A 57,671-nucleotide genomic window follows, 5' to 3' on the forward strand; every position below is an offset into this window, starting at 1 on the left:
AGAAGATCCGGAGTTTGAAACGTTCTACACTAAGAACATCCTGCTCAACGAGGGCATCCGCGCTTGGATGGCTCCCGCTGACCAGCCGCACGAGAGCTTCATCTTCCCTGAAGAAGTCCTGCCTCGCGGTAACGCTCTGTAATATTTAATCCGCTTCCCAGGGTGCCCACAAGGGGCACCCTCACACCCTCACCCCGCGTGGGGGTTATTTTTTGGAATAGTGATTATATCACAAGTGCGCCGGAATGGCAAGGGGTGATTGATAAGAATAGCTTATATAAGGTTTTAGATTTTAAATCTAAAATCGGTTGCATAGCGGTTGCATTTTTGTTAGAGTGTGTTCTGTGAACGCAAGCCATTCAAAAAACCGCTTAGGGAGTAAGGAGGTGATGCTTATGCAAGATAGCAGTAAACGCATGGGTCATCAGATTGAAGTCAACCGGCTGTGCGCCGGGGCTGTTCTCTAACAGCCAGCTTGATTCCCTTCGGGGAAGTCGAAAGGCTTCAAAAGTCGGGCTGGCAGGGAGTTCCTCCCGGCAGTCTGGTTTCAATTCTGAAGACCCGCTAGACCGCTCTCACCTATAGTGTGAAGGTGTATACTTTCTCACTACCCGTGAGAGCGGATAGTTTTTTTCGGGGGTGGCAAAGGCGTCGCTCGCCAGAAAACAGGGTAGAATGGGAAGAGTTTGCCCCAGGCGAGGGCAGCTTTCCTGGGCAAATGCGCCGGTGGTGCTGCCCGGAGGGGTATGCTAGTCCCAGCAGTGGGGGCGGCGCTGTGGGGGATCGGGCTTGAGCGCCTGAGTTCTGGCGCAGCCATCGGAAAAAAATTTATAGGGTATTGTTAGAACAGCAGGGGTGGCGGTCGTGGTAGAGTTACTCAGTGAGAGCGCGATTCGAGAGCGTGCCGGTACGCTGTCAGAGTGGACAGTTGAGGGAAAGGAACTGCAGCGCACTTGGAAATTTAAGGATTTTGTCGAAGCTATCGCCTTTGTGAACAAACTGGTTGAGCCGGCAGAAGCCGCTGGACACCATCCAGATATCGCGATTTCCTACAATAAGGTCAGCGTAAGCTTGACCACCCACGACGCCGGCGGTTTAACTGAGAAAGACTTTGAGCTAGCCAAGGTGATTTCACAGTTGAGATAAAATTGCCGCTGGAGAGAGAAAATTTAATCACGGATTTTCTAGGCAAAGCCGGATAGCGTGATAGAATACACACAGAGATTTGAGGACAGCCCTATTGACCAGATAGTGGCTCTTTGAATTTTCAACTGTTCCAATTGCGGGTTTATGCTATCGCGGGACTGGAACGGCGCTTTTGGGATTTTCCTGAAAGCTTTGCGGGATACCGCCTCTATCGCCTTTGCCGGGGATAGTGCTATCGTTGCATTGTCCGGGAATGCCCGAACAAATGTCGCGTAAATGTGTCAGCATGGTCTTAGACAACCAAGCACTCCAGCAGGAGGCTGCCGGTAGAACTGAATTAATTGAGCAGCTGCTGGACATCGGTGCGGCGCTCTCCAGCAGTTCCGATCTGGGTGAATTGCTGAACCTGATTTTATCCAAGAGCCGGGAGATCACCTGCAGCGATGCCGGCAGCGTTTACTTGGTGGACTCCAGCGACGGCTATCCCAAGTTGCTGTTTAAGGTGGCGCAGAACGCTTCTCGCCCCAATGTTTCCTTCCGGGAGTTTGCCATTCCCCTGACGCGCCAGAGCTTGGCGGGGTATGTGGCGCTCACAGGGGAAAGCTTAAACCTTTCAGACGCCTACGCTTTGCCCTCTGGAGTGCCTTACCAGCTGGACCGGAGTTTTGACCGAGACATAGATTACCACACCCGCTCGGTTCTGGTTTTGCCCATGCAAAACCGGCAGGGGGAAATCGTGGGCGTGGTGCAGCTGATCAACCGCAAGGTGGCGGCGGACGCCATTGTGACAGCTGAGAGCGTGCGGGATCTGACCCAGCCTTACTCGGAGTGGGAGGAGCGGATCGTGCGCTCCCTCGCTTCGCAGGCGGCGATCTCCATAGAGCGCAACCAGCTGCAGGAGAATATCAAGCAGCTGTTCGAGGGCTTTGTGAAAGCTTCCGTGCAGGTGATTGAAGCGCGAGACCCCTGCACGTCTGGCCATTCCGAACGGGTGGCGGCGCTGACGGTGCGCCTGTGCGAAGAAATTAACGCGGCAACCGCTGGGCCACTTGCCCAGGTACACTTCAGCGAGCGCCAAATTCAAGAAATTCGCTACGCGGCTATGCTGCACGATTTTGGCAAAGTTGGGGTGCCGGAAGCGATTTTGGTGAAAGAGAAAAAACTTTACCCCTCACAGCTGGAAGTTATCCGTCACCGCTTTGCTCTGGTGCGCCGGACTGTGGAACTGGAGTGCGCCCAAACGAAGTTGAGATATTGGTTGGAGCATCCGGCCCACCGGCTAGATTCCTCGGACTCGGGCTGTCCCTGTCAAGCGCAGATGGAACAGCTCGATGCCGGCCTGCAAAAAACAGTTGAGGAACTTGACCGCTACTGGAATCTGCTGGTAGAGGCGAACGAGCCGAGGATTTTGGCTGAGGAGCCCTTGGCCAAGATAAAAGAGCTGTGCCGCTACACCTATCGAGATGTGGATGGGCAAATCAAGCCACTGATTTCTCCAAGCGAGATGGCGCAGCTGATGGTGCTCAAGGGAAACCTGACGGATGAAGAGCGCTCTGAAATTGAGTCTCACGTCACCCACACCTACGAATTTCTCAAGCGCATTCCCTGGACGAAGGACTTGCAAGACATCCCTGAGATTGCTTACGGCCATCATGAAAAGCTCGATGGCACCGGCTACCCCCGCCAGTTGCACCAGTCCGAAATTCCCCTGCAAACTCAGGTGATTACCATTGCCGACATTTATGACGCCCTGACGGCGGGCGACCGGCCCTACAAGCGCGGCCTGCCGGTGAGCGCCGCTCTCAATATTTTGCGACAGGAAGCGACCAGCCACAAAATTAACGCTGACTTTCTCGATCTGTTTGAGCGCCGCCAAGTCTTTTCTGTGCTGGGACACACTTTGGAAGTTGAGCTGTCCGGTGGGGTGGGCTGACCGAAAGCCCACAGGAGGCGCAAGCGCTGCCAGAACTGACTCCGCGCCGCCGGTGGACGCCCTGGGCGATAGCGACCCAGCGGTTTCTGGCATTGGAGGGGCCAAAACGCCAGGGCAGAGCAAGAGCGAGTCGGTTGAGTGGGGGCCGGCTCGCCCACAAGACAGGCCACACCTCCAAAAAGTTTACCCCCATATTTTGCATTTAATATTCAGTGCTTCTGAAGATTTCCGCTAACAGAAGCTTCGTTTGGAATGCTTTTGGAGACTGCACACCTTCTGTTAGTAAGCAAATTAAAAGCTTAAATGCTCCCGCTAGCAGGGAATTGCAACATAGCAAAGTCTGTGCTAAAATAGGGAATTTAGCAGGGGAGGTGCCGGCAAAAAGGCAGGCCAGACAGCAAAAAAGGCCAAGAAACCCGCAACCAGCTTAATTAATGGTCAGGGCAAAGGCAAATGGGACCCTCCGCTTTTGGGAAACCCTCCGGGAGGAGGATTGAAGAAAAGCAGAGGATAGGGTAAGATTAACGGGATAAAGCCATTCGATATCAAGAGAAAAGGGGAAATTTCGCACAATCGAGCGATGCTCCCCTTGTGCCAAGTGTGGGGCTAAAACCTGGCAGTCCAGCAATTTGCAGCGGTGCGTGGGGGAACAAGACTGGTGCGAGCATGCCGGGACAATAGAGACTAACATCTGCTTTTCGCAGGCTAGAAATGGCTTGCTTTTGCAAGGCGCAAAGATTTCTAGAGAGCGTAGCTTGGAAAAATCGCAGGCTATGTGTTAAACATAGAGAGATGGCCCGTTAGTCTCTCAAAAATAGGTGTGAGGACAAGAGGGAAAATGTCTAAGATACTTTGGAATTCATTACTGGTGAGCCCAGCAGTGCTGGGGGCAGCCTTAGTGGTTTCAGCATCGGCAATGGCTGCCGAATCAGGAGCGACGCCGGACGTGGCCAAACCGGAAACGGCAGCGGAAACCAAGCTTTCAGCACCGGCTGCAAGCGCTGTGGGAGATGTGGCAGTCGCGCCGGTGGCTGTGGCTGAAATCGCTGGAACAGGCAGTCAGGAACAGTCAGCGCTCTCGACAGAAGGGCTTGGCGCAGCGGCAGAAGTGCCGGTGCTGACGGCATCCGGGGCTCTGGAAAAGCCAGAAGCGGCCTCGGGAACGCCGGCAGCGGCAGAAGTGCCAGTGCTGGCGGCGGCAAGGGCTCTGGAAAACCCCCAAGCGGCGGCGGCTGAAACCCCCGCAGTGGCAGCAGAAATGCCGGCGGCGGTGACGGAAGTGCCGGTGCTGGCGGCGGCTAAGGCTCTGGAAAACTCGCAAGTCGCTCCAGTAAAGGCTGAGGAGCAAATCAATTTAACGCCGGGCGACGCGCCGGTGGCAGAAAAGGCGCAAGTGCCGCAGCAGGTAGCGCAAATGCAGCCGGCGCAAGCGAATCCGTCAGCGGCTGAGGTTTTGCAGCAACTGAACCGGTACACGAACGAAGGCGTAGCCAGCCGCAACCGAGCAGGTCAGGGGATGTCGGTGGCTCAGACTCCGGTGACCTCGGTGTCTCAGCTGTCAGACGTGCAGCCCACGGACTGGGCGTTCCAAGCGCTGCAGAACCTGGTGGAGCGCTACGGCTGTATTGCGGGCTATCCGGATGGCACGTACCGGGGCAACCGGGCGCTGACCCGATATGAGTTTGCTGCCGGTTTGAACGCCTGTTTGGAAAGAATCGTTCAGCTGATCCAGCAACCCATTGACACGTCGAACTTTGTCACCAAAGCGGATTTAGCCACTCTCAACCGGCTGCTGGAAGAGTTCCAGGCGGAACTGGCCACCCTGCGCGGTCGTGTGGACGCCCTGGAAGCCCGCACCGCCGAACTGGAAGCCAATCAGTTCTCCACTACAACCAAACTGGTGGGTGAGGCGATTTTTGCCGGCACCGACTCGATTGGGGAGACAGCTGACGTACCGGCGTTCCAACAGCGGGTGCGTCTCAACCTGAACACCAGCTTCACCGGTCGGGACTTGCTGATCACCCGCCTGCAAGTGGGCAACGCCATCCCTCTGAGCGTGATCAGCGAATCTCGCGAGGGCACACAGACGTTTAACGTCAATGGGGACACAAGCAATCAATTTAAGCTAGATACGCTGGAGTATTTCTTCCCGTTTGGCGACCGGCTGGATTTGGTTGTGGCAGCCAATGCGGGGGTTTGGGAGGACTTCACCCCCACCCTGAACCCTTACATGGAAGACTTTGATGGCGGTAATGGGTCAATCTCCGCCTTCGGTCAGCGCAACCCGATTTATCGCCTCGGCGGCGGACAGGGTGTGGGGGCGAACATCCGCTTCGGTGGGACTAACCTGTTCAATGTCCTCAAACCGAGTTCGCTCACCCTGGGCTACCTGGCGTCTCACGGCAACAACCCCAGCGGGGGGAGTGCCTATAACGATGGTGGCTTTTTCCGTGGCGACTATTCCGCCTTGGCGCAGCTGAACTTCACGCTTGGCGGCATATCGATGGCGGCTACCTATGTCCACTCCTATTTCAAAACCGGCAACTTTGGCTTTGATAATGGGCTGGCCAATGGTATTGGTAGCACCAGCGGTTTTGTGGGCACCAATGTGGCCAATTCTCTGGGGGGTGTGGCTGACACCAATCCGATCGTCGCCAACTCCTATGGCTTGCAGGGATCGCTGCAACTGAGCCCGCGATTCGGCATTAGCGGTTGGGCCGGCTTAACGGATTTCCGGCTGATGAGTAATGGCACTGGCCGGCGCGGGGAGGGTGAAATCTGGAACTACGCACTCACCCTCGCCTTCCCAGATCTGCTCAAAGAGGGGAACTTGGGGGGTATCGTTGTGGGTGCCCAACCTTACCTGGGATATCTGGAAACAACTGGCCCTGCCCCCATCAGCTACAACAATGGTCGCGGTAACGGTGCTATTCCCTGGCACATTGAAGGGTTCTACAAGTGGCAGGTGACGGATAATATTTCGCTGACGCCGGGTGTGATCTGGCTTTTGAATCCGAACCAGCAGAACGGGGATGGCGGCGGCACCGATGACACCGTTATCGGTACGCTCCGGGGGACCTTCACCTTCTAGGTGCCCGGAGATACAGGATTGCTTGAGGGGGGCGGGTCTGTCAAACCCCCCCCTGCAAAAAGCTCCGCACTGAGCGGAGCTTTTTTATTTTGGTTTTGATTCAGGAAAAACCCCGGTGGAAAACCGGGGTATAATACCCTTAATGCAGGATTTTTGGCGCTGGGCGCTGTGCGCTGTGCGCTGTGCACTGGGCACTGTGCACTGGGCACTGGGCACTGGGCACTGGGCACTGGGCGCTGGGCGCTGGGCGCTGGGGGGCGGGTCGATCAGTATTGTGGGCTGTGCGGCTTTTCTTTCTGGCCACCTTCCCCTAGAGAGTCCGCCGGCCTTGTCCTGCAACTCGACTCGCAAACGAGTCAAATAAAATTAGCATATAAATGCTATTCTGTCAACCCCTTCTAGAATAAATTTCCTGGCAGCAGGAGCGCGGTGACTGCGCCCTTGGTAAATTTCCAGATGGCGGGGAAAAATCGAGAACCTCTTGAGGTTGAATGTAGGCTGTGCAACTCAGACCCAAAAGCGAATACGCCCTCTTGGCCATGTTAGAGCTCGCCACTCGCTATAAAGATGGCGAGCCGATGCAAATTCGGCAAATTGCGGGGCTGCAAAATATCCCTGACCGCTATCTGGAACAGCTGCTGGCCAGCTTGAGACGCTGCGGGCTGGTTCGCAGCCTGCGGGGGGCCAAGGGCGGTTACGTCCTGGGTCGGGAGCCCTGGAAAATCACACTCCTGGAAGTTGTGGGCTGTTTGGAGGGACTGGACTCGCAGCCGTCTGAGAGCGACTCGGGAGCAAAAACTGTCGAGATTGCCGCAGTTTGGGATATCTGGCAAGAAGCGCACCGGGCGGCTAACGGTGTGTTGCAAAAATATACTTTGCAGGATCTGTGCGACCGGCGAGATGCCAAGCGCCAGCTCGATATTATGTATTACATATAAAGGCGCTATGAGTCACGAGTCACCGGTCATGGGTGACAGCTTACAGCTGACAGGTAATTCCCGATTGCTTGCTGCCTGCGCTCGCCGACCCTAAAGCCCTCACCCATCACCTATGACCAATCACCCATTATCGGTAAATTATGCGAATTGCCCGTGACATCACCGAATTAGTCGGTCGCACCCCCCTGGTGCAGCTGAATCGCATCCCTCAAGCTGAGGGCTGTGTGGCGCGAATTGTGGTGAAATTGGAAGCAATGAACCCAGCCGCTTCCGTCAAAGACCGCATTGGCGTCAGTATGATTGAAGCCGCTGAGAGGGAAGGGCTGATTGCCCCCGGCAAAACTATCCTGGTGGAGCCCACTTCTGGAAACACCGGCATCGCCCTGGCAATGGTGGCGGCGGCCAAAGGCTACAAGTTAATCCTGACGATGCCAGAAACCATGAGCTCAGAGCGGCGGGCCATGCTGCGGGCTTACGGCGCTCTGCTGGAACTGACGCCAGGAATTGAAGGCATGACCGGCGCGATTCAGCGAGCCGGCGAAATTGTCGATAAGACGCCCAACGCCTACATGCTGCAGCAGTTCCGCAACCCCGCCAACCCCGCGATTCACAGGCAAACCACCGCAGAAGAAATCTGGGAGGATACGGAAGGACAGGTGGATGTGCTGGTGGCCGGTGTGGGCACCGGCGGCACTCTCACCGGTGTGGCGGAAGTCCTCAAACAGCGCAAGCCCGAGTTTAAAGCCATCGCAGTCGAACCGGCCAGCAGTCAGGTGCTGGCCGCCGGCCAACCTGGCCCGCACAAAATTCAGGGCATCGGTGCCGGCTTCATTCCCCAAGTTCTTAGGGTTGAGCTCATTGATGAAGTGATTGCCGTCACCGATGAGGAGGCAATCCTTTACGGACGCCGGCTGGCCAGAGAAGAGGGGCTGCTGTCCGGCATTTCCAGCGGTGCCGCCCTGTGCGCCGCCATTCGCGCCGGCCAGCGGCCAGAGAATCAGGGCAAATTGATCGTGATGATTCAGCCCAGCTTCGGCGAGCGCTATTTGAGCACTCCCCTGTTCCAAGATCCGGAACTGGACTTGCCAACTTCCCTGAATTAGGGCCGGTCCGCAGCGGGAGAGCGGGGCGGGGGGAGAGGCGGCAAATCTTGCGATTTTACAGTAGGGTGCGTTAATAGCGCACCCTATTCATTTATAGTTTCAGCGAATTGGTGTTATGGCCAATCCAAATCACTACGAGACGCTGCAAATCAGCCAAACAGCTACACAAGCCGAGATAAAACAAGCCTACCGCCGCTTGGTAAAGCTATTTCATCCGGACAGCAATTCGGATAAAGCCGGTCACGAGCAGATTGTCCGCCTCAATGCCGCCTACGAAATCCTCTCCGATCCCCACCGCCGCCAATCTTACGACAGAGAGCTGCACAAGCGCCTGCAGGTGGCTCCTGCGCACCGGGGGCACGAGCGCACCGCCGCCGCCGCCCAACAGCAGCACCGCGCTGCTTGGCAAGCTGGACACGACGCCGACGAGCACCTGGAGCAGTGGATGCAGCAGGTTTACAGGCCGGTCAATCAAATCCTCTGCCAGATTCTCTCTTCCCTGGAGGAACAGCTCGAAGAACTCTCCGCCGATCCCTTTGATGACGATCTGATCGCCACCTTTCAGGTGTATTTAAAAGAGTGCCGCAACTCCCTGCGGCTGGCTCAAATGCGCTTTCGCTCCATGCCCAATCCCCGCAATGTCGCGGGGTGTGCGGTTCACCTCTACCACTGCATCAATCAAGTGGGGGATGGCCTCGATGAGTTAGAGTTTTTCCCTCTCAACTACGACGATCGCTACCTGCACACCGGCCAAGAACTGTTTAGAATTGCTACAGGATTGCGCTGTGAGGCCCAAGCCGCTATTAAAGATATCAAGGGCAAGCGCTAGGAAAAGGGAAAAGAGCCGGCAGCGGATGGCAGAACAGAAAGGTATATCATTATATCATACAACCTCTATTCTGTCAAGAGTTTGCCGGTTAAAATATTTTTATGGCTGGGGCATAGGGCATGGGGCATGGGGCATGGGGCATGGGGTGGAGTCAGATTTTAGGCTTTTAATCTGCTTGTTATCCCAAGGGGAAGAGCCTCAATAAGTCCTTTTACAGGAAGATACTGGGAACGATAGATAGAGATAAAGAGCGGAAATTAAATGCGCTAAATGTCTTTGGGACAGGCGAGACGCCTGTCCTACGTCCTAACCTAAGCGCGGTACTGAACCGATCTGACGCCAGACACGTCATAAAACAGGAAGTCACCAGCCAGCTAAACTTTTCCTCTTTCAATGATGTGTGGCCCAAATTTCAACCGGCACCGCCCACCATAAAACACCTGGCGCGTGGGATTTAGCACCGGCAGGCCAATCGCCACCCCCTTGTCCGCATTCAGCTGTTTGGGCACCCTAAACTCTGCGCTGGCTATTTAAGAAATCTCTGTTATTGAAGTGCGGCGTTCCGCCGGCCAGACGGCGCTGTGCCGTCAGCCAGACGCAGCCCGAAATGGCGTTGCAGCTATTGGCACTTCATTCAATTCAAAACCGCTGTATTTCCTGCAGGGCACAGGGGGTTCCAAAGCTAGAACTATTGCCGCTCACATCGCCAACCCACTGAAACTGCCAGTCGGCGAGCCGGTGCCCAACCGAACCCAATCAAACTGATTGAAAGTCCGAAAAATTCCTGTGAGAGCTTCGCTGCTGACTCAGAGCATAGGGCTGCTGAATTTCAAGCGATCTGGGAGAGCCGGTGGGGAGAAATTGAAGGTGCGGGTGCGTTCTGTCATTGGGAAACGCACCCCGCTGCCTAAATTTTTGTTTCCCTGCGCGGAACAGATGCCGAGATTTTTCAATCCTGTAAAATAAGCTGTTTAAGCTGCTATAGCAGTATGCACTTAGGTTAAAACATTAAACCTTCAGGGCAGCCAGACGCTGGCCTACGTCTATATCCCAGTAGTAATATGGGTTAGGACAATAGGAGCCGGAGTGCGAGGGTGCAAAAGAGGCCGAAATGTACGAACCTAAGTGGCTACTGCTATATTTTGCGCAGCTTATCGGCTATAATTCCTCTTGGGATTTGTTTAGCGCGATCGCGAGTAAAAGGCCCCAGGGGCATTTACCTCCGCACTAATTTAGCTTGTGGATAAATATAGTTGGTGGGCGAATAACATGTCAGTACCTGACCAGAAAATTTATAGAGGAAGAGGAGCCCCTAAAGGCCATGTGGGGAACCCCACTGGGGCGAATCAGTGGGTGTCTCGCAAGGGGGAGGGAGCTTTTCCCAGGATGTTTGCTGTTCGGATTTCTGAAGAAACTTGGGAGCAATTGCAGCGCCTGCCCGCTCATGTGCGGGCGAGAGCAGTGCGGGAATGGATAGACAGGGGTTTGGCGGAGTTTGATGGTGACTCTGGCTGCACGTGCGAGGTTTCCGCCAGCGAGTGAAAAGCTTCCTGGCTGCCGCAGCCGGTGAGAAGGGCTGCCCAGATGATAGACTCTCGTTGGAGAGGAATCTGTTTTGCAATATTCTGTGCCTCTGGGAAAACTGAGCGGTTGAACCAGAGGCATTCCCATCTCAAGGAATTTCGAGTCAGGACTTAGGCAGCGACACTCAATGTGGTGTGTGGTGCCGTACTCTCGGCTAACGCTACAGATACAGGCTTTATAAACCCGAGATCGTGGCACGGATCTGTATAGCAGTATGCACTTAGGTTAGAACATTAGACCTTCTGGGGGGGCGGGACGCCTGCCCTACGTCTATATAGCAGTAAGCATTTAGGAAACCTACATTCCGGCCTCCCTTGCTTCCCCACTCCCGAAGCGGGAGCATCCCGTTTTTGCAAAGACTGTTACCCTCACCCTCCTAACCCCCCTCTCCCAGGGCGGGAGAGGGGCGAAAGAATCAAAAATTCTCCCCTCTCCCCTTGTGGGAGAGGGGTTGGGGGTGAGGGGGATTACAAAAATGGGATGTTCCCTTCCGAAGCTTCTATTGTTCTAACTAATATGACTGCTGCTATAACAGCCAGCTGGCACTACCAGCTGTTGACCGGCACAGCCGGCATATTGCCACCCCACTCCTTGAAAGCCGGCGTTTTGAGAAAGAGGGCTTGCGGCAAAACCCGCTGTTTGCAGGCGAGGAATTTAAATGCTATAGCAGTAGCCACTTAGATTAGAACATTAGACCTTCAGGGGGGGCGGGACGCCTGCCCTACGTCTATATAGCAGTAAGCATTTAGGAAACCTACATTCCGGCCTCCCTTGCTCCAGAGCTCCCGAAGTTTCTATTGTTCTAACTAATATGACTGCTGCTATAGCCGCCGGTTAGTTACCTCACGGCGTGTGGAGACTGCCCTCGTAGCGTCACAGACGCTGGCACCGCAGATTGTGCCGGTTGCCGGTTTTCCCGACTGGTTCCGCCGGCACTATTTTTGACCCGGATGCCACGTTACCGCCAGCGGTTGCAGTCACCGCCACAATAGCCACCGCGCCTGCGAATAGCTGACAATCTGACTTTAGTGAAAACTTAGTGAAAACTCAGCCACACGCCACCGGCAATTTGAATTTACAAGCAGGAGATCCCGTGCGGGTGCGCGACGGTCCCGCCGCTGCTGGGGCGATTTCGGGTGGCAATCTCACCATTCAAGGAGATCGCAGTACCGGCACTTTAGCCCTCAACCACCCATTCCCCGATCTCACATCAGCCGGCCACATTATTTTGGCGAGTGATGGCAATATTTCTGGCGGCGCTCACCCTCGCGTGCCGGTGGCAAGTTCTCGGCGATCAATTTTGCCGGTTGTGCGGGGAAGTTTGCCAGTTCGCACGCTCCGATTTTACCGCAAATCAGGATAGAATTGATTTCACCGGCGCTCTCCTTTTTAGCAGGATCTCTATCTCTCAAGGCGCGGGCGCTCGCGCCACCGGCACCATCATTCAGGATGCCCTAACAGGCGAGTATCGAGCTGTGTTGCTGGGGGCGCTCGCCGGCAGTTTAAACCAGAGTTCTTTTGTCTAAAGGTTACAAACATTAGCCCGCGCCGGCGGGCTCTGTCTGGATAGCGGCAGAATAAATTTTGCCGCTATACAAACACCAGATATAGCACTATGCACTTAGGTTAGAACATTAGACCTTCAGGGCAGCCAGACGCTGGCCTACGTCTATATCCCAGGAGTAATATGAGTTAGGACAATAGGAGCAGGAGTGGGGGGGTGCAAAAGAAGCCGAAATGTACGAACCTAAGTGCCTACTGCTATATAATAAGCTGTTAGGCTTTTAACCTACTTTTCTGTTGAAAGGAGGCAGAGCCTCCAGATTGCGTTCCCAGCCTGAGGCTGGGAACGAGAGAGCGAGAAGAATTTACTGGAGATGATATGATACAATTAGACCTTACAGATATTGCCTTGGCATTAGGGATGATGGCGCTCGCCACCGGCTTGTCCGCATGGCAGCGGCTGGGATTGGAAGGGCAGCTGATTCTGGCTGCCGGTCGAACTGTGGTGCAGTTGGTTGTGGTGGGGTACTTCTTGGATGCCGTATTCGCTTTGAGGAATCCCTGGGTTGTGCTGGCTGTTTTTGCAGTAATGCTGACGGTTGCTGCTATTGTCGCCCGCAACCGGATTAGCAAGAAGATTCCCCGGGTGCTGCCGGTGGTGTGGGGGTCAATTTTTGCCGGTGCGGCGCTGACTCTACTCTACACCAATCTCCTGATTGTTCAGCCGGCACCTTGGTACGACCCGCAATATCTTATCCCGCTAGCCGGCATTGTCACAGGAAATGCAATGAACGGTGCGGCAATTGCCGGCGAACGTCTCGCCAGCACAATTAATGCTAGCCAGCAGGAAATTGAAACCCACTTGTGTCTGGGTGCCACCCCCGAACAAGCCGTGGCGCAGTACCGAAAAGATGCTATTAAAGCCGGAATGATTCCCACCCTCAACCAAATGATGGTGGTGGGTGTGGTAACGCTTCCCGGGACAATAACGGGTCAGATGTTGAGTGGTGTGAGCCCTATTGACGCTGCCGCCTACCAGATGTTAATTATGTTTATGCTCGCCTTTACCTGCTTGATTGCTACTGCGCTCCTCACTGGCGGACTGTGCCGGCAGTTTTTCAATCAAGCCGCTCAGCTGCAAAGGTTTTGATGTGAGAGGTGAGCCGGTGCATGGATTTTGGATTTTGGATTTTGGATTTTGGATTTAAAAAATGGCAGGAAAGTCTTTTAAGCTAGAAAAAAATCCTATCTATAGCGCCCCTCACATGAGGGATTTGGCGGCATTAGCTCCTTCAAATGATAAGCGCGATGTCTCATTTTTATGTGATCCGTAAAATCAGCTGAAAAAAGAGCCGAAAACTGAGCCGTTAAGTGAGCCAAAAAGCAAGAATAGCTGCCCTATGATAGAGGCACAGCACGAGCCGGCATTGCGGAGGAGCGCTTCACCCCAACTACGCCAGCCGGCAGTGCCGGATGAGGGGAGACTGGCAGGTGCCGGTGAGGGATGCGGCGGTGCCGGCACTGTCGTGAATGAATCAACCGCAATCAAAGCTCAGTTTTGCAAAGTTTACGACCTATTTAGGGCTGCCAGAGAACTGGCAGCTTTTTTCTCAGGGGTGGGGTGGGGAGAGGGGGAGAGAGAGAACATTTGTTCTGCCAAGCTTCTCCCTTCACTCTTCTCGCCTCACACGCGCGGGTTGTAGGACCCAATCAGGGAGCCGGAGGGATCGTAAACTGAGATGGGAATGCCGGTTTTCTTGCTAATCAATTCCAGAGCGGTTTGCAACCGCTGGACGTGATCGTCCACCTTGAGCCGGCTCTTGTAGTCGCGCTGTTTGTCTGCAGTCAGGGCAGTGTCTCGCACAGCTTGCCGGTATTCTGGAGTAATGTAAACGGTAAGCATGTCGCTGCTGACGGTGTAGTCGCAAATTTTCAGCGCATTGCTACAGGTCTTTTTCAGATCGGTGCGGGCTTTTTGCAAAGCGAGAGCCACTTGCAGTTTGCTTTGGGCTCGCTGCAGGGAGTTGCTGTAAGACTCCCGCAACGGCAGGGACTGCGCGTAGAAATCCGTTTCGCTTGGCACCTGTTCGGCGTAGTTGAGCGCCTTGCGCCAGAGAATCACCGCTTGGAACCACTGGTTGAGTCGCTCGGCTCGCTGTGCGTCTTCCGCCAGACGCAAGGACTGATTGTAAGCATTCGCCCCCATCTGTTCAGTCGTCCTGCGCTCGCGGGAAGCCGCGAGTTTGAGCCGGTAGTCCTGCAAAAGCCGCTGAGCTTCCTCAGACGCTACGGTTCGCGGGGGAATCTGCGCCAGCGCCTGAACCGCCGTCTGCCAAGTGGCGTAGACCACCTGCCAGCTTTCCAGAGACTGGGCCACACTTTGACGGGCTTCGGCCATTTTGGCCGCGTCTTTCGCTGTTTTCAGTTTCTTTTCACCGAGTTGCTCGGCATTGACTCGCCCGTTAATCTCCTTTAAATTCGCGCGATACTCTTTCAATTTTCGCTCTCGCCACGGAGCCACCTCACTGTCCGCAGGCAGTTGTTCTAGCTGAGCGATCGCCTCTCGCCATTCCGATTGAATTTCTAGCCAAGTCGGCACCGAATAGGGAGGATTTTGGCTTCTCCCGGCAGCTGCAGTGGCTTTCTTTTGGATCTCTAAAATCGCACTGACGCGCTTTTCCCGCACTTCATAACTCCGCAGTAAACTCTGAGCTTGCGGGTAATAAAAAGACCAGAAAGGAATGGGTTTTAAAATTTCGGCTGCCCGAGCGAGTTGCTCCTGGGCCCGCACCGGCCCAAAAGCAGTTTTTTCCTGCTGGAGGGTTTTTTCGGAGTCTTGGCCCAGCTGCTGGGCGGTTGCAATCTCCCCGCACTTGCCCAGCACGCAGGGACGGCTCAGGGGGTAAACACCGGCCACCAGCACCAAAAGGGTGAAGCCGGCGCTAGTGAGCAGCGCCGGCAGCAGGGAGTGAGGCCCTCTCAGCGCTAGTGAGGTTTCCGACGCCACCGTCAAAGTCGGCAGCGGATCGAACTCCTCAGCGGGTGCCGGTGGCTCGCTCACCTCAGGGTGGGGCGCATCCTCACCGCTGGCAGCATCCCGGACGAGATCTGCTCGATCCAAGCTCTCTAAGTCCGCTGAATTGCCCACACTTGCTCCCACCGGCTCTGCGCTCTCGGGCGCAACGGGTGCGGGAGGGGGGGGCGGCGGCTGTTTCGCCACTGGTGCCAGGGTGAAGGCGTGGGAGGCATAGGGCTGATTTTTGCTGGCAACTCGCAGGTACAGCTGCACCTTTTGGCTGTTCTGAGGGCGCAACAGGCTTTTGATGGCTTGCTCCAAAACGCTGAAAACTTGTTGCGGGTCGGGCACCACCACCTCTGGGTGCTGGCCCAAAACCATTAAAGTGTCTTGCCGGCGGACACATTTCACGTGAAGCGGGCCATTTAGAAAAAATTTCAACTGCAAGCGCTCTTCTAGCAGCTGCCCTAGAATTTGCATATCACCTTGGCGCACTGCTGTTGTCATAGGGCCATCCTACCGATTTAGTAATTTACTCTCAAGCAGGTTTTCACATTGCTTGGCGGTTTCCGGGACTGGATACCAAATACATTATGTGATAGCACAAAACCCGCCCTAAAGGTGCGGCTGCCCCTGCCGCAGCGCCCCCATCCCAGCCGTCGCGGGCTGCGGCTTGCCAACGGTGCGGGTGCCCGCACCCTCGCGGTGCCCGACCCCTCAGGGAAGTCAGCCGGCCTGTTGTAGCCGGAAAACCTGTATGGTAATATAAATTCCCCTAATTTAGGTGCTATCGCCCTCACAATGTCTGACAGCGTTCCACTGGAACAACAAGTGGTCCTGATTACCGGTGCCTCCTCTGGAATTGGTGCCGCGCTCGCTAGAGCGCTCGCCGAGAAATTCCCGGGCATCCGCTTAGTGCTCGCCGCTCGCAGTATCGAACAGCTAGAACAGGTGGCCACGGACTGCCGCAAAGCCGGTGCTGAGGTGTTCGCCGCCCCCACCGATATGTCCAGCACTGAACAGGTAGAATCTCTCGCCAGCAGCGCCCTGGAGCGTTTTGGCAGGGTTGACACCCTGATCAATAATGCCGGGTATGGCCAGATGGGGCCGGTGGAGTTCATCTCCCCCGGCGATGTCCGCCGGCAGTTCGAGGTCAATGTCGTCGGTCCGGTGACGCTGATCCGGGCTCTGGTGCCGGTGATGCGCGACTGTGGCGGCGGGCGCATTGTCAATATCAGCTCGATCGCCGGTCGTATCGCCTTTCCCTTTGGCGGAGTGTACAGCGCCTCCAAATTTGCAATAGAAGCCCTCAGCGACTCGCTGCGCATGGAGCTCGCGCCGTTTAACATTCATGTGATCTTGATTGAGCCCGGACCGGTGAGCACTAACTTTTTTACCGTGGCGACTCAAACCTCGGAGCGGGCTGTGCCGGCACCCCAAACGACCCCCTACAGCGCGGCCTTCAAAAAGCTCCTGGAAACGGACAGACCCACTGACCTACAGGCGTGGAGCCCCGAAAGAGTCGCCAAAGTGATTTTGCAGGCTTTAACAGACCGGCACCCCCGCCCCCGCTATATGGCAGCGACGGGCGGCAATTTCCTGCTGTTTTTGATGACCAAATTGCTGCCGGTGCGCACTGCAGACGCCTACTGGCAGCGCTTCTACGGCATCGACCGGATTGTCTTTAACTGGCGGAAGCGCAAAAAATCGCTGGATTAAAGCATCTAATTTTCTAGCCGGCAGGGAGGTTTAGTAAGGCCAAGATTTAATATTAGCGGTTTCAGGAAATAGCCAAAGATTACAGATGCAAATTTAATGAAGGATAGCGGGAGGGCGGCGGGGGGGAAATATCTTGCGGGGGCGTGCTTGCCTGCGCCCAACTCCGCCCTGCCTCCCAGATCCGTTACATTCGTTCTAGAATGCGCTGCCAGGAGCTGCCTGGAAGAGCGCCACAGGCCGGCGGGGAGGATTTTCCACTCGGCTGTCGAATCTGAACTCTAAACTCTAAACTCTAAAAATGGAATTATTAGAGTACCAAGCAAAAGAATTATTCCGCGAGATGGGGATTCCCGTTTTGCCCTCTCAACGCATCGACCATCCCAGCGATCTCAAGAGACTGCAGATTCCCTATCCGATTGTCCTCAAATCTCAGGTGAAGGCGGGTGGGCGAGGCAAAGCCGGCGGGGTGAGGTTTGTGGAAAACACCATAGATGCCGTCGCCGCCGCCCACACGATCTTTCACCTGCCGATCTTGGGCGAATATCCGCAAGTGCTGCTGGCAGAGTCCAAGTACGACTCCGACCAAGAATTCTATCTGGCGGTGGTGCTCGACCGCCACGCTCGCCGGCCTGTGCTTTTGGGCTCGCAGTGCGGCGGCATCAATGCGGAAGCCGCCCTGGACAAAATTCAAAAAGTTGTGCTGGATGGGGAATTCTCTCCGTTCTGCGCTCGCCAGCTGGCCCTGAAAATGGGATTGCGCGGAGATCTGATCCTCAGCGTCAGCGCCATTGTCCAGTCCATGTTCCAGCTGTTTGTCCAGAAGGATTTGGACATGGTGGTGATTAATCCCCTCGGCATTAGCGCCAGCGGTGAGGTGATGGCACTCGACGGGAAAGTCACCGTCAATGATGAAGCCCTCGCACGCCATCCGGAGCTGGCAACCCTGACCTCGAAAATGGCCAAACCCCATAAGGAAAAACAAGCACCGGCACTGCCGGCGAACCTGAATTTTGTCGATTTGCAAGGCAATATCTCCATTGTCTGCAATGGGGCCGGCCTGACAATGGCCACCCTCGATTTGGTCTGCGCTGCCGGCGGGCAGCCCGCCAATTTCGTTAATTTGGGCGGAGAGAGCAGCAGCGCCGCACCCCCAGCTGACTTGTGCGAGCGCTTGGAAAAAGCCCTCGAAGCGATCGCAGAAGATAAAAGGGTTAAAGTGGTTTTGGTGAATATTCTCGGCAGCGCTACCGCCTGCGAGGCCACCGCTGCTGTCATTGAAACCCATCTCAAACGGCGAGAGGGCGCAGCGCGACCTCTTCGCCCCCGTCACTTTGTCGTCCGCCTCGCCGGCAGCGATCTGGCTAAGGCAAAAGAATGTTTAGCCGCTCTGAAAGTGCCTTTCTTCGAGGCTCTCGACGCGGCTGCCGAGCGAGCGATAGAGCTCGCAGAAGAATTAAATGTTAAGGCAGACAAATGAAACATTATAGCGCCTAAAATATTACTGGCAGGACTTACGCCGGTAAGTCCTGAGTGAGTTTCTGAGAAACCTGGTGAGCGTAGGGGCGGGTCCTTCCGCCCCCTTCCGGGTTTCAAAGGGCGCAATCTAATGGAAATCGGTAGAATTTATCATTTTAAAGTTTTAATGTTAAGACTCACACCGCAGTTTGAGGCAAACGGCCTGGCGCTACGGGCTCTGATTCACCCCCTCACCCCCTCAACCCGCCTTTAAAATGCGTAAGTCTGGAAGTGTTAATTTTTGCGAGGTGCGAGATGAACTTGAGGGCAGACAGCAAGGTTTTGATACAGGGCATCACGCAGCCGGCGGGAGCAACCGGCGCAGTTTTGATGAAGACTTACGGAACCCATGTGGTGGCCGGTGTCAGTCCGGGGTTCGGCGGGGAAACCCCAGGCGAGATTCCCGTTTTCGACATGGTGGAGCAGGCGCTGGAGGCGGTTGGCAAGGTGGACGCCAGTGCCATCTTCGTGCCGCCTTACTCGGTGCTGGATGCGGCGCTGGAAGCGATCTCCTCGGGCATCCGCCTGCTTGCCATCGTCACCGAAGGAGTGCCGCCTCTGGATATGGTTTCTCTGGTCAAAAAAGCCGGGGAAACCGGCACCTCAGTGATTGGCCCTAGCTCAACCGGCATCATTGTGCCGGGAAAAATTTTGCTGGGAATCCATCCCCCTGAGTTCTACACCCCCGGAAAAGTGGGGCTGATCGGTCGCAGCGGCTCCCTGATCTGTGAAATTGCTCGCGAACTCACTCAGGCGGGTTTGGGCCAGTCCCTGTGCGTGTGCGTTGGCGGCGATGCGATTGTCGGCTCCTCCTTTGTGGAATGGCTGCAAATTCTCAACAAAGATGAGAGTACCGAGGCGATTGTCCTGATTGGGGAAATTGGCGGCACCAGTGAGGAAGCCGCAGCGCGATACATTGCAGAAACGATTGACAAACCGGCAATCGCTTATGTCGCCGGCCAGTACGCCCCCAAGGGCAAACGTCTGGGTCACGCCGGTGCGGTGATTACCGCCCAGCTGGCAGATTTGGGGGCGGATGTGGGCACCGCTGAAAGCAAAATTGCCGCTTTTAAGGACGCGAAGGTGCCGGTGGCTTCGCGCCCTTCCCAGATTCCCGATCTGGTGAAAAAAGTGCTCAAAAAGTCCGGTCACAAGGGAAGGAAATAACGAGAAACCGGGTTTGTGAGACAGAAACCGGGTTTCTGCGACAGAGTTTGTCTCCCACCCGAAAGCTTGATTCAGAAACCCGGTTTCTTAGCTTCACGAGAAACCGGGTTTCTTAGCTTCTTGTCGCGCCGGCGAGCAGCGCTTTGGAAGCGGACTCACCGGCACGCTGCAACTTTCGCGCCAAAACGGCGCTCAACAATCCCAGAATGCTCCACTGAGCGATAAATGCCAGGAAAACGGTTGTTGCCGAAGCGTGTTCCAGCGCCAGCCAGGGGAAAATGGAAAACAGCCACAGAACTGGCACTTTTTCAGCGGTAGCCGACAGCACGAGGAAAACAGCGAGTGGCAAGAAAATCGCCGCGCCCACAGCGCCGGCTGCCCAAATTGCCGGTTTGCGAGCTTTTATCAATTGCATCAGTTGGGCGAGCGCGGCGTAGATGAGCAGCAAATTCACGCCCGCAATCACACCTAAAATTGCTTGCAGTTTGCCCTCATTTTGTGGCCACAGCAAAATCCAAAGCACCCAAAGCGCAGCGGCAATTGCCAGCTGAATGGCGATTGCCACCGGCATCGGACTCTTCTCACCCCAAATCAAATCCGACACAACTGAGCGATTCTGGAAGGATTGCGTGCCGGTGCTGCGGTAACGCGCCCAGTCTAGCAGTGCCTGCCGGTCAGGAGACATCGCCGCAATCATCGCCAGAAACCAGCACAGGTTCAAAATAGCCACCACGTACAGCTGTTCAAAAAGGCTATTCTTTGAGGGGGAAGAAGTGAGGGACGGCAGAGCAATAACTAGCAGAGAAAGTTGAAATAAAGCCACCGCAAAATAGCTCTGTTTCTTGCTGAGAACTGTGGCGCTAGGATTGCAGAAACGGCGATTTAGGGCTTGCCAAATTCCGTAAGTCCACAGACCGACATTGATAAGGACAAAGCCACATAACAGGGCTAAACCGCTTTCCTTGTTCCAGTCAAAGTCTTTCTCCGTCGTTTCAGCCACAATAGCGCCAGCCATCATTATAAATGGCCATCCGCAAGACCAGGCGACAAGGGCTGCTATCCACGCTTGCGCCCCCCCGAGAAACACATAGAGGAGTGCGGCGCTGTAGAAGAAAAAGCAAACGGCACCCGAGAAAGTGTACCCGCCTAAAATAGCCGGGAAAGGCGCACCGGCAGCCAAACCGGCCCACCATTGCAGGGGGACCGACAGGGCGAACGCCAAGTAGATCAAAGCCGGCACTCCCAGGATTTTGCCGGTTAAAATGCTCTGGCTCGATTGCGGACTCAAGCGAATAAAATTGAGCGTGCCCCGTCGCTGTTCTTCCGCTAAGTCAGCGGCGAGGGTGTAGACGCCGCCAATGAGCAGAATTAGGAATGAACCTAAGCCCAAAACCCTGAATATATCCAGCCACCACGCCGCCCAGTTAATCGCAAAATTCCCCAGAGCGTCCTGAATGCAGTCGGAATTGCTGTTTTTTAAGCAATAGTAGCTGTAGGTGCTTCCCTCAACCGGCAGCTGGCTCCAGAAATAGAATAGCACGAGCAGCTGTCCCAGCAAGGAACCCGTTACGGCGAGCGCCAGATTCCGGGGTTTCAGGCGTCCTTTCAGCTCCCGGAACAGCTGGGGATTCCAGTCAGTCAGCCGGTTTCGTAACAGTAGAGTCATCGCAGTTTTCCTCAATTATAAACAAATTCTATTTTTTGCGCAATCCTGGGAACCGCACCCCCACCCCCCCCACGCACTTCGGAAAGGGGGCTAGAAGAGGGGAGCATCCCGATTTGGTCAGTCTATTCATTTTCACAGACGCGCCAGCGGCCCAAAAAATAGCTCGCAAGGGCAGGTATAGCAGTATGCACTTAGGTTAGAACATTAGACCTTCAGGCTCGGCGGACGCCCCCCCTACGTCTATATAGCAGTAAGCATTTAGGAAACCTACATTCCGCCCTCCCTTGCTCCAGAGCTCCCGAAGCTTCTATTGTTCTAACCAATATGACTGCTCCTGTAAAAGGCTTGTCCTACAAGAAATGCGCTTGCAAAAATGGCATAGTCCTAAGGGCATGGGGCAGTCAGCCGGCAGTCTTTCCGGCGGAGCCGGCAGTCTTTCCGGCGGAGCCGGCAGTCTTTCCGGCGGCGGAGCCGGCAGTCTTTCCGGCGGAGCCGGCAGTCTTTCCGGCTGAGCCGGCAGTCTTTCCGGCTGAGCCGGCAGTCTTTCCGACGGAGCCGGCAGTCTTTCCTACGGAGCCGGCAGTCTCCGACGGAGCCGGCAGTCTTTCCGACGACGGAGCCGGCAGTCTTTCCGACGGAGCCGGCAGTCTTTCCGACGGAGCCGGCAGTCTTTCCGACGGAGCCGGCAGTCTTTCCGACGGAGCCGGCAGTCTTTCCGACGGAGCCGGCAGTCTTTCCGACGGAGCCGGCAGTCTTTCCGACGGAAGCATGCCGATTTTGTAAGTCTATTCATTTTCTACAGGACGAGCTGCCTGAAAAATAGCTCGCAAAGGCAGACAAAACGCCTCTCCTGCAAGAGATAGATTTACAAACAGGACTTGCGCAGCGACACTTAATGTGGTTGCCGGTTACGCTATCGCGTTCCCCACCCTATATATAGAGGCTTTGCGCAAGTCCTGACAAAAGTGGGATGCTCCTTAGAAAAGTGCATCGCGGAACACACCCTACTGTTTGCCGGCGAGCAGCGCCTTGGAAGCAGACTCACCGGCACGCCGCAGCTTTCGCGCCAATTGCACGCTCAACACCAGCAAGACTAACCACTGAGCGACAAACACCGCAAACACTGTCGCTGCCGGTGCTGCGTTGAGAGCCTCCCAAGACCAAAATGCCGGAAAGGCTGAAAACAGCCATACCGCTGGGTATTTCTCAGGTGTTGCAGACAGCAAGCCTAAAAGGATTGGCGGCAAAAGTGCGGCAGCTGCCACGGAACCTACAGCCCAGACTGCCGGTTTCTGGGTTTTCACAAATAGCATGAGTTGGGCGAGTGCGGCATAGATTAAAATGAAATTCATCCCCAGGATAATACTGGGAAAGGCGTACTTCCAGCGCAGCGCCCAAGGCAGCAAGACGGCAGTAGCGCTGGCGAGATTAATCCCAACCGCGACTAGGGCGGGACTTTTTTCACCCCACACCAAATCCCGCATTAAGGAATTGTGCCAGAAGCCTTTAGGCGCGGGAAGGTTTGCGTGCCGGTATCGCGCCCAGTCGTGCAATGCTTGCCGGTTAGGCGTCAGGGCGGCTGTCACCCCTAAAAACAGCAGCAAGTTTAACAGCGAGAGGCTCGCGAAACCTGCGGGTTCCCCAGGGTTTTTCAGGGCGAATCCCAGAAGCAAAATTTCCGCTCCCGCTACTAGCAAATAGCTCTGGCGCTTGCTGATTGGGGTGGCACCCGGGTTGGGAAACCGCCGCAAGAGCGCCTGCCAAATCCAGTAGGTCAAAAAGCCGTAAATGAGTAAGGATAGGGCGACTGTACCCGCAACGCCCTGACCGGCGGGCAGGTCAAACCAGCGCAACTTCTCGAAATCGTCGATTGGGTTCCTGAAGAATTCCTGTGAGCCTATAGCCCAAATCACAGAAGTGAGGGTTGCAGACGGAGACAGAAGATTCAGCAAGTCTGAGGCATTCTCCTGTATCGGTTTTAAAGCGAGACACAGGAGAAAGAAAAGCGTGCCACTGCCCAACCAGGGTTGAAATCCGCCCAGCCAACTGCTGACTGTTCCGAATAGCAGGGCGGCGCTGTAGAAGCAGAAACCGCTGGCAAGCAGCACTCCGTAATAGCTTGCAATCAAAATCGGGGGGATTTGCGCGGCGATTCCCGCCCCCCAGTGCAGGGGAATGGCGAGCATTCCTGCTAGGTAGAGCAACACCGGCACACCTAGCAGTTTGCCCAGCAAAATTGTAGCAGCAGACCGGGGGCTGAGGCGAATAAAGTTGAGCGTTCCGCGACGATCTTCCGTATCTTGGTCAGCAAGCACCATGTAGGTGCCGGCGACTAAGAGGGCGAACATGCCGGCTATACTCAGCCAGACGAATACATCTAGCCACCAGTGCGCCCAGTTAATGGCAAAATTGCCGAAGTTATCTCGCAGACAGAGATAGTCGTGAGGGTAATAATTCTGTGGTGGAGTGCCGGTGCAGTACCTGCTGTAGTCTGAGTAAATGTATTTACCCACGATCGGCGCAACCGGCAGCTGGCGGACAAAAGACATAACCAGCAGCAGTTGCCCCAGTAGGGACAGGGAAGCAGCCAGGGCCACATTCCGGAATTTCAGCCGGCCTTTCAGCTCTCTCAATAGCTGGGGATTCCAGTCGCCCAGCCGGTTTATCAGTGCGATTGACATTTGAAATACTTCCTGATATAATAGCTTGCCTATTGCGGTGAGAAGTGAGTAAAATTTGAGAGGGGAGATCCGGTGTTCGCTGGGTGCTTTTGCTGCAGCATCTCTCCCCAGGAAAATCGACCACAGCCTCTTTTCTTTCTCCCCCTCTCCCCTTGTGGGAGAGGGGGCTGGGGGGTGAGGGGGATGACAGGCAAAAAACGGATGCTGCCGGTGCGTTCCTGGGAGGATCGCACCCTACTTTACGAGGCTTGCTGGTGTCCCATCTTCAGGAAGATGGTTTCCAGATCCTGTCGGGTGCCGTGGAATTCAGTGAGGGGAACACCGGCTTCAACAAGCGCCCGCAGCAGCGCCGCGCTCTCTTCTGGAGTTCCCGAAAACTGAACCCGCACATTTTGGGTTCCGGGCACCACTTCCCACCCAGCAACTGTGGTGTGGTTTTTCAGTTCAGCCTCCAATACTTCTAGCTTACCCAAAACCGACATAAAAATTTCCTGCCGGCTGAGCCGTTTGTAAAGTTCTTCCAAAGAGGCGCTTTCCACCAGATAGCCGAGTTCCATAATTCCCACCGAGGTGCACAGTTCCGCCAAGTCGCTGAGGACGTGGGAGGAGATCAAAATCGTCATCCCCACTTCGCGCAAGGTTTTGATGATTTCGCGGAACTGCATGCGGGCAATGGGATCTAAGCCAGATACCGGCTCGTCTAGCAACAGCAAAACCGGCTCGTGAATAATAGTTCTCGCCAGGGAGAGGCGCTGTTTCATCCCCCGCGAGAGGGTGGAAATCAGGCTGTTGCGTTTATTTGTCAGCTGCACCAGTTCCAGCACTTCTCGCAGCCGGTGGCTGCGGTGCGGTTCCCGCAAATAATAGAGTCTGGCGAAATAGTCCAAATAGTCCCAGACGATCAGGTCGTCATACAGTGGGAAATCATCCGGCAAATATCCCAACCGGCGCTTGAGTTCTGGGTTGCTGCGATCTCTGAGCAACCGTTCGCCATTAATATAAATTTCGCCGGTGGTGGGTTCCTCTGCAGTTGCCAGCATGCGGATCAGGGTTGTTTTGCCGGCACCGTTTGGCCCTATCAGTCCGTAGACTTCGCCCATTTCCACCTGTAAATACACATCGCTGACTGCGACGTGCCGGTCGAATTGCTTGGTGACGCCGCGAGTGTCAATTGCCAGTTCTTTTGCCATAGCTGTTGGGGGCGTTTCAGGGGTTAGGGGGCGCGGGATTAGGGGTGGGGTTTCAGGTTGCAGGTTTCAGGACAGTGTGGCACACGCCACTCCTACAAGCTGCCACCCACCCCCGTCCCACTTATTTGCAGGGGGAGAAAAATTAGTTAAGAGCAATTCTCCGGAAACGAGATGACAGTAAAATCGCAGGATTGTTCCTAGCCTAGCCTTTCCCCACAGCATTCGCCATCACCTTTACTGAAATTGCAATAATCTTTAAAGATTCGGTGAAGTGCGCGTGGGGCTAAAGCCCAACTACAAACGGGGTGGGGCTAAAGCCCAACTACAAACGGGGTGGGGCTAAAGCCCAACTACAAACGGCATGGCTTGCGGGCGCAGACGGAGAGCCCCTGGAAGCTGGACATGCCGGTGCGGGCGACGCTAAATAAATTTTAATAACTCCACCGGCACACTTGCCAGCTATGATAGAAATTCTGGCATTTCACAGCGCCTGAGTCGGCTCTTCCCTCCCCCCTCCCCGCGTGCGGGCAGGGGGTTAGGGGGTGGGGTTATTGATTTTCTTGCAGCCCTCAAACACTTACCCAGTCCAAACGAACTATGACCCAGCACTACCGCATTACCCTACTCCCCGGTGATGGCATTGGCCCTGAAATCATGGCTGTTGCGGTAGATATTCTCAAACTGGTTGCCCAACAGCTAGACTTATCCTTTGAATTTCAAGACGCGCCGGTGGGCGGTGTCGCGATTGACGCCACCGGCAACCCCCTGCCCGATGAAACCCTGCAAATCTGCCGCAACAGCGACGCAGTGCTGCTCGCAGCCATTGGCGGCTACAAGTGGGACAGCCTCCCCCGCCACCAGCGCCCAGAAACCGGACTGTTGGGGCTGAGGGCGGGGCTGGGGCTATTTGCCAACCTGCGACCGGCAAAAATTTTGCCCCAACTGGTGGACGCCTCCAGCCTGAAGCGGGAAGTCGTCGAAGGCGTCGATATTATGGTGGTGCGAGAGCTCACCGGCGGCATTTACTTTGGCCAGCCCAAAGGCATTTTTGAAACCGAAACCGGCGAGAAGCGCGGCGTCAACACAATGGCGTACACCGAATCAGAAATCGACCGCATCGGGCGAGTGGCGTTTGAAACCGCTCGCAAGCGGGGCAGCAAGCTGTGTTCGGTGGACAAAGCGAACGTGCTGGAAGTCTCCCAGCTGTGGCGAGATCGCATCACAGTTCTGGCAAAAGACTACCCCGATGTGGAACTGTCGCACCTCTATGTAGACAACGCCGCCATGCAGCTAGTGCGGTGGCCAAAACAGTTCGACACCATTGTCACCGGCAACCTGTTCGGCGATATCCTCTCCGACGCCGCTGCAATGCTCACCGGCAGTATCGGCATGTTGCCCTCCGCCAGTTTAGGCGCATCCGGTCCCGGGGTGTTCGAGCCGGTTCACGGTTCCGCCCCAGATATTGCCGGTCAGGACAAGGCCAATCCAATCGCGCAAGTCCTCAGCGCCGCCATGATGCTGCGCTACGGTTTGAACCAGCCGGCTGCAGCGGACAAAATTGAACTCGCCGCGCAGCAAGTCCTCGATGCCGGGTACCGCACCGGCGACATTATGTCAGAAGGGATGAAACTGGTCGGCTGCCGCCAAATGGGCGATGCTTTGCTCGAAGCGCTCAACAGGGCGTAGGACCTGCGTCCCGCCTGTCCCACTACGTCCTCCGTTTGGTGCGCAGGCGAGACGCCTGCCCTACGTCCTGAGGGGCAACGGCGTAGGACCAGCGTCCCGCCTGTCCCTCGAAATCAGATAATAACAGCCATGTGGGATAAAATTGCTGAACACATTACCCGGATAACAGGAGAGAAATTTCAAATTGACTCCCGCCGGTCAGTCGGTGGCGGCTGCATCAATCAGGGATACGAAATTGCCTGCCGCAATCGCACCTACTTTATTAAACTCAACCGCGCCGCCGATATTGCCATGTTTGAAGCCGAGGCGGTGGGATTGCGACAGATGTGGCAGACCGGCACCATCCGCGTTCCCAAGCCGGTTTGCTCGGGCACGGAAGGAAATTCCGCCTATTTAGTTCTGGAGTGGCTGGATTTGGGAGGGAGCGCCGGCACTCAAGGGTGGGAAAAAATGGGACAGCAGCTGGCGGCAATGCACCGCTGCACCTCTCCTGCCGGCAAAGGGTTCGGTTGGGAAATCAACAACACTATCGGTTCGACGCCCCAGATTAACACTCCGACAGCTAACTGGGCGGAATTTTGGGCGGAACACCGCATTGGCTACCAGTTAAAGCTGGCAAAAAGACGGGGGGGCCAGTTCAGCAAGGGAGAGCGCTTGCTGGAAGGTATCCCAAAACTGCTGAGCGGCTATCAGCCGCAACCTTCCCTAGTTCACGGCGATTTGTGGGGGGGAAATGCGTCTTTTACTGCTCAGGGAGAGCCGGTAATTTTTGACCCAGCCACTTACTTTGGAGATCGGGAAGTCGATCTCGCCATGACAGAACTGTTTGGCGGATTCCCCGCAGTATTTTATCGCGGCTATAGCGAAGTTTGGCCCCTAGATGAAGGCTATCCGCGCAGGAAAACCCTATATAATTTATATCACATTCTCAATCACTTCAATCTTTTCGGTGGCGGTTATGTCTCGCAAGCCGAGCGAATGATTGAGCAACTTTTGGGGAATATTGGCGGGTAGGGTGGGAGCATCCCCATGCATGCAAAGATTTTCACCCTCACCCCCCCAACCCCCCTCTCCGGGGGCGGGAGAGGGGGGAAAAAATCAATAATTCTCCCCTCACCCCAAAGTGCGGGCGGTGGGGGTGAGGGGGAGTACAAAAATGGGATGCTCCCGGTAGGGTGCGCTCCTCCGGAACGCTACTGTGGGAGCGCGACTAACATTTGCACCGGCACACAGTCCTGAATAAACTTTGTAGCGTCTTCCGCACAGAGAGGCTGATTGAACAAATAGCCCTGCATTTCCTCACTGGAGACTGCGCCACAAGTCCAGTTGCTCGCTTGTCTCCACACCCTCTGCCACCAACCGCTATATAGACGTAGGGGGGGCGTCCGCCGAACCTGAAAGTCTAATGTTCTAACCTAAGTGCATACTGCTATACTGCTATAATCGCCGCATCCTGCGGGTTATTCTTGAAATCGCGAACAAAACACGGGTCAATTTTGAGTGTGTGCAAAGGAAATCGCTTCAGAGCGCTGAGCGAAGGGTAGCCGGTGCCAAAATCATCCATAGAAATGTGAGCGCCCATTCCTTCCCAGTCGCGCAGCATGTCACTAGCAAACTCCACATTCTGCATGAGAGTGCTTTCCATAATTTCCAACTCCAGAAAATTGGCAAGTCCCTGAATTTCTTGCCTCGTGTAACCGAGCAAGTTACAGAGGGCGTTCTTCTGTGCTGTAGCCGGTCAGCCTGGTGCACAATTGAGACATGGGAGCCGGTTCGCTGGCCTGGGGCGTATCCGAACATGGCCTCGAATGCCGGATTGGCAAAGCGGATGAAACCGTTCTCGTCGGAAATGCTGACGCCACAGGGCATGTTTTCCAGGACTCGCTCCCGGAGTTGCAGCATTTCGGAAGCCTGCTGGCGGGAGGTTGCTTCGCGAACCAGCCAGCGCAAAGCAGCGAGGTTGCTTTGGCAGTCGCGCAGGGTGCCAGCACTGAGCTGAGCGTCAAAAGTGGAGATCTTCGAGGGCTTGTTATTCCACAAGCCCTCGCTCCGGGATCTCTGAGCTGGATACTGACTGCCCTGACTGACTGGGGGCTCGCCGAGAAACCAGGGGTGCGCCATTCCTGTCTCACTCCGCTTTCTCGCTACCCGTGCAGCCGGCGATTGCTTCTGGCTGTGGGGGTTCTGGCTCGGGGCTCCTGCTGTGATGGGACATCAAACGTTAAGGTAGCGCTCTCCGGCTGCCGCGCCCGCTTTCCCCCCGCACACTCGGCATGCCAGAGCGATTCCCCGCAATCGGGAGTTTTGAAGTCTAGCCTTGAGAAAAGCTCAGCCACTCTCTTCAAACTAGGCGCTTGCTGGCTATAGATTGAAATTTAGCCCCCCTCCGTGAAAAACTTGTGAGGGCGAGCCCGATTGTTTTGATTTTGTAACAAAACTGTCGGCCCAGACGAGCCGGTGCTGGCGGTGCTGCGGATGCGCTACCCCACCGCCACTGTGGGACTGACAGCAGCTCTGACAGCCAGACTGATAAATTTGTCTGTGTTTGAGCTCGAAAACTCTGAATTTGTTAGATAATAAAGTTTTGCCTCATTTAATTCATTCAGTTCCCCTGGGATGGGCCGGTCAGGCAGCGGTTTGCCACTTCTCTATTCCGCTTATAAGCTTCTTCTTTTCGAGTGGCCCCCAGGTATAGCAGTATTCACTTGGGTTAAAACATTAGACCTTCAGGGCAGCCAGACGCTGGCCTACGTCTATATCCCAGTAGTAATATGGGTTAGGACGATAGGAGCCGGAGTGCGGGGGTGCAAAAGAGGCCGAAATGTACGAACCTAAGTGCCTACTGCTATAATGCTTTGCAAGATTAACAGGGTTCTTGGCGCGGGGCGTTTAAAAATTAATTAAACGGATTAATTCTCGGGCGGTCGGGGGGCGTCCCCTCAGGGGCCCGGTGGGGGGTGCTGTGAAACAATAGGGTGAGGGTGTGGGGTGTTGGCACGGTGGAGCGCCCTTTGGGCGCGTTTTGCCATCTCAACCCTAAACCCTGAAACCTGAAACCTCTCCCTCTTTCTGGCTGACCGGGTGATAAGATTTTTGCATGCATTGGAATGCTCCCACGGAGACCTCCGTGTGGGGCCGGCGCTTATGTGAGTGGCCCGGAGGAGGCGGGCGGAGGGCAGCGTGAGCGCAGAGGAAAGGCCGCCGGTGCCTTGAGGGGTTAATTGCAGCTTAACTGCATTTAATCCGCTATTAACCAGACTGGGAAAGAACCGTAAATTACTAAAATCTACAATCTTCTAACCCTGTGCGCATCAACCTAAATAGAAAAATTAAATGCGTGAATGGTCAAAGTCCGGCAGATCGAGCAGGTATCCGTGAGGCGAGAGATTCGCTCGAATTCTGGTAGTTGCTCTGCCGGCAGGGTACAATGAATAGTATAAGATACAATTCAAGTGCGTGCAGTGGAATCCCCTGATTCAAAATGAGAGCCGGCCTGTTGCGCTGGCACCCTTGCCGGTGGAAATAAGCCGCTTTTCGAGTGGGGCCGGCTGGCTTGACCGCCTCTGCGGTAAGAGCGAATCAGAAAAATTAATACGGTTTGCAGGCAATGAGAAAAGAAGGAAGAAGTAGCTGAAAACTGAATCCCTGTTAGCTCTGTAGGCGAGATTCGAGAAGTCACCTTTGGCTTGAATCTGTTTCTCTCGCTAAAAGGTTAAGTCTGAGAATAGAATACTGACATTCGTTGAAAAAGTTACCTCCTCAGGAGAATCACTATGCTAAACCGCAAGATATATCAACTCTGTTGCGACGGTCGTGAAGTCTCTATTTTCTTGCGGGACCAGCAGCGTTGGATTGAACGCGCTCGCATCACTGACATTGAGGGAGACTTGGTGACGCTGCGCTACGAAACCGACGAAGAAGACGAACTTTGCTCTTGGGAAGAGATGGTTCGCCTAGAAAGCATTGGTGCGATTACCCAGAAGCTAGCTTCCGTGCCGCGAGGCAACGCTGAGCCCCTGGTTTCTGAAGATTGCCCAGAAGCTGAACAAATTCGCAACTCGTTCCCAGATTTCCCTCAGGACTAGGGACACCGGACTTCACAGCAGGGGAGAGCGGGAGAATTCCGCGCCTCACCCCTCACCGTTTGTGGGTGTCGCGCTTGGCGACACCCACTGCCTTTTTAGGGGAGTTCTTCCGATACATTTGTGCTATAGCAGTATGCACTTAGGTTAGAACATTAGACCTTCAGGTTCGGCGGACGTCCCCCCTACGTCTATAGAGCAGTAAGCATTTAGGAAACCTACATTCCGGCCTCCCTTGCTCCCGCGCTCCCGAAGCTTCTATTGTTCTCACCAATATGACTGCTGCTATAACAACCTTTAACAGTTATCAACAAATACATAAGCTGAGAGAAATTCTCAAAGGCCAAGGCGTATTAACCCATGCCCGGAGGAAATCCTGCGATCGCAATAGCCAAGTTCAAGATAAAGCCAACTTCTTTTAAAAGGAAGTGTCTTAAACTTTTCAGAGCAGCCAGCCGGCTTTGGCTCTCAGGTCATGGTGAGTGTCTTGGGCTTTTCAGAGCAGCCAGCCGGCTTTGGCTCTCAGGTCATGGTGACTGTCCTGAGCAGAGTATAGCATAGATGAGAGGATATTAACAAATCAGCTGCTGTTACCAACCCTCCTTTCGATCGGCTTCCTCCTGCTCCTCATCCGAGGCTGCCGGTGATGGGGGGGGCGCGTGAGCCGACTCAAAAACCGGACAGTAGCCATCGGCTGTTACCTTGAACTCAAACAGCGGCGAAGCGGGGTTCCAGCATCGCTGTCCCCGATAGTACCGGCAGTTGCCGCAGCACTCGGCCTCGGGGGGCACCTCAGTACGGTCGGACTGGCTGAGGAGTTCCCGCTGGGACAGCCCGCGCAATACCAGTTCCTCACCCTGCCACCGGGCCAAAAGCAAGCCGGTATCAGCAAAATGCTGCCAGCGCGGATCTGCCTTCATGGCATTGGGCAGGGTAATGGTCACCACTGTCCCCTGTTCCATCAGCTCGCCTTCGTAGTGCGTCTCGGCAACCTCTGGCTGGAGAAATTTCTCGCCGATGGGGAGCTCGACTAGGGTGCCGGCGGCGGGACAGTGCAAGTGGTAGCGATTGCGCAGCTCATCCAAATTTGTCAGGTCGGCCAGGTAGGTGGGGGAGCCGTGGACAAAGATGGCGTGCTGGGGGCGCAGATTGTGGATCAGCTGCGTCGTGCCCGGACCGTCGCAATGATCGGCGAGCAAATAGGTTTCAATGGTAGCGGGGGTTTGAGCCGGCAGCTGTAGGTTGGGAGAGTCCAGGTGCAGCGGGTGCCCGGGGTGTTCCGGCAGCAAGACGAGCCAAGGACCGGTGTCGGGATGGCAGTAATCGCTCAAATCGGCGGTTTCACCGGCAAGGGCGATGCAGGGCGTTTGGCCAATCGCCCCCCGCTGCTCCGGGCTCAACCGGCGCACGCGCGGGCGGACTCGCTCGTCCCAAAACAGGGGCTGGTGCCGGGCGAAATTCTGCACCGATGCCGGCAGGTGGGGGAGGATTTCCAGGTAGGCGTCGCAGGCGGTGGCGACGGAACTGTCCACCCAGATATCGATGTCGCGACCGGTGAAGTGGTGGTGAGAGCGCAGCAGCATCAGCAGTTCTTGGCCCAAACCCAGGGCCGGTGCCAGGAGAAGCACGCTGCGCCGCTCCCGGATCGCGGCCTCAATCCGCTCTGCCAGCTGGTTTTCCTGATTGCGCCGGTGGGGGTAGCGAGCCGTGCCGTAACTGCCTTCCAGAATCAGCACGTCTGGCCCCAGCCCCCGCAGCTCTTCCAGGGCCAGCCCATCGGCGAGGCGGGAGTTGGAGAGGAAAAAGTCGCCGGTGTACAGCAGCGTGTGGCTCTGTCCGCCAGCGGTGCGGGTGAGCAAGATAGCCGCTGCGCCCGGCAGGTGGCCGGCCCTGATCAGTTTTGCCGTCAGCCCGTCAAAGAATTCCACCGGCGATTGCATCGGCAGCGCCTGACAAAATAGCGGCAGCGCTGCCGGTTCTATTTCGGGCCAATTCAGGGGCAACAGTTGGGCTGTCACCTCACTGGCGTACACCGGCAGCTGCGGGAACGCCCGGTGGAGTGCTAGCAACCCTCTGGCATGATCCGGGTGGGCGTGAGTGCACAGCACCAAATCTGCCGGTGGCTGATTTGGATTTGCCGTCAGGGGCGAAATATCTCTCAGACCGCAGTCCAGCAGGATGCGGTATGGCCCAGTCCGCACCAGGAGGCAAACCCCTTCATCTGCATGGCCTGCGCCATAGGGCAAACATTGCAACTCCATCTCGTTCGCGTCAAGTCTCCCCTGGAGAATAGTCAGTTTCCGTGTTCAGGTTCTAGCGCCGCCAGCAGTGCCCCAAACCCGGGATCTGGCTATCAGACTGGGCTGCCGGTAACATTGGCGACAAAGCATGCTCTTATCTTACTGGCAGTTGGGCGGGTGTCTGGATGCCGGTCTCGCCTGCAGTGGCCGAATTTTTTGGGGCACCGAAGGTCGGGGCCGGCCTTGGGGAGTGGCCCGTGCCCCCATCGTGGCGGAGCCGAATTTGGGCTGCTGCACTGCTCCGGGGCTCGTCAGGCCGTGCGCGATTCAGACTCTCGTACCGCGAGATACTGGGAGTGCGAATCAAAAGCAATTACATCCCTGACAGCTGAAAAAGAATGGCAACAATTGGCGATGAGTTGATTTTGGCGGCGCTCCGGGGGGATGCCGCCACGGTGGACGCCTTGCTCGATCGGGGGGCTGATGTCAATCACCTCGGCAATGGGGGCACTGCGGCGCTGATGTGGGCCGCTGCAGAGGGCTATCTGAATATCGTCAGCACCCTGCTGGCTCATGGGGCAGATGTGAATCTGAAAAATGAGGCCGGCTACACGGCGTTAATGTACGCAGCAGAGTCTAACTACAGAGATGTCGTGGCGGTTTTGATTGAGGCGGGGGCGGACATCCATGTCAGAAACAGCTATGGGGAGACGGTTTTGATGTCTGTCGCCCGACATGGCCGGACTGATTTGGTGCGCCTGCTGCTGGCTTTGGGTGCCGATGCCAGCGCAACCAATAATATTGGGGATACGGCCCTGTATCTGGCGGCTGAGAATGGCCACACCTCAACCGTCCAAGCCCTAATTGACAGTGGGGCTCGGGTGAATACCCACAACATCGGTGGCTGGACTCCTGTGATGATGGCAGCGGCGCTTTCGTCATATCGATACGATGGCTCTTTTGCTGGAAAATGGCGCGGATGTCCATGTCAAGAACCGCTGGGGTGGGACTCCTTTGAGCGAGGCGAAAAAGTCTTTTCGCCCCCAGCACGCCGTAGAATTGCTGTTGCGGGCCGGTGCTGTGGAATAGCCAGTCCCTACTGGGCGCTGCGCACTGGGCACTGGGCATTAGTCATTAGACTAATGACTTTGGAGGATTGAGAGTTTCGCACAACTGATACTTGACGGCAGAGGCAAGAGAAATGTTTCTAGATCAGTTTAAATTTTTTTTTGACTGTTGCGCCGGCACTTGGAAGACAGAGCGCACCTACCATTACCTGACTCACAATCAAGTGGAGCGCTCGCGCACCGAGTTTACAGTCGAAGCTCTGACTGCCGATCTCAAGGTCAAGGTTTTGCAGGACAACGAGCGCACGCCGCCTCCTGAGCTGGACAGCCTGCCAGGATATCATCTGGCCTTTCACACGGTTTCGGAAAAGGGGGAAGAAGTCTCTCAACAGCTGAATCTGCTGTTTGTGCCGGTCAGTTCTGACTCGCCGATTTTAGAGGGGGACTACTTGCGGGACAGAGCCTACGAGGAGGCCAGACCCATGATCTCTCATTTTCGCTTTGACACGGCAACCCGAGAATTGCTGATGACCACCCACTACACCCGTGTGGTTGCGGTCGATTCGATCTCTCTGATCAATCCCAATTTGCGCATCCGCAAGATTGTCAGCTACCAGCGCCCCCCTGAGGGTCAGCCCCTGGAGAACCCTGTCCTGGTTGGCTTTGGCGTGGAGCAGAAAGCTGTCTGAGAGCGTGGGCCCGGCAGGATGGGGTGGGGGGGGACGCATTCTTGTTCCTCTCCCCCTCTTGCGTCTCTCCCACTCCCCCCTCTCTCCCCCTGCCATTGTGAGAAATTTTCAGGCCGCCACCCACGAGTATGAAGAAAATTTACATTTCTTTATGATTTGGGCCGGTCGGGCATTGTATAAAAGAAGGGGCAAAGGTGTGAAAAACTACAAAAATGTCCTCTGGGAAGCCAGAGTCTTCTGAAGGCCCTGGGCCAGCTCCCTGAGACAAGCTTGTTAAGTTTTGTAACACCGGCAGCCATCCTTCTCAGCAAAGTTTGTGGCTCAGGAGAAAATTTGAATGGCTTTTGGACCCGCATCCCAGTTAGGGGTGGCCCTGTTTGAAGATACGGAGCCGGTCGAGTTGTGGCCCGCACGCTCCGCAGAGGAAGTGGAAACGGTGATTCGGGCTGTCTACCGGCAAGTGCTGGGCAATGCCTATGTGATGGAGAGCGAGCGGCTCCCCGTCCCGGAATCCCAGCTGAAGCGGGGCGAAATTAGCGTGCGCGAGTTTGTGCGCCAAGTCGCTAAATCGGAGCTTTACCGCTCTCGGTTTTTCGACAATTGCCCCCGCTACCGGGCGATTGAGCTGAATTTCAAACACCTGCTCGGTCGCGCTCCCGATGGCTACGAGGAGATGAAGTCTCACAGCAGCATCCTCGATGAAGGCGGTTTCGATGACGAAATTGATTCCTACATCGACAGCGAAGAGTACCAGCAGGCGTATGGGGAAAATACGGTTCCGTTCTACCGGGGCTACAAAACCCAACCGGGGAAGAAAATGGTTGGATTTACCCACATATTCCAGCTTCTGCGCGGTGCTTCGAGCAGCGACCTGAAAGGCAATTTGGCAGGGAATAGCCCCCGGCTGAATAAATATGTGATTCAGGAAACTCCCCTCGCTGTGGTTCCGCCATCGGGAGGCTCCCAGGGTTGGGCGTTCCAAGACACGCCGCTGGGCGCTCGCGCCCGTCACGGGGTTGGCGCTGATGCTGAAGGCAAGGTCTTCCGCATCGAAGTCACCGGCTACCGCTCGAATGTGGTGAATCGCGTCTCCAAATTCCGGCGCAGCAACCAGGTTTATCTTGTGCCGCAAGACCAGCTCTCCAAAGAGTACCAGCGGATTCACAAGATGGGCGGCGTAATCGCCAGCATCACGCCGGTTGAATAGAAATATAGAGGTTGCGAAAAAATCTGAGGGTTGAGTTTTGAGTTTTGAATTGAAACAGATTAAAAACTGAAACTCAAACCTCAGAACAGGAAAAAGCTCTAGACCCTAGGCTGGGGCGACAGGTTCATAAAGGTTGGGTTTTTAAAAGCCGATATCAAATCAGGAAAAAACGGGAATAATCTAGGGCAGTACCGCCACGGGCAATCCGATTGATAGATGGGCGGAAGAACCAACTATTAGAGCGCCTATTTGGAGAGCGGCGATTCGGATGGGCGGCGCTCAATCTAGAATCAAAACTCTAAAAGGCGCATTCGTCGATGAAAGTGAAAATCAGGAGAAATGACTATGGCTTTGTGGGCAGTTGAAACAACTCCAGTAGAGCGGCGTCCTTACGCAACGGAAGAAGATTTGCAGGTGGTGATTCGGGCCGTTTACAAACAGGTGCTGGGCAACGATCATTTGATGGAATGCGACCGGCTGACCAGCGCGGAATCCTTGCTGCGCAATGGGGACATTACCGTCCGCCAATTCGTTGAGAGTGTGGCCAAATCGGAGCTGTATCGCTCTCGGTTTTTTGAATCCGCTTCCCAGTACCGGTTCATCGAGCTCAACTTCAAGCACTTGCTGGGACGCGCTCCGGCAGACCAGTCGGAAATTTCTGAACACGTCAGCATCTACAGCGAGCAAGGCTACGAGGCGGAAATCAATTCCTACATCGATAGCGAAGAGTATCTCCAAAATTTTGGGGAAAACATTGTACCATACCCGCGCTCTGTACGCACGCAAGTCGGCATTAAAAATGTCGGGTTCAACCGGATGTTCTCCCTGATGCGGGGACCGGCAAGCAGTGACAGCGATAACCAGGCAAAGCTGATCCGGGAGGTGGCGGCAAATCTGCCCACCAAAATCACCCCTCCTGTTTCTGGGAGCGGAGCCTACTACGGCAACACCGGCAAGCGCTTCCGCATCGCGGTTTCTAAGCCAGGTGCCGGCCCTCGCGTGAAGCGCAGCAACGTGACATACGAGGTGGGCTACGACCAGCTGTCTCAGAAAATTCAGAGCATTCACAAGACGGGCGGCCAGATTGTCAGCATTACTGAGGTAGCCTAGAAAAAGGACGAGTTATGAGTTATGAATTATCAGTTATGAGTTATCAAAACTCGTAACTCATAACTCAAAACTCATAACTCTGTAAATTCGAGGAGCTTTTCTATGTTGGGTCTGAGAACCACCGGCGTTACAGGCGTGAGCGACTACGAGAACCGGACTGTGGCGATTGAAGTGACGGGGCTGTGCGGTCAAAATCTAATGCGCCACAGCCACTATACGGTCAAAGTTCCTTGCAGCCGCCTGTCTGACGCCATGCAGCGCATCAGCCGCATGGGTGGCAAGGTGGCAAGTGTGACCCTGCTGTCGCACTCTGCCGCTCTGGAGGCTCTTGAACACGCGCCGGTTCTGGAAGAGGCACCGGCAATGCCCCACAGCATTGATGCCGGCACCCCTTCCGCCCCTCTCCAAGAGCAAGTGGAAGCCCCAACGCCAGAAAACGGCACCGCTGCGGTTCATCTGGCTGAACGCTCACCGGCGACTGTTGCGCCCATTGAGCCGGTGGAAGCCTTGGTGTCGGATGCAGAGCCATTGATGGAAGGGGCGGCGCAACAGGAAGCCGCACCGGCAGAGGTGGCGGAAGCTGGCGCACCGGCAACTGAGCCGGTAGCAGCGCCGGCGGTGTCGGAGCTTAAGCCATTGATGGAAGGGGCGGCGCAACAGGAAGCCGCAGCGGCAGAGGTGGCGGAAGCTGGCGCACCGGCAATTGAGCCGGTGGCAGCGCCGGTGTCGGAGCAAGAGCCATTGATAGAAGGGGCGGCGCAACAGGAAGCCGCAGCGGCAATTGAGCCCGAAGCGAGCGCACCGGCAATTGAGCCGGTGGCAGCGCCGGTGGCAGCGCCGGTGTCACCGACGGTGTCCGATCCTGACTCAGGCGCTGCCAAGATTGCTGAACTCGCTCCAGAAGAGTCCGCCGCACCAGAGCCGAAAACGACTGCCAAGAAAACAGCCAAAGGCAAAAGCAGCACGCTCTCAACCAAGACCAAAAAAACTTCCAAAAACACTGGGAGCAAAAAAGGGCGCAAATCTAAGTCCAGTGACTGACAGGCGATACTTGCTGTGACAATAAACATTTCTCAATTCGTGGAGCTTTCGATAGGCCGGTGGCGCTCGCAGCGCAGCGGCCACAATCTGGCTTTCAGCCACTTTGAAGAAGTGCGGTCAACGATTGATATTGAACCGCTAACCCCTGACGACCCACGTGTGCTTGACTTGTGCCGGTCTTGTGAGGTTGACCCGCAAACCATCACAAGTCCTTTTCGCATGAGCTGGGAGGGTGAGTCAGACTGGAACGAGGACGAAAAGCTTTCCGGAAGCTGCGTGCTAGTTCCGGTTCCCGATCCGGAAACTCCGGGGAAAGGCAAATTGCTGCGAGAGCAGGGATACGCTGAAACGATGCCGGCGATTGGCGACTACCAGCTGACGGAGGATGGCACTTTTATTTTGCTGACTGCTTATCAGCGGGCGACAGCTGAGGAGCGGATTTGGTTTGCGACGCCGAATTTGCGGTTGCGGGTGTCCCTGATCAAAACCAGTGACGGGACCGGCGTGGTAACGTCTTCGTTTTCCTCAGAAATTCGCTCCCTGTCGCGGACTGCAAGTGAGGGATATAATGAAAAAGTGACGTCTGAAGTCGGTCCGTAATCGCTGATTTCTCAAGAACAAGCGCTCGCCACAAGAAACCGGGTTTCTTGTGCGGGTGGTTCTGGACAAATGAGCGAAGAAACCGGGGGTCTTTAAGAAAGCCGGTTGCTAATCAAGTTTCTGGCCACCGGCTTAACGGTGACTTGAGAAATCAGTGAGAATCTGCAGCTAGCGGGTAAAGAAGCCAATCAAAAGGTTTTGACCGGAGAGTTAAAGTATGGCGAACGCACAGCACACCTATGAAATCGAATGACTTAATCGACCTGGCCCGCTGGATGGCGGGGGATTTTAGCAACCAAAAGCAGGCGTTTGCCAACTCGCAACTCTACGCCCACATTCGGATTTTTTTTCGCCCGCTCCCGTTTGAGTTCTTTTCTGGCATCGGTTTTTATTCCGAGCAAGCCTACGACTACGATCTCTGGAGTCCCTACCGGCAGGGCGTCCACCGGCTGGTGGATATGGGCGACTGCATTTATGTGGAGAATTACGGTTTGAAAGACCCCGTACTGTATGCCGGTGCGGGGCGAGAACCGGACATCCTCAAGACAATTACCCCCGACTGCACGCAGCGCCGGCTTCACTGCTCAATGGTTTTCCGGCGAGAGGGCGACCTGTTTCGAGGGTCTGTTGAGCCGGGGTGCCGGTGTTTGATTCCTCGCAACGGTCGGCAGACTTATCTCGTGAGTGAGGTGGAGCTGACGGAGGACACTTGGGTGAGCTTAGACCGGGGCTTTGATGTGAGCACTCACGAGCATGTTTGGGGGTCAAAAGAAGGCCCTTTGCGGTTTGAGAAACGGGAAAGTTTTGCCGGAGAACTGCCGGCTGTAAGTTTATCGCTCTGAGCGAGTGTCAAGTGGGACGAAATGGAAATGTCTGTGCTAACTGCAGCCAAAAAAAATGTTGCCACCAGAAGCTCGCAAAAAACTGCAATGCTGGATACGGAGCCGGCATTTGATCTGTTCCGGAAATTTCTTTATCTTCGAGACGGTAGAGTATTCAGCCGTTGAGAGATTTACTGAGTGCGTCACCTGTTTAGGAGGCGCTTTAATCTGCGTCAATCCGCTAAAAAAAATTTGGATAGGGAATCACCGGCAGGTGATTCTCTATCAGGCAAAAGCCAGTTTACATACGCCGGGGCACGATTTGAAACAATACTGGATAAAATACGGCGGTTTTTACACCAAATTTGATGACCGCTGCTCTCGGGAAAACTTCCGCAACCACTGATGGGTGTGGGGTGCGCTCCTTGAGGGAACTCACCCAACTTCTCAGCCCCGCCCGCGCTTCGCAGCGGCGGCAGCATTCATCTGAGTCACTTGTTCGAGACGTGACAGGGCGCTTTGGGCGGATTCGCGGATGTAGGGATCGGCGTCTTGATTTTGGGCCAAACTGGAAAGCGCCTCAGCAGCTTTCGGGTCGCTAATTGACCCTAATGCGCTAACCGCCGCGACTTGCAAGGCAATATCGTCGATGTGCAGCGCTTCCAGCAGGATATCTGCTGCCGGCGCTCCCACCGTGCTGAGTGCGCCTACTGTCGCCAGTTTAACCACCGGGTCCGGATCGCGCAGGGCTTTTTGCAGAGCCTGCAAACCGGCTTCTGGGAAGCTCTCTTCCGAGAAGTTGAGCGCAATCGCCGCCAGCGCTTTGGCACAGCTGGCTCGCACTGTGGCACTCTCATTCCCAACCAGTTGCTGCGCCAGCACCGGCACGGCATCTAGCCCAATGACGCCCAGCGTCTGAACCGCCGCTCGCCGGTAAACCACATCTTCATTTGACAAAATAGCCATCAGCTGGGGAATCGTCTGTGCTGTGCGCTCCTCGGCAATCTGGCGCATCGCTCTCTCCCGCAGTTTGGGATTCTGGTGTTTCAGCTGCGGATAGGCATCCGCTGTTGCTTGCGAGGGTTTAGTTACAGCTATTGAGATTACATTAATACTAACTATTTTGCCGCCTGTCCGGTGAATGTGCTGAATCGCTTGGGAGAGGCGGCTGTAAGGCACTCTCACCGCATACTTGCTTTTGCGCATTACATTTTGACGCCGCACGCCGGTGACTTCAATCACCACCGTGCGGCTGCTGTAATCGCTGAGATTTTTATCCGCAGTCAGAGTCATTTTGGATTTTGGATGCAAGGATTTTGGATGCAAGGATTTTATAGCAATAGACAGCTCAGGAATGGACAAGGCATCTCACGTCGCAGTAGGTAGAGGGACAGGCGAGACGCAATTCCTACATCTTAACCTAAAGTACATGGTCTGAGGGAACGCAATTCCTACGTTCGCGCCCTAAGAGGCTACTGCTATAAAGCCGGCTCTCTAGGGGTTTTTGAGATTCAACTTAACATTGCCAGATTTGAGGGCGAGTCGGAGCCTCCCGGAAGGCATTCCGGGAGGCTCCGGAACGAGTTTTAAACTGCTGGCTCACCCTGCAGCTACAGGAAAGCGAGTGGCTCTCGCCCGCACCAGCCAATCTGAGTCGCCGGCGCACTGCTGGTTTCCGCTGCTGTCCCCCAACTGCTCTAGCGCCATCAAACAAGCGTATTTCAATTCCCAGATGCTGGTTTCCAGACCGGCTTTTAACTCCGGAATTGCCCGCTTGTCGCCTAAATTTCCCAGGGCGATTGCCGCACCGGCTCGCGATTTTTGAAATTGCGGTCGCCGGTTGTGCAGGGCTTCTGCCAGCAGGTCGTAGGCCGGCGCGTATTTCAGCCAGCCGAGCAGTTTCACGACATGGTAGTGAGCGCCGTAATCGTTGTGCGCCCTGTCCGCAAAAGTGGCCAGCAGTGCTGCCGGTGCGGTGTCCCGATACAGATCCAGCAGGGTCTGAGTTGCCAAATAGCAGCGCCCAAAATCAGTTTGGTACAGCTCGTTAATGGCAAATTCCAGGGTGGGCGGCTGGTCGTATTCATGCACGAGCTGCAGGTCTTCCGGGTGGTCGCGAATCACCCGGTCGAGAACCGGCTCAACTTGAGCAAATGTTAGATGCCCCGCCGGCACGCCGGTATCGGCTAAGTGGCGAATTCCCCGCAGCCGAAACACCACGGAAACGGGACAGGTGGCAATCTTCCCAATGGCGGCATAATATTTAGCGTCCATCAGGTCTTGGATGGCAGACCGGCGGGCGTTAACATTCGGGTGGTGGAGAAATTCTACCACGCGCTCCATGCCGGTGGGGTCGCCTGTCAGCTGGCACACAGCGGCGATCGCCGCACCGGCGATTGCCGGATCGTCATCTGAGGTAAATCTAGCAATCTGCCCCACAGCCTGCTGGGCGTTTAGTTTTGCCAGCACCTGAATAATCAGCCGGTAGGTTTGCCCCGGTTTTTCCAGCTGCTGGGCAATTTCCTCCAGTATTTCTGGGTCGGAGCTGCCAATTTCTCCTATCGCCCACACGGCATTTTCTACTGTGTAACCGTCCGCATCGGCTAAACATGACCGAATTGCTTGAAGCGCCTGAGATGCCTTGAGCCGGCCCAGCGTTTCCAGGGCTTTGCGCCGAGCGATCCGGTGTTCCAAAACCGGATTTTGGTCTTTGACTGTGGCGATCAGGGCGCTGATCGATCGCTCTGTAGGAAAATTCACCAAATGGGAAGCGGCAATGTAGCGCTCTGATTTATCTTCCAGTTCTTCTAAAGGTACTGTTAGGATTTCGATTGCCCGCTCTTCTGTCAGTCCAGGAAATATATTTGAAAACCGATTGTCCATAAATACGGCTGAGCGCTAACCAAACAAAATGCTGAGAGGACTCTTGGCATATAACTTTACCTTTGCAGGCATTGCTATGTGCTAAGAGTCCCCCGAGACTAGGAGTTTAGTGCCGAATTAATTGCCAGCGATGCCGGCAAAATTAATTAGGACAGGGCGTTGATCAGGTAGTCCAGATAAGCCCGGAATTCGGTGAGGGCTTGCGGGGACAAGTCGCGAGGGGCGCAAGCGCGGTCGCGAACGAATTGGAAAGCGGTGACGTAGGCTGCGGTAGGCAGGCTGAGGGCGCGGTAGACTTCGCGAGCGCCGGCAATGCCCCACTCATCCAGCGGGCCGGTGCCGCCCACAACGAGGCTGTAGTTGACCAGGCGCAGGTAGTGGTCGATGTCGCGATAGCACTTGCTCACCTTCACCTCGTTCTCACCGGCTTCGCCGGCATTCTTGAGGTAGGGGTACTTCTTGAACACGGCATCGCCGGCTTCCTTGACCACGGCATCGTGGTTGCTGGCCAGCTTTTCTGCGGCTTCCAAGCGAGCGGCGGCGCGCTGGATGTTACCTTGCACGGACTCCAAATCTGAACCGCTGGGGAAACGACCGGCAGCATCAGCAGCAGTAACAACTGTGGTAACTACTGATTTCATGTTTCTGTTATCTCCTGAATAGTTTTTGACTTTAGCTGAGTGTTATTGAACACTTTTCGGTTTCAAGGTTTGAAAGCTTTGCCCTGTTGGGGGTTGGCGCTTTTCAGGGCTGCCAGCTCGCTCTCGGGCGCTTTTCAACCCGCCCACCTGTCTGACTAGCTGAGAGCGGCAGCCACCCGGTCGAAATAGCTAGCAGCTTCTGCAGCCAAGGAGGAGCAATCACCAGCCGGGGTTTCAATCTTGCGCTTGCTTGCGGTGTTGTTGATGAAAGCAACTGAGGCGGCTTTCATGATGGCAACGGCGCGCGCAGAAGAGGAGAGGGGAACGCCCAGGGCGATGTAGGTTTCCTTCAGCCCGTTCAAGCAGCGATCTTCGAGCACGGAAGCATCGCCAGCCAGCAGTGCGTAAGCGACGTAGCGCAGGATGATTTCGCCATCGCGCAGGCAGGCAGCCATGCGGCGGTTGGGGTAGCAATTGCCACCGGCTTGAATCAAGCCTTGGTTTTCGCAGATCATGCCAGAAACGGCGTCGGAGACGATACAGCTGGTGTTGCTGGAGATGGCGTTCACTGCATCCAGGCGCTTGTTACCTTCTGCAATGAAGGTTCTCAGGCTTTGCAAATCGGCACCGCCAACGTAAGCTGTCTTGGAATCAGCTCCTACGACAATTCTGGAAAAAGCGTCAAGCATTCAGTTTTCCTTCCCAATTTACAGTTGTTCTGCTTTGGCAGGCCAGTTTCACCTGCCACTATCGAACATAAGCGATGGCGAACGGCACCGTCTCATTTCTGAGAAACAAAGTAACAATCTTTAACATTTGCCCGGTTCCGGGGGTGGGGGGTGGGGGGGGTTGAGGGCCTCAAAAGGGCGCTGCCGGTGGAATTTATCCGCCTTCCCGCAGCCCTCAACCCCTTCAGGAAGCCCCAAGAGCCCCTCTGTCGCCCTCGCCTCTCGCCTTGCAGGGGCAGGTTTTTCGTTGGCTTGGGGGGTGAATCAAGCCGGACTGCATGTCTGTAAGCTCTCTCCCGCTCCCGGAACGCCCCCGCTCCCCTGCCTGAAAACAGGCCAGATCTAAAAAACCCACCCCCTCTTGCCGCCTCTCACCCCCCAACCCCTACCCGAAAGCGGGCCTTGTTTGATGAGTTCATTAAAGACTGAACGTTCAAAAGGTGCTAATCTAGATATAGATGTACATAAATGGCCATTTGAAGTGAGTCTGGACTCTGAGCGCCGGCAAATTGAGGTCAAGGGCTTTATCGAGGAGGTCGGTCTGCTGTTCGAGTTCACGGGCTTGCCGCGAATGGCAGGGCGCATCATGGGCTGGCTGCTGATTTGTGACCCGCCGCACCAGTCCACCGGCTCCCTGGCGGAGGTGCTGCAGGCGAGCAAAGGCTCTATCAGCACGATGACTCGGCTCCTGATTCAAGCCGGCATGGTGGAGCGTACCGGCATTCCCGGGGAGCGCCGCGACTATTTCCGCATCACGCTAGGCACCTGGTCGGTGCTGATCGGGCAGCGACAGGCACAGATTGCAGCGGTTCGCCAGCTGGCGGAACACGGGCTGGAGCTTCTGGCTGGGGAAGACTGCCACCGGCAGGCTCGCTTGCGAGAGATGCGGGACTTTCACGCTTTTTTTGAGCGGGAGCTGCCGGTGCTGATCGAGCGCTGGGAGCTGGAGCGCCCGGACAAAGAGGGGCGTCGTGTTGAGGGAGGCTAGCCAGCATTCAAGGTGTGGGGGCGCGGCAGGTGCCGGTCCCCACACCGGCTCGCTCGGGTTTGGGCGGGAGGGGTTAGCGGTAAAACCTGGCTTGTGGGGATAGCCGCCTCGTAAATTCTACCCCAGAGCGCTGAAAAATAAAATAGGGCAGCGTTTTCCAGCTCGCCGCACGCACAAGCTTTGGGCCAGACCGGCGCTCCGCGCGGGCGGCTTGAATTATACAAATCGTTACAATAAAAGTGAAGCCCAGCCAGTGCAAGGTCGCGGATTTCCGGAAAATAGCCCCGCAGTCTGATTGTGCAGTCTCAGTGCTGCAGCGTTTTAATCACCCCTAAGACACACTCTTATATTTAATGACTGATTTCAGGAACACGCCCATGCAACTGCACCGGCTACCAGAGGAAGAATCAGTAGAGAAGGACGGGCACCAGCCTGCTGAACTCGCCGCTGCGCCCCTCGAAGCGCCCCCGGCAGACACGCCGGCAGACACGCCGGCAGACACGCCGGCAGACACGCCCGCAGACACGCCCGCAGACAGCTGGCCCGGGCGGAAGCGCAAGTGGCCAGTGAAGCCTGTGGTGCTCGGAGCGATCGCTGCTGCGGTGCTCGGCACCGGCGTCACGGCTTACCAAATTCAGCGCTCCGCTCAGCCGAAGAAAGATATTATAGCAGAACTGACGGTGCCGGTGGCAGCGCAGGACCTGACAGTCAGGATACAGGCGAGCGGCAATGTCAGGCCGGTGCAGAGCGTCAACCTGTCGCCGAAAACCCAGGGGCGGATAGCGGAGCTGCTGGTGGAGCAAGGCGACACGGTACAGGCGGGGCAAATTGTGGCTCGCATGGAGAGTGACGAGCTTCAAGCCCAAGTGCAGCAAGCGAAAGCGGGTGTGGCCCAAGCGGAAGCCCGCCTGCAAAAGCTGGAGTCGGGGAGCCGAGCGGAGGAGGTGGCTCAAGGGCAAGCGCGCCTGGAAAAAGCCAAGGCGAATTTGGCCCAGTTGCAGGCCGGCAGCCGCCTCGAAGAGATTGGGGAAGCCTCTGCCGGTGTGGCGAGAGCGGAGGCGCAAGTCGCCGAGGCGCAGTCGCGGCTGGCGCTGGCGGAAAAGAATGTCAAGCGCAACCGGCAGCTGGCGGCGCAGGGGGCAATCGCGACTCAAGAGCTCGACCGAACCATAGATGAGGCTCGCAGGGCGAAAGCTGCCCTGGAACAAGCGCAAGCCGGTGTGGCAGAAGCGAAGCAGCGCCTGGAAAGGCTGCAAAATGGCAGCCGCCCTGAGGAAATTGCCGGGGCTCAAGCCGCTGTGGCAGAAGCGCAGAGCCAGCTCGACCAGACGCTCAATGGCAGCCGCCCTGAGGAAATTGCGGAGGCTCAAGCGGCTGTGGCGGAAGCCCGAGCGCGGCTGAAGCTGTCGGAAGTGCAGATGGAAGACACTGTGGTTCGCGCTCCTTTTCCCGGCACGATCGCCCAGCGATACGCTACGGTTGGGGCGTTTGTGACGCCCACGACTTCTGCTTCCAGTGCCGGTTCGGCTACCTCTACTTCAATCGTGGCGCTGGCTAGGGGTCTGGAAGTCCTGGCGAAGGTGCCGGAAGCTGACATCAGTCAGATTAAACCGGGGCAAAAGGTTGAGATTGTGGCGGACGCCTATCCGGATGAAGTTTTTAAAGGTCGCGTCCATTTGATTGCCCCTGAGGCGATAAAAGAGCGGGATGTGACGCTGTTTGAAGTGCGGGTGGATATCGAGAGCGGCTTGAACAAGCTACAGTCGGGGATGAATGTGGATTTGACGTTTTTGGGGAACGAGCTAAAGGATGCTTTGGTGGTTCCTACGGTGGCGATTGTGACTCAAAAGGGGCAAACCGGCATTTTGGTTCCGGGTGAGAAGAATAAGCCGGTTTTCCGCCCGGTGACGATTGGGCCGAGCATTGAAAATCAAACTCAGATTCTTCAGGGGGTTCAGGCCGGTGAGCGGGTGTTTGTGGGCCTTCCGGAGGGTCAAAAGTTGGAGGATATTGTGAAGGAGAAGAAGTAGGGGGCGTTATTGAACCGGCAAGACGCAGAGAGCGCCAAGAGAGGAGAAAAAAAGGGGTTTCTGAGCGATGGATTTTGCTGAAAGTGTGAGAATGTCGGTGCAGACGCTGGTGGCTAATAAGATGCGCAGCGGTTTGACGATGCTGGGGATTGTTATTGGCAATGCGTCTGTGATTGCGATGCTGGGGTTGGGTGAGGGGGCGCAGCGGTTTGTGGAGGCGCAGGTGAATTCTCTGGGGACTAATGTGCTGTTTGTCGCGCCGGGAAGTCCGAAGGCTCAAACTCGACCGGTTTTTAGGCAGGAAACGCTGGTGCTGGCAGATGCGGAGGCGATCTCGTCTCAGGTGCCTTCGGTGAGGGAGGTGGCTCCCCAGCTCACCGGTCAAGAACGGATCGCTTACCGCAACAAAAATTCCTCTCCTCTTTTGTTTGGGGTGACACCGGCATTTCTCTCGGTGCGGAAATTTGATGTGGGTCAGGGCCGGTTTATTTCGGATTTAGACCTGAAGCGCAATGAGCAGGTTATCGCTCTGGGAAAAGATTTGGCGAAGAAGCTTTTTGGGGAGGAAAATCCGATTGGAAAGTCGGTGCGGGTGAAAAATGTTTCACTGCAGGTGATTGGGGTGATGCAGCCTAAGGGCACGACTTTTGGGATGAATCTGGATGATACAGCTTTTGTGCCGCTGACGACGATGGCGAACCGGATTCTGGGGCGGACTTCTCCCTACGGAATGAAGGTCAGCTTTATTTCTGTTTCTGTGCGGGATGAAGCGAGCATGAAGGCGGCTGAGTTTCAGATTGCCAATCTGCTGCGGCTGCGCCACAAAATTACGGATGAGGATGATTTTACGGTTCGCAACCAGAAGGATTTGCAGAAGACGATGGGCGCTATCACCGGCGCTCTCACGGCGATGCTGGCTGCGATTGCGGCAATTTCTCTGCTGGTCGGGGGAATTGGTATTATGAATATTATGCTGGTGTCGGTGACTGAGCGCACGAAGGAAATCGGTCTGCGCAAGGCGATTGGGGCGTCGGAGCAAGATATTTTGATGCAGTTTATGATTGAGGCGGTGATTCTTTCGGTTGCCGGCGGGCTGATTGGCACCGGCATCGGTGTGGGGGGGGTGCTGCTGGCGGGGAAGCTGACAAATTTGGAGGCGGGCATATCGCCGGTGGCGATTGTGCTGGCGACGGGAGTTTCTGGGGGCATCGGTCTGTTTTTTGGGGTGGTGCCGGCGCGCCGGGCGGCTCAGCTCGATCCGATTGTGGCGCTGCGGAGTGCTTGATTGGGCATGGGGCGTGGGGGGCAACACTATTGCTAATATCCAGTCTCTTGAAATTGCGGCTATACAAACGAAGCCCGCCTGCGCGGGCTATAGAAGTAAGTAAGGTGGGTATGCGTAACCCACCTCACAAAAATAATCCTGCTCACCGAATAACGCACCCCACGGAAATAACGCCATCGAAGATGATGAGAAAAGGTGGAAACGTATGGATGTTTTAGAAAGTGTGAGAATGGCGGTGCAGACGCTGGTGGCAAATCGGATGCGCAGCGCTCTGACGATGCTGGGAATTATTATTGGGAATGCTTCTGTTATTGCTATGATTGGAGTGGGTGAGGGCGCGCAGCGGTTTGTCGCCGGCGAGTTGGAGGCTTTGGGACCAAATGTGCTGTTTGTGACGCCGGGGAGTGAGATGGCTGAGCGGTTGCCAGGTCCCCCACCGCAAACTCTGGTGCTGGCGGATGCGGAGGCGATCGCAGCTCAGGTCCCTTCGGTGACGGCTGTTGCGCCGGAACTCAACAGCAGTGAGATTGTGAGCTACCGCAATAAGAATTTTTCAGCGACGCTCACCGGCACGACGCCGGATTATTTGCCGGTGCGCAGTTTTGAGGTGGCTGAGGGGCGGTTTTTTACGGATTTGGATGTGCGGCGGAACAAGCTGGTTGTGGTTCTGGGTTCGGATACGGCAAAGGAACTTTTTGGGGGTGCGAATCCGATTGGAGAGCTGGTGCGCATTAAGGATGCTAGCTTTGAGGTGATTGGGGTGATGAAAGCCAAAGGGTCGTCTTTTGGCATGAATATGGATGAGACGGTTTTTCTGCCGGTGACGGCGATGGCTAACCGCATTGTGGGGCGGACTTCTCCCTATGGGATTTCTCTGACGATTATCTATGTGAATGCTCGGAATCAGGAAAGTATGGATGCGGCTCAGTTTCAGATTGAGAATTTGCTGCGGCTGCGCCACAAGATTGCGGACGAGAATGATTTTACGGTTCAGAATCAGAAGGATTTGCTGAAAACTACGGGGGCGGTGACGGGCGCTCTGACTGTGATGCTGGCAGCGGTGGCTAGCATCTCGCTTTTTGTTGGGGGAATTGGTATAATGAATATTATGCTGGTGTCGGTGACTGAGCGCACTCGCGAGATTGGCTTGCGGAAGGCTATCGGAGCGTCGGAGCGCGATATCCTATTTCAGTTTATCATTGAGTCGGTGATCCTGTCTGTCACCGGCGGTTTAGTTGGGGTTTTGACCGGCGGCGGCGGGGTGTTTCTGGTGGGGGCGCTGACGCCTTTGAAGGCGGGGGTGTCACCGGCTGCGGTGGCTCTGGCGACTGGGGTTTCTGGGGCGATCGGCCTGTTTTTTGGGGTGGTGCCGGCTCGCCGGGCTGCTAAACTTGACCCTATTGTTGCGTTGCGGAGTGAATAAGATGCAAAATAAAGTTAGCCCTGTATCTCCTGCTGTGATTTCGGGGCGGAAGCGGGCGATTGTTCAGCTGGAAAATGTTTTTAAGGTTTACGGGATGGGGGATATTGAGGTTCGCGCTCTCAATGGGGTGAGCCTGACGGTTGAGCAGGGGGAGTATTGCTCTATTATGGGGGCTTCAGGTTCGGGGAAGTCTACGGCGATGAATATTATTGGCTGTCTGGACCGGCCCACTTCTGGAAGGTATTTTCTGGATGGGGTGGATGTGGCGCGGATGCCTGAGGGGGAGCTGGCGAAGATTCGCAATGTTAAGCTGGGGTTTGTGTTCCAGCAATTTCACCTTTTGCCGCAGCTGACGGCTCTGGAAAATGTTATGCTTCCTATGGTATATGCGGGGGTTGCCAGTGGGGACCGCCGGCAGCGTGCGGCTGAGGCGCTGCGCCGAGTTGGGCTGCAAAATCGGATGAATAATAAGCCGAACCAGCTGTCGGGAGGGCAGCAGCAGCGGGTGGCTATTGCGCGGGCAATTGTGAATAAGCCGGTGCTGTTGCTGGCGGATGAGCCTACGGGGGCTTTGGATTCCCGAACGACTCAGGAGGTGATTGATATTTTCTCGGAGTTGAATGCCGGTGGGATTACGATTGTTATGGTGACGCACGAGCCGGATGTGGCTCGCTGCACTCGCCGGATTGTTTGGTTCCGGGATGGGCAGGTGATCCACTCTCATTTGACGCCTGATGAGTTGGGGCATGCTGTTTTTTGAGGGTTGATGTGGGGTGCGTTTCGGAGGGGGAACGCACCTCTATTGTAGCATTTTTTTGGGGTGATTGTTGAGAGCCTCCGGTTAGTGTTGATGTCCCCTGGCGAGTGTTGACACACCCGGGGTTGACACACTCCGGCGATTGCAAAGCCTGCGCGGGGTTAAGAGGAATGAGAAATGAGCGGAAATTTCACGCAGTTGTATGTCCATTTTGTTTGGGCGACCTGGGACAGATTGCCTCTGATTACGCCAGATATCCAGAAGCCGGTTTATCAGGCAATTGTTGGGCAGTGCAACCAGCTGAGATGCACGACAATCGCCATTGGCGGCATTGAGGAGCATGTACATCTATTAATCGGCTTCCCGCCCACTCTGGCAATATCTGATATAATAAAACAAATTAAGGGCAGTACGTCCCATTTGATTGCTCGCGAAATTAAACCCCGTGAGTTCTTTAAATGGCAGGGCAGCTATGGGGCTTTTACTGTGATCGAGGGTGCCATCGACTCAGTGGCTAACTACATCAGACACCAGGCAACCCATCACCGCGAAAAATCAATTATTCCTCTTTGGGAGCTAGCTCCTACCTAACCAGAGTAATTTCCATTTAGATCCCACCGGCAGACTTCGGGATTAGCCAGGTTCCTGGCGATTGAAAGAGACTGTTGGCGAATGCGTGAGGGGTTAGACCTACAGCTAGTTCCTAGGCGATTAGCCAGGTTCCTAGCGATTGGAAATCGCGGCTATACAAACGAAGCCCGCCTTCGCGGGCTAAGAGTAGAGCGAGGCTCTCAAAATTTGCCCGGGTTTTCCTCGGTTGATTCTCACCGGCATGTCTTGTAGCAACCCGCGCCGCCGGGTTTGGCTAGCCGTGATTTCTAAGATAATGTTGGCGTCGTCTTTCCTGGGAAAAGAACCGCGCAGACTGTGAGAGTCTCCTTCTACTCTTTAGCCCGCGAAGGCGGGCTTTGTCTGTATAGCCGCGATTTCCAATCGCCTGGGAATTAGCAAAAAGCCTAGCCCCTTACGCAGAGCGCCAACAGTATCTTTCCAATCGCCGGCATATCCCGCAATAAGCGATTTCATTCTCACCGGCATGTCTTGTAGCAACCCGCGCCGGCGGGTTTGGCTAGCCGTGATTTCTAAGATAATGTTGGCGTCGTCTTTCCTGGGAAAAGAACCGCGCAGACTGTGAGAGTCTCCTTCTACTCTTTAGCCCGCGAAGGCGGGCTTTGTCTGTATAGCCGCGATTTCCAATCGCCTGGGAATTAGCAAAAAGCCTAGCCCCTTACGCAGAGCGCCAACAGTATTTTTCCAATCGCCGGCATATCCCGCAATAAGCGATTTCATTCTCACCGGCATGTCTTGGATCACCCCGCGCCGGCGGGTGAAACTCTGATGAGCCGGTATTGATAAGATGGTGTTGGTGAATGCGTGAGGGGTTACAGGTTTTGCTAATTCCCCGGCGATTAGCCAGGTTCCTAGCGATTGGAAATCGCGGCTATACAAACGAAGCCCGCCTTCGCGGGCTAAGAGTAGAGCGAGACTCTCAAAATCTGCCTGGTTTTTCCTCGGTTGATTGCTTCCCACCGGCACTCTGCCGGCTGAATGAATTCCGCGCCGGTGTGCGCGGTGCGGGGGGGTTTTGTCGGGAGGGTGTCTCTTTTGAATTTGGGCTGTGGGGCGCAACCGGCGTGTATTGTTGGGGGGGGTGGGTTACGCTTCGCTAACCCACCCTACTGGGGCTTTTAAAAATCCAAAATCCAAAATCCAAAATCCAAAATCGGTACGATTTGTGGTAAGTTGAAGGGTGTATTCTATGTGTGGGGGTTTGTTTTGGATCGGGGTTCTTTAACTGTTGTTGGCACCGGCATTCAACTGGTGGGCCATCTGACTTTGGCGGCGCGGTCTTGGATTGAGGGCGCGGATAAGGTGCTGTTTGCTGTGGCTGACCCGCTGACGGCTAAGTGGCTGCAGTCTCTCAATCCTGCCGCTGAATCTTTGCCCTACGATACCGGCAATTTGCGGCGCAGGAAAACTTATGATGAAATGGTGGGGCGGATTTTGGTTGAGGTTCGCTCTGGGTTGAATGTCTGCGCGGTTTTTTACGGCCATCCGGGGGTGTTTGCTGACCCGGCTCACGAGGCGATTCGGCAGGCTCGTCGGGAGGGGTTTCGGGCGGAAATGCTGCCTGGAATTTCGGCGGAAGACTGTCTGTTTGCTGATTTGGGGGTTGACCCGGGACGCAATGGCTGTCAGAGTTTTGAAGCGACGGATTTCCTGATCCGCCGGCGCAAATTTGACCCGACTAGCGTTCTGATTTTGTGGCAGATTGGTTTCACCGGCAATTTGGGGTTTTTCAAGGAAAACGCCCACTTGCGGGGTTTGAAGGTGTTGGCGGAGGTTTTGCAAACCGATTACGGTCCTGAGCATGAGGTGACGGTTTACGAGGCGGCGGTTTACTATCCGGTGTGCTCGCCTACTATTGAGCGGATGCGCCTGTGCGAGTTGCCAAATGCTTCCGTGACGCCGGTTTCGACGCTTTATGTGCCGCCCAAAGCCCCTGCGCCGGTGGATGCGGAAATGATGGCCCGGTTGGGGATTTCTGTTGGGCCGGGGCGGGGCGGGAAAGATTAAGAAATGTGTAAAAATCTGTATGAACCTTGTGGGGGGTGAACAGGGTATGCTTTGATCGTAGTCATCAACAAGTTGTGCAAGTGGTGTGGGGTTCAGGATGTGCGGGACTCAAGCGCAAGAGGACACTCTAGCTGCCCTCAACCGGGCCATCGAACAGAATCCTCAGGACATTCGGGCCATTGCCCGCCGGGGGGAGATGTGCCGGCTGGCGGGGCGCTATGAGGACGCTCTGGCGGATTTCAGCCGGGCGATTGCGCTGCAGCCTGACTACGCCTGGGCCATCGCCCACCGGGGCGAGACTTACTACCTGCTGAAACGCTATCGGGAAGCGCTGGCTGATTTTAACCGAGCGGTGGAACTCCAGCCCACTTACGTTTGGGCGCTGGCCCACCGGGGCGCAAGCTACCATCGCCTGAATCGCTACGATGAGGCTCTGGCTGACTTTAATAAGGTTCTTGAGCTGAAGCGGGACTATGCTTGGGCTTTCTTCTATCGTGGCCAGCTTCACTGTCTGGTGAACCGCTATGAGGAAGCTTTGGCGGATTGCGACCGGGCGATTGCTCTTGACAAAACTATCATTCCCTCTTGGCCAGGTGAGCGCGGGCTGCTGCTGAGCTATCTGGGACGGTATGCTGAGGTGATTGAATGTTGCGAGCGAGGGTTGCAGGATAGCCCGGATGACTTTATTACCCTGTACACGCTTGCTGTGGTCAAGGCTCGCTGGAAAGGGTTGGGTGAGGCGCAAGCTGAAATCCAACAGACGCGAACTGCCTTACAAGCTGGAGTGAATGGGCCACAGCGTGCCGGTGCCCTTTATCGGCTTGGCGGTCTGGCGGCGCTTGAGGGACACTCTGAGGAGGCGCTGAACTATCTGAGTGAAGCAATCTCGCTAGAGAATGAGCCGCTTGAGTTAGCTCGGCGGGACTTGGCATGGCTTGACCTGCGTGCCGATAGGCGCTTTCAATCGTTAATCGCGACGGCCAGAGAGGAGTGAAGGCAGTCCATCTGCTTACAATTTAAAAAATTATGTGCGGGACGCTTATCCGCTCTGGAGTCCAGAAATTATTGGAATAGATAGGAGGGTACATTTACCAGATGACGTGCAAATCTGATGACAGTATTAAGACGCTTACTCACGAAGGCGAAACCTTCCTCCAAGTGGGGAACTACGACAAGGCTATAGATTGCTTTACCGCAGTCATCGAGAAAAAGCCTTCCGCTTGGGTCTACGCCCACCGGGGTGAAGCCTACCGCTTACAAGCGTCCTTTAACAATGCGCTCGATGACTTTGAGAAAGCTATAGAATTATCAGGAGGAGCCAATAGCAAGTACGCCTGGGCCTACGCTCACAAGGGTGAGACGCTCCGCGTGATGGGAGGGCCTAGCAAGAAGAAAGCTCTCACGGATTTCACTCGCGCTGTGGAAATAAACCCCAAGTACGCCTGGGCTTACGCCCACCGTGGTGGGAGCCATGACTTGTACAACCAAAGCGAACTGGAGCCAGCTCTGGAAGATTTTGACAAAGCCATCTTGCTGTATCCCAAATACGCCTGGGCCTTTGCCTTCCGGAGTGCCGTCTACTTGTTTTTGGGCGAGGGTGACAGAGCGTACTACGATCTGCTGCATGCTATATCGCTCGACAATACTATAGTTCGCGATCCGATAATCCGGCAACTTAAGGGATCTCTAAGGAATCGCATTGCAGAGAACAAGAACAATAGTAAAATTAAGACTCCCTTGCCAGATTGAGTTACAATTCTGCTGAGAGCCAACTGTGTGCTGGACGCAGAGTAAATGGCCCATTTTTCAGACTGTGCGCTCAAATTCTAAGAACTAGACCCATGAGGTGCATACCTTGAGCAAGTTATTCGATTTTTTGACCGATTTGACCACAAATCCCAGACAGCAAGAAGCATTCGCGAAGGCTCCTGACACCGTTATGGCTGCGGTAGGGCTATCGGAACTGGAGCGAGCTGCGCTAAAGAGCGGGAATTCCGCCCGCATTGCTGCCACCTTCACCAATCATATTATTCCTTCTGCTTTTTCACTTGTAGATCCTGCTCCTGATCCTTTCCCCGACCCAGACCCCCCGGACTCAGATGAGCCTGATTCAGATTCTCCAGATGGAGAAAACCGAGCGCTAGGACAGCAGTACGCATCAAAATAGGAACGGCTCGCAGGTAGAAAGTGACATTCCCCACAGATGAGCATTTATATACTTGCGCCGCTCTCATATTTTCAGAAAAAATAATTAGCTTGTATGCTGTCGCTTTTTAGCCACTGAAGCGCTTAAAAGCGAGATAGGTTAATAGCGGGAAAACCCTGCTGTAGCGGGGTTTTTTCGTAAGGAGCGATGGGACAAAAGGGTGCTGGATATCCCTGAAAGTTTGGCAGGGAAATTGCTAAAATATAATAGGCGGGTCACAAAAAAGGATAGCAAGTAAAAATGATAACGATTTCTGGCTGCCAGATAACCCAACAGCTGCACGAAAGCGCTTCCTCACTGGTGTTTCGGGCAATGAGGCCAACAGATGGCCAGCCGCTTGTCCTCAAAATGTTGAAACAAGCCTATCCCCCGCCCGAAATAGTGGCCCAGTTCAGACGGGAGTATGAAGTCACCCGCAGCTTGAACTTGGCGGGAGTGGTGGATGCCTACAGCTGGGAAAGCGACAGCAACCGTCCGGTGATGGTGCTGGAAGACTTCGGCGGAGAGTCCCTCGCTAAGCTCAATCTAGCTGGGAGCTTGACTTTAACCGGCTTTCTCCCCCTAGCGATTGAAATTGCCAGCATTTTAGGCCAAATTCATCAAAGATATATTATCCACAAAGATATCAACTCGTCCAACATCCTCTTCAACCCAGCAACCCAACAAGTCAAAGTCATTGACTTTGGCATTTCCACAGTGCTTTCGCGAGAAAACCCAACGTTTGGCAATCCCAATTTGCTGGAGGGAACACTGGCATATATCTCCCCAGAACAGACGGGACGGATGAACCGGGCGATCGATTACCGCACAGATTTTTACTCCCTGGGGGTAACATTCTACGAGTTGCTGACCGGCCAGTTGCCTTTTGCCACGGATGATGCCCTGGAATTAGTGCACTGCCACATTGCCAAAGTGCCGGCACCCCCGCACGACCTCAAACCCGACATTCCCCAGACGGTTTCAGAAATCGTGCTGAAACTGATGGCCAAAAATGCCGAAGACCGCTACCAGTCCGCGCGGGGGCTGGTTGCGGACTTAGAGGAATGCCTGCGACAGTGGCAGGCAAAAAATCAGATTGACCCCTTCCGACTCGGACGGCATGATATTTCCGACCGGTTCCAAATTCCGCAAAAGCTTTACGGACGGGAAAAGGAAGTCGCAACCCTGATGGCTGCGATTGAGCGAGTCAGTTCTGGGGCGAGCGAAATGATACTGGTTTCCGGCTATTCCGGCATCGGCAAGTCAGCCCTGGTGCAGGAAGTCTACAAACCCCTGACCAAGCAGCGCGGCTACTTCATCTCCGGAAAATTTGACCAATTTCAGCGCAATATTCCCTACGCATCGCTGATACAAGCATTTCGGTCGCTGGCGCAGCAACTGCTCACCGAAACAGAAGCCCAAATCGCCCGCTGGCGGGAGAAACTCCAGGCGGCTTTGGGAGCGAATGGACAGGTGATTGTAGAGGTCATCCCAGAAGTGGAGCTGATTATTGGCCCCCAACCTTCCGTCCCCGAACTGGGTGCCGCCGAAGCGCAAAATCGCTTTAACCTGGTGTTTCAAAACTTCATTAAAGTCTTTACCCAGCCGCAACATCCCCTGGTTGTTTTCTTGGACGATTTGCAGTGGGCGGATGGGGCTTCTCTGAAATTAATTCAGCTGCTGATGGCGGCGGCGGAACCCGGACTGTCCTTAATCGGGGCGTATCGCGACAACGAAGTCAGCGATGCGCACCCGCTGATGCTGGCAATTGAAGAGATAAAAAAAGCCGGCGCAACCGTCAATCAGATTTCACTTTTCCCCTTAGCCACACGGCACATCACCGAGTTGATTGCTGACCTGCTGCACTGCCAGCCAGCGCCGGCCCAACCGCTGGCAGAATTGGTGCGGGCCAAAACCGGCGGCAATCCCTTTTTCGTCACAGAGTTTCTCAAGTCCCTGTATGCCGAACAGCTGATTGCCTTTGACTATCAGCGGAACTCCTGGCAGTGGGATTTGCGGCAAATCCAAAGCCGGCAGATCACAGATAACGTCGTGGAACTGATGGCGGCCAAAGTGCAGAAGTTACCGCCAGAAACCCAAGCCGTGTTGAAGCTTGCCGCTTGTGCCGGCAACCAGTTCGACTTGGACCGGCTGGCGGTTGTGTCTGAAAAAGCGCCGCGAGAAACAGCCGCCGATTTGTGGCCGGCGATAGCAGAGGGTTTTGTTTTGCCCCTCTCCGACACCTACAAGTTGATGGAACTGGATGTGGAAGGTCTTTCCGATCAGGTGTCGGCGGAGTACAAGTTTGCCCACGACCGCATCCAGCAAGCGGTCTATTCCCTAATTCCGGAAGCGGACAAACAGGCGGTGCATCTGCGGGTGGGGCAGCTGCTGCTGCAGAATACGCCGGCAGAGGAGCTGGAGCTGAAAATATTTGATATCGTCAACCAGCTCAACCAAGGTCGGGCGTTAATCGGGGAGCAAACCGAG

Annotated in this window: 51 protein-coding genes and 2 pseudogenes (1 of these 53 cut by a window edge); 41 read left to right on the forward strand and 12 right to left on the reverse strand. The window is 55.3% G+C overall.

Going from position 1 to position 57,671, the window contains the following annotated elements:
* The 8 genes and pseudogenes from OSC10802_RS54705 to OSC10802_RS0121420 form a co-directional block, all read left to right on the forward strand.
* Positions 1–142, forward strand: a pseudogene (locus OSC10802_RS54705) (photosystem II D2 protein (photosystem q(a) protein)); the annotation flags it as partial.
* 722 nt (positions 143–864) lie between these two features.
* A complete protein-coding gene (locus tag OSC10802_RS0121375; RefSeq protein ID WP_026098688.1) occupies positions 865–1,146 on the forward strand; it encodes a 4a-hydroxytetrahydrobiopterin dehydratase in 282 nt (93 codons plus the stop codon).
* 117 nt (positions 1,147–1,263) lie between these two features.
* A pseudogene (locus OSC10802_RS41115) lies at positions 1,264–1,422 on the forward strand (RNA-guided endonuclease TnpB family protein); the annotation flags it as partial.
* 10 nt (positions 1,423–1,432) lie between these two features.
* The gene (locus OSC10802_RS0121385; protein ID WP_017718811.1) at positions 1,433–3,079 is read left to right on the forward strand and encodes an HD-GYP domain-containing protein; all 1,647 of its coding nucleotides are present in this window, start codon (positions 1,433–1,435) and stop codon (positions 3,077–3,079) included.
* An 838-nt stretch (positions 3,080–3,917) separates the two neighbouring features.
* Complete coding sequence (locus tag OSC10802_RS0121395; protein ID WP_026098689.1) at positions 3,918–6,170, forward strand: iron uptake porin; 2,253 nt, start codon at positions 3,918–3,920, stop codon at positions 6,168–6,170.
* A 500-nt stretch (positions 6,171–6,670) separates the two neighbouring features.
* Positions 6,671–7,108 (forward strand): RrF2 family transcriptional regulator, encoded by a 438-nt coding sequence (locus OSC10802_RS0121410; protein ID WP_017718815.1) that lies wholly within the window; start codon positions 6,671–6,673, stop codon positions 7,106–7,108.
* A 140-nt stretch (positions 7,109–7,248) separates the two neighbouring features.
* Positions 7,249–8,211, forward strand: coding sequence for a cysteine synthase A (gene cysK, locus OSC10802_RS0121415; RefSeq protein ID WP_017718816.1), 963 nt, complete (start codon positions 7,249–7,251; stop codon positions 8,209–8,211).
* A gap of 115 nt (positions 8,212–8,326) precedes the next feature.
* Complete coding sequence (locus OSC10802_RS0121420; RefSeq protein WP_017718817.1) at positions 8,327–9,040, forward strand: J domain-containing protein; 714 nt, start codon at positions 8,327–8,329, stop codon at positions 9,038–9,040.
* A gap of 374 nt (positions 9,041–9,414) precedes the next feature.
* Here OSC10802_RS0121420 and OSC10802_RS55765 read toward each other — a convergent pair whose 3' ends face one another.
* On the reverse strand, positions 9,415–9,549 hold the full coding sequence (locus OSC10802_RS55765) for a hypothetical protein (protein ID WP_017718818.1): 135 nt from the start codon (positions 9,547–9,549) through the stop codon (positions 9,415–9,417).
* Positions 9,550–9,805: 256 nt separating this feature from the next.
* Here OSC10802_RS55765 and OSC10802_RS0121435 point away from each other — a divergent pair, with 256 nt between their 5' ends.
* Complete coding sequence (locus tag OSC10802_RS0121435) at positions 9,806–10,006, forward strand: hypothetical protein (RefSeq protein WP_017718820.1); 201 nt, start codon at positions 9,806–9,808, stop codon at positions 10,004–10,006.
* Positions 10,007–10,309: 303 nt separating this feature from the next.
* Positions 10,310–10,582 (forward strand): hypothetical protein, encoded by a 273-nt coding sequence (locus OSC10802_RS0121440; protein WP_155968170.1) that lies wholly within the window; start codon positions 10,310–10,312, stop codon positions 10,580–10,582.
* 587 nt (positions 10,583–11,169) lie between these two features.
* Here OSC10802_RS0121440 and OSC10802_RS55770 read toward each other — a convergent pair.
* Positions 11,170–11,301: a hypothetical protein gene (locus OSC10802_RS55770; RefSeq protein ID WP_255349159.1), complete on the reverse strand. Its 132-nt coding sequence runs from the start codon at positions 11,299–11,301 to the stop codon at positions 11,170–11,172.
* A gap of 362 nt (positions 11,302–11,663) precedes the next feature.
* On the opposite strand from OSC10802_RS55770, the gene OSC10802_RS0121450 reads away from it, so the two are divergent.
* From OSC10802_RS0121450 to OSC10802_RS0121460, 3 genes are all read left to right on the forward strand, one after another.
* Positions 11,664–11,987, forward strand: a complete 324-nt coding sequence (locus OSC10802_RS0121450; protein WP_017718823.1) for a hypothetical protein — start codon at positions 11,664–11,666, stop codon at positions 11,985–11,987.
* A 519-nt stretch (positions 11,988–12,506) separates the two neighbouring features.
* On the forward strand, positions 12,507–13,277 hold the full coding sequence (locus tag OSC10802_RS0121455) for an ABC transporter permease (protein WP_017718824.1): 771 nt from the start codon (positions 12,507–12,509) through the stop codon (positions 13,275–13,277).
* A 250-nt stretch (positions 13,278–13,527) separates the two neighbouring features.
* A complete protein-coding gene (locus tag OSC10802_RS0121460) occupies positions 13,528–13,830 on the forward strand; it encodes a hypothetical protein (RefSeq protein ID WP_017718825.1) in 303 nt (100 codons plus the stop codon).
* Here OSC10802_RS0121460 and OSC10802_RS41120 read toward each other — a convergent pair.
* Complete coding sequence (locus OSC10802_RS41120) at positions 13,812–15,650, reverse strand: hypothetical protein (RefSeq protein WP_017718826.1); 1,839 nt, start codon at positions 15,648–15,650, stop codon at positions 13,812–13,814. The genes OSC10802_RS0121460 and OSC10802_RS41120 overlap by 19 nt on opposite strands.
* Before the next feature lie 294 nt (positions 15,651–15,944).
* On the opposite strand from OSC10802_RS41120, the gene OSC10802_RS0121475 reads away from it, so the two are divergent.
* From OSC10802_RS0121475 to OSC10802_RS0121485, 3 genes are all read left to right on the forward strand, one after another.
* On the forward strand, positions 15,945–16,862 hold the full coding sequence (locus OSC10802_RS0121475) for an SDR family NAD(P)-dependent oxidoreductase (protein ID WP_017718827.1): 918 nt from the start codon (positions 15,945–15,947) through the stop codon (positions 16,860–16,862).
* A gap of 298 nt (positions 16,863–17,160) precedes the next feature.
* Positions 17,161–18,339, forward strand: coding sequence for a succinate--CoA ligase subunit beta (locus OSC10802_RS0121480; protein ID WP_017718828.1), 1,179 nt, complete (start codon positions 17,161–17,163; stop codon positions 18,337–18,339).
* A 293-nt stretch (positions 18,340–18,632) separates the two neighbouring features.
* Positions 18,633–19,544: a succinate--CoA ligase subunit alpha gene (locus OSC10802_RS0121485; RefSeq protein ID WP_017718829.1), complete on the forward strand. Its 912-nt coding sequence runs from the start codon at positions 18,633–18,635 to the stop codon at positions 19,542–19,544.
* A 112-nt stretch (positions 19,545–19,656) separates the two neighbouring features.
* Here OSC10802_RS0121485 and OSC10802_RS0121490 read toward each other — a convergent pair whose 3' ends face one another.
* Positions 19,657–21,210, reverse strand: a complete 1,554-nt coding sequence (locus tag OSC10802_RS0121490; protein WP_017718830.1) for a hypothetical protein — start codon at positions 21,208–21,210, stop codon at positions 19,657–19,659.
* A 324-nt stretch (positions 21,211–21,534) separates the two neighbouring features.
* On the opposite strand from OSC10802_RS0121490, the gene OSC10802_RS0121495 reads away from it, so the two are divergent.
* Positions 21,535–21,993 (forward strand): YjjA family protein, encoded by a 459-nt coding sequence (locus OSC10802_RS0121495; RefSeq protein WP_026098693.1) that lies wholly within the window; start codon positions 21,535–21,537, stop codon positions 21,991–21,993.
* A 221-nt stretch (positions 21,994–22,214) separates the two neighbouring features.
* Here OSC10802_RS0121495 and OSC10802_RS0121500 read toward each other — a convergent pair whose 3' ends face one another.
* Positions 22,215–23,891, reverse strand: coding sequence for an ABC transporter permease (locus OSC10802_RS0121500; protein ID WP_017718831.1), 1,677 nt, complete (start codon positions 23,889–23,891; stop codon positions 22,215–22,217).
* A 239-nt stretch (positions 23,892–24,130) separates the two neighbouring features.
* Complete coding sequence (locus tag OSC10802_RS0121505) at positions 24,131–25,081, reverse strand: ABC transporter ATP-binding protein (protein ID WP_017718832.1); 951 nt, start codon at positions 25,079–25,081, stop codon at positions 24,131–24,133.
* Between the two features lie 597 nt (positions 25,082–25,678).
* On the opposite strand from OSC10802_RS0121505, the gene leuB reads away from it, so the two are divergent.
* Complete coding sequence (gene leuB, locus OSC10802_RS0121510; protein WP_017718833.1) at positions 25,679–26,767, forward strand: 3-isopropylmalate dehydrogenase; 1,089 nt, start codon at positions 25,679–25,681, stop codon at positions 26,765–26,767.
* A gap of 129 nt (positions 26,768–26,896) precedes the next feature.
* Positions 26,897–27,781, forward strand: a complete 885-nt coding sequence (locus tag OSC10802_RS0121515) for a fructosamine kinase family protein (protein ID WP_017718834.1) — start codon at positions 26,897–26,899, stop codon at positions 27,779–27,781.
* 507 nt (positions 27,782–28,288) lie between these two features.
* Here OSC10802_RS0121515 and OSC10802_RS57210 read toward each other — a convergent pair.
* Positions 28,289–28,636 (reverse strand): PAS domain-containing protein, encoded by a 348-nt coding sequence (locus OSC10802_RS57210; RefSeq protein ID WP_512699232.1) that lies wholly within the window; start codon positions 28,634–28,636, stop codon positions 28,289–28,291.
* Here OSC10802_RS57210 and OSC10802_RS57215 point away from each other — a divergent pair.
* The 3 genes from OSC10802_RS57215 to OSC10802_RS50525 all read left to right on the forward strand — a co-directional run bounded on the left by OSC10802_RS57215 (position 28,529) and on the right by OSC10802_RS50525 (position 31,271).
* Complete coding sequence (locus tag OSC10802_RS57215; protein WP_017718836.1) at positions 28,529–29,134, forward strand: hypothetical protein; 606 nt, start codon at positions 28,529–28,531, stop codon at positions 29,132–29,134. The genes OSC10802_RS57210 and OSC10802_RS57215 overlap by 108 nt on opposite strands.
* 1,406 nt (positions 29,135–30,540) lie before the next feature.
* Positions 30,541–30,852, forward strand: coding sequence for a DUF6679 family protein (locus OSC10802_RS0121535; protein ID WP_017718839.1), 312 nt, complete (start codon positions 30,541–30,543; stop codon positions 30,850–30,852).
* Positions 30,853–31,124: 272 nt separating this feature from the next.
* Complete coding sequence (locus OSC10802_RS50525; protein ID WP_155968172.1) at positions 31,125–31,271, forward strand: hypothetical protein; 147 nt, start codon at positions 31,125–31,127, stop codon at positions 31,269–31,271.
* A gap of 168 nt (positions 31,272–31,439) precedes the next feature.
* Here OSC10802_RS50525 and OSC10802_RS0121540 read toward each other — a convergent pair whose 3' ends face one another.
* Positions 31,440–33,110, reverse strand: coding sequence for an MBL fold metallo-hydrolase (locus tag OSC10802_RS0121540; RefSeq protein ID WP_017718840.1), 1,671 nt, complete (start codon positions 33,108–33,110; stop codon positions 31,440–31,442).
* Between the two features lie 377 nt (positions 33,111–33,487).
* Between OSC10802_RS0121540 and OSC10802_RS41125 the strand changes: the two genes are divergently transcribed.
* The 8 genes from OSC10802_RS41125 to OSC10802_RS0121580 all read left to right on the forward strand — a co-directional run bounded on the left by OSC10802_RS41125 (position 33,488) and on the right by OSC10802_RS0121580 (position 40,030).
* Complete coding sequence (locus tag OSC10802_RS41125; protein ID WP_198525157.1) at positions 33,488–34,249, forward strand: ankyrin repeat domain-containing protein; 762 nt, start codon at positions 33,488–33,490, stop codon at positions 34,247–34,249.
* Between the two features lie 41 nt (positions 34,250–34,290).
* Positions 34,291–34,845, forward strand: coding sequence for a phycobiliprotein lyase (locus tag OSC10802_RS0121550; RefSeq protein ID WP_017718841.1), 555 nt, complete (start codon positions 34,291–34,293; stop codon positions 34,843–34,845).
* 337 nt (positions 34,846–35,182) lie between these two features.
* Positions 35,183–36,052: a phycobilisome linker polypeptide gene (locus OSC10802_RS0121555; RefSeq protein ID WP_017718842.1), complete on the forward strand. Its 870-nt coding sequence runs from the start codon at positions 35,183–35,185 to the stop codon at positions 36,050–36,052.
* A 345-nt stretch (positions 36,053–36,397) separates the two neighbouring features.
* A complete protein-coding gene (locus OSC10802_RS0121560; protein ID WP_017718843.1) occupies positions 36,398–37,162 on the forward strand; it encodes a phycobilisome rod-core linker polypeptide in 765 nt (254 codons plus the stop codon).
* A 102-nt stretch (positions 37,163–37,264) separates the two neighbouring features.
* On the forward strand, positions 37,265–38,203 hold the full coding sequence (locus tag OSC10802_RS53160) for a rod-capping linker protein CpcD domain-containing protein (protein ID WP_063711963.1): 939 nt from the start codon (positions 37,265–37,267) through the stop codon (positions 38,201–38,203).
* 15 nt (positions 38,204–38,218) lie between these two features.
* Positions 38,219–38,803: a phycobiliprotein lyase gene (locus OSC10802_RS0121570; RefSeq protein ID WP_017718844.1), complete on the forward strand. Its 585-nt coding sequence runs from the start codon at positions 38,219–38,221 to the stop codon at positions 38,801–38,803.
* A 239-nt stretch (positions 38,804–39,042) separates the two neighbouring features.
* A complete protein-coding gene (locus OSC10802_RS0121575) occupies positions 39,043–39,645 on the forward strand; it encodes a chromophore lyase CpcT/CpeT (protein WP_017718845.1) in 603 nt (200 codons plus the stop codon).
* Between the two features lie 55 nt (positions 39,646–39,700).
* A complete protein-coding gene (locus OSC10802_RS0121580) occupies positions 39,701–40,030 on the forward strand; it encodes a hypothetical protein (RefSeq protein WP_017718846.1) in 330 nt (109 codons plus the stop codon).
* A 41-nt stretch (positions 40,031–40,071) separates the two neighbouring features.
* On the opposite strand, the gene OSC10802_RS41135 is transcribed toward OSC10802_RS0121580, so the two are convergent.
* The 4 genes from OSC10802_RS41135 to cpeB all read right to left on the reverse strand — a co-directional run bounded on the left by OSC10802_RS41135 (position 40,072) and on the right by cpeB (position 43,837).
* Complete coding sequence (locus OSC10802_RS41135) at positions 40,072–40,917, reverse strand: HEAT repeat domain-containing protein (protein ID WP_017718847.1); 846 nt, start codon at positions 40,915–40,917, stop codon at positions 40,072–40,074.
* Between the two features lie 306 nt (positions 40,918–41,223).
* Positions 41,224–42,507: a C-phycoerythrin alpha-cysteine-82 phycoerythrobilin lyase CpeY gene (gene cpeY / locus OSC10802_RS0121590; protein ID WP_017718848.1), complete on the reverse strand. Its 1,284-nt coding sequence runs from the start codon at positions 42,505–42,507 to the stop codon at positions 41,224–41,226.
* Between the two features lie 146 nt (positions 42,508–42,653).
* The gene (cpeA, locus tag OSC10802_RS0121595; RefSeq protein ID WP_017718849.1) at positions 42,654–43,148 is read right to left on the reverse strand and encodes a C-phycoerythrin subunit alpha; all 495 of its coding nucleotides are present in this window, start codon (positions 43,146–43,148) and stop codon (positions 42,654–42,656) included.
* Positions 43,149–43,303: 155 nt separating this feature from the next.
* Entirely contained in the window at positions 43,304–43,837 is a 534-nt protein-coding gene (gene cpeB / locus OSC10802_RS0121600; protein ID WP_017718850.1) for a phycoerythrin subunit beta, read from the reverse strand.
* A 520-nt stretch (positions 43,838–44,357) separates the two neighbouring features.
* Between cpeB and OSC10802_RS0121605 the strand changes: the two genes are divergently transcribed.
* The 11 genes from OSC10802_RS0121605 to OSC10802_RS0121670 all read left to right on the forward strand — a co-directional run.
* On the forward strand, positions 44,358–44,864 hold the full coding sequence (locus OSC10802_RS0121605) for a GbsR/MarR family transcriptional regulator (RefSeq protein ID WP_017718851.1): 507 nt from the start codon (positions 44,358–44,360) through the stop codon (positions 44,862–44,864).
* 353 nt (positions 44,865–45,217) lie between these two features.
* Complete coding sequence (locus tag OSC10802_RS0121615; RefSeq protein ID WP_017718853.1) at positions 45,218–46,894, forward strand: efflux RND transporter periplasmic adaptor subunit; 1,677 nt, start codon at positions 45,218–45,220, stop codon at positions 46,892–46,894.
* 67 nt (positions 46,895–46,961) lie between these two features.
* Positions 46,962–48,179: an ABC transporter permease gene (locus tag OSC10802_RS0121620; protein ID WP_017718854.1), complete on the forward strand. Its 1,218-nt coding sequence runs from the start codon at positions 46,962–46,964 to the stop codon at positions 48,177–48,179.
* A gap of 205 nt (positions 48,180–48,384) precedes the next feature.
* Positions 48,385–49,602, forward strand: coding sequence for an ABC transporter permease (locus OSC10802_RS0121625; RefSeq protein WP_017718855.1), 1,218 nt, complete (start codon positions 48,385–48,387; stop codon positions 49,600–49,602).
* Between the two features lies 1 nt (position 49,603).
* On the forward strand, positions 49,604–50,362 hold the full coding sequence (locus OSC10802_RS0121630; protein WP_017718856.1) for an ABC transporter ATP-binding protein: 759 nt from the start codon (positions 49,604–49,606) through the stop codon (positions 50,360–50,362).
* 174 nt (positions 50,363–50,536) lie between these two features.
* Entirely contained in the window at positions 50,537–50,950 is a 414-nt protein-coding gene (gene tnpA / locus OSC10802_RS0121635) for an IS200/IS605 family transposase (protein WP_017718857.1), read from the forward strand.
* Between the two features lie 1,230 nt (positions 50,951–52,180).
* Complete coding sequence (locus OSC10802_RS0121650; RefSeq protein ID WP_232731721.1) at positions 52,181–52,996, forward strand: SAM-dependent methyltransferase; 816 nt, start codon at positions 52,181–52,183, stop codon at positions 52,994–52,996.
* 97 nt (positions 52,997–53,093) lie between these two features.
* Positions 53,094–53,990: a tetratricopeptide repeat protein gene (locus OSC10802_RS0121655; protein ID WP_017718861.1), complete on the forward strand. Its 897-nt coding sequence runs from the start codon at positions 53,094–53,096 to the stop codon at positions 53,988–53,990.
* Positions 53,991–54,091: 101 nt separating this feature from the next.
* Positions 54,092–54,745 (forward strand): tetratricopeptide repeat protein, encoded by a 654-nt coding sequence (locus tag OSC10802_RS41140; protein WP_017718862.1) that lies wholly within the window; start codon positions 54,092–54,094, stop codon positions 54,743–54,745.
* A gap of 106 nt (positions 54,746–54,851) precedes the next feature.
* Positions 54,852–55,163: a hypothetical protein gene (locus OSC10802_RS41145; protein ID WP_044171315.1), complete on the forward strand. Its 312-nt coding sequence runs from the start codon at positions 54,852–54,854 to the stop codon at positions 55,161–55,163.
* Positions 55,164–55,442: 279 nt separating this feature from the next.
* On the forward strand, positions 55,443–57,671 hold part of the coding region annotated (locus OSC10802_RS0121670; RefSeq protein WP_017718864.1) for an AAA family ATPase (this coding region is incomplete at its 3' end). 2,657 nt of the annotated region lie beyond the right edge of the window; 2,229 of 4,886 annotated nt are visible.

Origin of the sequence: Kamptonema formosum PCC 10802, from assembly GCF_000332335.1 — a bacterium.
Lineage (GTDB): Bacteria > Cyanobacteriota > Cyanobacteriia > Cyanobacteriales > Oscillatoriaceae > Oscillatoria.

What these genes read in the sequence shown, in the direction of transcription:
- OSC10802_RS0121550 (WP_017718841.1), top strand. Translation starts at nt 34,291, where the DNA reads ATGTTTCTAGATCAGTTTAAATTTTTTTTTGACTGTTGCGCCGGCACT.
- OSC10802_RS41120 (WP_017718826.1), bottom strand. Translation starts at nt 15,650, where the DNA reads ATGACAACAGCAGTGCGCCAAGGTGATATGCAAATTCTAGGGCAGCTG.
- OSC10802_RS57210 (WP_512699232.1), bottom strand. Translation starts at nt 28,636, where the DNA reads ATGCCCTGTGGCGTCAGCATTTCCGACGAGAACGGTTTCATCCGCTTT.
- OSC10802_RS0121480 (WP_017718828.1), top strand. Translation starts at nt 17,161, where the DNA reads ATGGAATTATTAGAGTACCAAGCAAAAGAATTATTCCGCGAGATGGGG.
- OSC10802_RS0121395 (WP_026098689.1), top strand. Translation starts at nt 3,918, where the DNA reads ATGTCTAAGATACTTTGGAATTCATTACTGGTGAGCCCAGCAGTGCTG.
- cysK (WP_017718816.1), top strand. Translation starts at nt 7,249, where the DNA reads ATGCGAATTGCCCGTGACATCACCGAATTAGTCGGTCGCACCCCCCTG.
- OSC10802_RS0121495 (WP_026098693.1), top strand. Translation starts at nt 21,535, where the DNA reads ATGACTGCTCCTGTAAAAGGCTTGTCCTACAAGAAATGCGCTTGCAAA.
- OSC10802_RS50525 (WP_155968172.1), top strand. Translation starts at nt 31,125, where the DNA reads ATGACTGCTGCTATAACAACCTTTAACAGTTATCAACAAATACATAAG.
- OSC10802_RS0121455 (WP_017718824.1), top strand. Translation starts at nt 12,507, where the DNA reads ATGATACAATTAGACCTTACAGATATTGCCTTGGCATTAGGGATGATG.
- OSC10802_RS0121535 (WP_017718839.1), top strand. Translation starts at nt 30,541, where the DNA reads ATGCTAAACCGCAAGATATATCAACTCTGTTGCGACGGTCGTGAAGTC.
- OSC10802_RS41135 (WP_017718847.1), bottom strand. Translation starts at nt 40,917, where the DNA reads ATGACTCTGACTGCGGATAAAAATCTCAGCGATTACAGCAGCCGCACG.
- OSC10802_RS0121540 (WP_017718840.1), bottom strand. Translation starts at nt 33,110, where the DNA reads ATGGAGTTGCAATGTTTGCCCTATGGCGCAGGCCATGCAGATGAAGGG.
- tnpA (WP_017718857.1), top strand. Translation starts at nt 50,537, where the DNA reads ATGAGCGGAAATTTCACGCAGTTGTATGTCCATTTTGTTTGGGCGACC.
- OSC10802_RS0121500 (WP_017718831.1), bottom strand. Translation starts at nt 23,891, where the DNA reads ATGTCAATCGCACTGATAAACCGGCTGGGCGACTGGAATCCCCAGCTA.
- OSC10802_RS57215 (WP_017718836.1), top strand. Translation starts at nt 28,529, where the DNA reads ATGGGAGCCGGTTCGCTGGCCTGGGGCGTATCCGAACATGGCCTCGAA.
- OSC10802_RS41140 (WP_017718862.1), top strand. Translation starts at nt 54,092, where the DNA reads ATGACGTGCAAATCTGATGACAGTATTAAGACGCTTACTCACGAAGGC.
- OSC10802_RS0121505 (WP_017718832.1), bottom strand. Translation starts at nt 25,081, where the DNA reads ATGGCAAAAGAACTGGCAATTGACACTCGCGGCGTCACCAAGCAATTC.
- OSC10802_RS0121625 (WP_017718855.1), top strand. Translation starts at nt 48,385, where the DNA reads ATGGATGTTTTAGAAAGTGTGAGAATGGCGGTGCAGACGCTGGTGGCA.
- OSC10802_RS0121420 (WP_017718817.1), top strand. Translation starts at nt 8,327, where the DNA reads ATGGCCAATCCAAATCACTACGAGACGCTGCAAATCAGCCAAACAGCT.
- OSC10802_RS53160 (WP_063711963.1), top strand. Translation starts at nt 37,265, where the DNA reads ATGTTGGGTCTGAGAACCACCGGCGTTACAGGCGTGAGCGACTACGAG.
- OSC10802_RS0121485 (WP_017718829.1), top strand. Translation starts at nt 18,633, where the DNA reads ATGAACTTGAGGGCAGACAGCAAGGTTTTGATACAGGGCATCACGCAG.
- OSC10802_RS41125 (WP_198525157.1), top strand. Translation starts at nt 33,488, where the DNA reads ATGGCAACAATTGGCGATGAGTTGATTTTGGCGGCGCTCCGGGGGGAT.
- OSC10802_RS0121385 (WP_017718811.1), top strand. Translation starts at nt 1,433, where the DNA reads ATGGTCTTAGACAACCAAGCACTCCAGCAGGAGGCTGCCGGTAGAACT.
- cpeB (WP_017718850.1), bottom strand. Translation starts at nt 43,837, where the DNA reads ATGCTTGACGCTTTTTCCAGAATTGTCGTAGGAGCTGATTCCAAGACA.
- cpeA (WP_017718849.1), bottom strand. Translation starts at nt 43,148, where the DNA reads ATGAAATCAGTAGTTACCACAGTTGTTACTGCTGCTGATGCTGCCGGT.
- OSC10802_RS0121460 (WP_017718825.1), top strand. Translation starts at nt 13,528, where the DNA reads ATGATAGAGGCACAGCACGAGCCGGCATTGCGGAGGAGCGCTTCACCC.
- leuB (WP_017718833.1), top strand. Translation starts at nt 25,679, where the DNA reads ATGACCCAGCACTACCGCATTACCCTACTCCCCGGTGATGGCATTGGC.
- OSC10802_RS0121615 (WP_017718853.1), top strand. Translation starts at nt 45,218, where the DNA reads ATGACTGATTTCAGGAACACGCCCATGCAACTGCACCGGCTACCAGAG.
- OSC10802_RS0121655 (WP_017718861.1), top strand. Translation starts at nt 53,094, where the DNA reads ATGTGCGGGACTCAAGCGCAAGAGGACACTCTAGCTGCCCTCAACCGG.
- OSC10802_RS0121440 (WP_155968170.1), top strand. Translation starts at nt 10,310, where the DNA reads ATGTCAGTACCTGACCAGAAAATTTATAGAGGAAGAGGAGCCCCTAAA.
- OSC10802_RS0121630 (WP_017718856.1), top strand. Translation starts at nt 49,604, where the DNA reads ATGCAAAATAAAGTTAGCCCTGTATCTCCTGCTGTGATTTCGGGGCGG.
- OSC10802_RS0121620 (WP_017718854.1), top strand. Translation starts at nt 46,962, where the DNA reads ATGGATTTTGCTGAAAGTGTGAGAATGTCGGTGCAGACGCTGGTGGCT.
- cpeY (WP_017718848.1), bottom strand. Translation starts at nt 42,507, where the DNA reads ATGGACAATCGGTTTTCAAATATATTTCCTGGACTGACAGAAGAGCGG.
- OSC10802_RS0121575 (WP_017718845.1), top strand. Translation starts at nt 39,043, where the DNA reads ATGAAATCGAATGACTTAATCGACCTGGCCCGCTGGATGGCGGGGGAT.
- OSC10802_RS0121475 (WP_017718827.1), top strand. Translation starts at nt 15,945, where the DNA reads ATGTCTGACAGCGTTCCACTGGAACAACAAGTGGTCCTGATTACCGGT.
- OSC10802_RS0121580 (WP_017718846.1), top strand. Translation starts at nt 39,701, where the DNA reads ATGTTGCCACCAGAAGCTCGCAAAAAACTGCAATGCTGGATACGGAGC.
- OSC10802_RS0121490 (WP_017718830.1), bottom strand. Translation starts at nt 21,210, where the DNA reads ATGACTCTACTGTTACGAAACCGGCTGACTGACTGGAATCCCCAGCTG.
- OSC10802_RS0121515 (WP_017718834.1), top strand. Translation starts at nt 26,897, where the DNA reads ATGTGGGATAAAATTGCTGAACACATTACCCGGATAACAGGAGAGAAA.
- OSC10802_RS0121560 (WP_017718843.1), top strand. Translation starts at nt 36,398, where the DNA reads ATGGCTTTGTGGGCAGTTGAAACAACTCCAGTAGAGCGGCGTCCTTAC.
- OSC10802_RS0121555 (WP_017718842.1), top strand. Translation starts at nt 35,183, where the DNA reads ATGGCTTTTGGACCCGCATCCCAGTTAGGGGTGGCCCTGTTTGAAGAT.